At 61.5% G+C, this 56,492-nt stretch carries 54 protein-coding genes, 1 pseudogene and 1 riboswitch (1 of these 56 running past the window's edge); of the genes and pseudogenes, 22 read left to right on the forward strand and 33 right to left on the reverse strand.

Features of this window, described 5'->3' with window-relative positions; all coding sequences use genetic code 11:
* Window positions 1-52 precede the first annotated feature (52 nt).
* The 4 genes from BMY38_RS06305 to BMY38_RS06320 form a co-directional block, all read right to left on the reverse strand.
* A complete protein-coding gene (locus BMY38_RS06305; RefSeq protein WP_092761279.1) occupies window positions 53-751 on the reverse strand; it encodes an OmpA family protein in 699 nt (232 codons plus the stop codon).
* A 4-nt stretch (window positions 752-755) separates the two neighbouring features.
* A complete protein-coding gene (locus BMY38_RS06310; RefSeq protein WP_092760759.1) occupies window positions 756-2,144 on the reverse strand; it encodes a type II and III secretion system protein family protein in 1,389 nt (462 codons plus the stop codon).
* A gap of 256 nt (window positions 2,145-2,400) precedes the next feature.
* Window positions 2,401-3,231 (reverse strand): Flp pilus assembly protein CpaB, encoded by an 831-nt coding sequence (gene cpaB, locus BMY38_RS06315; protein WP_092760761.1) that lies wholly within the window; start codon window positions 3,229-3,231, stop codon window positions 2,401-2,403.
* A 203-nt stretch (window positions 3,232-3,434) separates the two neighbouring features.
* The gene (locus tag BMY38_RS06320) at window positions 3,435-3,659 is read right to left on the reverse strand and encodes a Flp family type IVb pilin (protein WP_092760763.1); all 225 of its coding nucleotides are present in this window, start codon (window positions 3,657-3,659) and stop codon (window positions 3,435-3,437) included.
* A gap of 885 nt (window positions 3,660-4,544) precedes the next feature.
* Between BMY38_RS06320 and BMY38_RS06325 the strand changes: the two genes are divergently transcribed.
* Window positions 4,545-5,387 carry a lytic transglycosylase domain-containing protein gene (locus tag BMY38_RS06325; protein WP_092760765.1) on the forward strand — a complete coding sequence of 281 codons (843 nt, stop codon included), beginning with the start codon at window positions 4,545-4,547 and terminating at the stop codon, window positions 5,385-5,387.
* A gap of 27 nt (window positions 5,388-5,414) precedes the next feature.
* Here BMY38_RS06325 and BMY38_RS06330 read toward each other — a convergent pair whose 3' ends face one another.
* The 7 genes from BMY38_RS06330 to glyA all read right to left on the reverse strand — a co-directional run bounded on the left by BMY38_RS06330 (window position 5,415) and on the right by glyA (window position 10,321).
* Entirely contained in the window at window positions 5,415-5,714 is a 300-nt protein-coding gene (locus BMY38_RS06330) for a GNAT family N-acetyltransferase (protein WP_092760767.1), read from the reverse strand.
* 121 nt (window positions 5,715-5,835) lie between these two features.
* Window positions 5,836-6,255 carry a hypothetical protein gene (locus tag BMY38_RS06335; protein ID WP_139204668.1) on the reverse strand — a complete coding sequence of 140 codons (420 nt, stop codon included), beginning with the start codon at window positions 6,253-6,255 and terminating at the stop codon, window positions 5,836-5,838.
* Window positions 6,256-6,413: 158 nt separating this feature from the next.
* Window positions 6,414-6,926: a glycosyltransferase family 2 protein gene (locus BMY38_RS06340; protein ID WP_092760771.1), complete on the reverse strand. Its 513-nt coding sequence runs from the start codon at window positions 6,924-6,926 to the stop codon at window positions 6,414-6,416.
* Window positions 6,923-7,516, reverse strand: coding sequence for a class I SAM-dependent methyltransferase (locus BMY38_RS06345; protein ID WP_175495786.1), 594 nt, complete (start codon window positions 7,514-7,516; stop codon window positions 6,923-6,925). Before BMY38_RS06345 ends, BMY38_RS06340 begins: the two co-directional genes overlap by 4 nt.
* Window positions 7,517-7,526: 10 nt before the next feature.
* Window positions 7,527-8,168: a 3-oxoacid CoA-transferase subunit B gene (locus BMY38_RS06350; protein WP_092760775.1), complete on the reverse strand. Its 642-nt coding sequence runs from the start codon at window positions 8,166-8,168 to the stop codon at window positions 7,527-7,529.
* A complete protein-coding gene (locus BMY38_RS06355; protein ID WP_092761281.1) occupies window positions 8,168-8,875 on the reverse strand; it encodes a CoA transferase subunit A in 708 nt (235 codons plus the stop codon). Before BMY38_RS06355 ends, BMY38_RS06350 begins: the two co-directional genes overlap by 1 nt.
* A 150-nt stretch (window positions 8,876-9,025) precedes the next feature.
* Window positions 9,026-10,321, reverse strand: a complete 1,296-nt coding sequence (glyA, locus tag BMY38_RS06360; protein ID WP_092760777.1) for a serine hydroxymethyltransferase — start codon at window positions 10,319-10,321, stop codon at window positions 9,026-9,028.
* Window positions 10,322-10,481: 160 nt separating this feature from the next.
* Between glyA and BMY38_RS06365 the strand changes: the two genes are divergently transcribed.
* The 5 genes from BMY38_RS06365 (at window position 10,482) to BMY38_RS06385 (ending at window position 14,395) form a co-directional block, all read left to right on the forward strand.
* On the forward strand, window positions 10,482-11,249 hold the full coding sequence (locus BMY38_RS06365) for an NAD kinase (protein WP_092760779.1): 768 nt from the start codon (window positions 10,482-10,484) through the stop codon (window positions 11,247-11,249).
* A gap of 143 nt (window positions 11,250-11,392) precedes the next feature.
* Entirely contained in the window at window positions 11,393-13,105 is a 1,713-nt protein-coding gene (gene metG / locus BMY38_RS06370) for a methionine--tRNA ligase (protein ID WP_092760781.1), read from the forward strand.
* On the forward strand, window positions 13,102-13,473 hold the full coding sequence (locus BMY38_RS06375; RefSeq protein ID WP_092760783.1) for a VOC family protein: 372 nt from the start codon (window positions 13,102-13,104) through the stop codon (window positions 13,471-13,473). Before metG ends, BMY38_RS06375 begins: the two co-directional genes overlap by 4 nt.
* 64 nt (window positions 13,474-13,537) lie before the next feature.
* Window positions 13,538-13,759, forward strand: coding sequence for a DUF3072 domain-containing protein (locus BMY38_RS06380; protein ID WP_092760785.1), 222 nt, complete (start codon window positions 13,538-13,540; stop codon window positions 13,757-13,759).
* Window positions 13,760-13,924: 165 nt separating this feature from the next.
* Window positions 13,925-14,395, forward strand: a complete 471-nt coding sequence (locus BMY38_RS06385; protein WP_092760787.1) for an Hsp20 family protein — start codon at window positions 13,925-13,927, stop codon at window positions 14,393-14,395.
* 178 nt (window positions 14,396-14,573) lie between these two features.
* Here the strand turns inward: BMY38_RS06385 and BMY38_RS06390 are convergent, their stop codons facing one another.
* Window positions 14,574-15,434, reverse strand: a complete 861-nt coding sequence (locus tag BMY38_RS06390; protein ID WP_092760789.1) for a hypothetical protein — start codon at window positions 15,432-15,434, stop codon at window positions 14,574-14,576.
* Window positions 15,435-15,563: 129 nt separating this feature from the next.
* On the opposite strand from BMY38_RS06390, the gene miaB reads away from it, so the two are divergent.
* On the forward strand, window positions 15,564-16,883 hold the full coding sequence (miaB, locus tag BMY38_RS06395; protein WP_092760791.1) for a tRNA (N6-isopentenyl adenosine(37)-C2)-methylthiotransferase MiaB: 1,320 nt from the start codon (window positions 15,564-15,566) through the stop codon (window positions 16,881-16,883).
* Between the two features lie 47 nt (window positions 16,884-16,930).
* Here the strand turns inward: miaB and BMY38_RS06400 are convergent, their stop codons facing one another.
* The gene (locus tag BMY38_RS06400; RefSeq protein WP_092760793.1) at window positions 16,931-17,266 is read right to left on the reverse strand and encodes a hypothetical protein; all 336 of its coding nucleotides are present in this window, start codon (window positions 17,264-17,266) and stop codon (window positions 16,931-16,933) included.
* A gap of 605 nt (window positions 17,267-17,871) precedes the next feature.
* On the opposite strand from BMY38_RS06400, the pseudogene BMY38_RS18690 reads away from it, so the two are divergent.
* From BMY38_RS18690 to metK, 8 genes and pseudogenes are all read left to right on the forward strand, one after another.
* Window positions 17,872-18,000 (forward strand): annotated as a pseudogene (locus BMY38_RS18690) (OmpA family protein); the annotation flags it as partial.
* Window positions 18,001-18,031: 31 nt separating this feature from the next.
* Complete coding sequence (locus BMY38_RS06410) at window positions 18,032-18,343, forward strand: hypothetical protein (protein ID WP_092760795.1); 312 nt, start codon at window positions 18,032-18,034, stop codon at window positions 18,341-18,343.
* Window positions 18,344-18,576: 233 nt separating this feature from the next.
* On the forward strand, window positions 18,577-19,542 hold the full coding sequence (locus tag BMY38_RS06415; RefSeq protein ID WP_092761283.1) for a PhoH family protein: 966 nt from the start codon (window positions 18,577-18,579) through the stop codon (window positions 19,540-19,542).
* On the forward strand, window positions 19,539-19,883 hold the full coding sequence (locus BMY38_RS06420) for a ribonuclease E inhibitor RraB (protein WP_092760797.1): 345 nt from the start codon (window positions 19,539-19,541) through the stop codon (window positions 19,881-19,883). The genes BMY38_RS06415 and BMY38_RS06420 overlap by 4 nt, the downstream gene beginning before the upstream one ends.
* Window positions 19,880-20,347: an rRNA maturation RNase YbeY gene (gene ybeY / locus BMY38_RS06425; protein ID WP_092760799.1), complete on the forward strand. Its 468-nt coding sequence runs from the start codon at window positions 19,880-19,882 to the stop codon at window positions 20,345-20,347. The genes BMY38_RS06420 and ybeY overlap by 4 nt, the downstream gene beginning before the upstream one ends.
* A 6-nt stretch (window positions 20,348-20,353) precedes the next feature.
* Window positions 20,354-21,274, forward strand: coding sequence for a hemolysin family protein (locus tag BMY38_RS06430; protein ID WP_245737511.1), 921 nt, complete (start codon window positions 20,354-20,356; stop codon window positions 21,272-21,274).
* Window positions 21,275-21,276: 2 nt separating this feature from the next.
* A complete protein-coding gene (gene lnt, locus BMY38_RS06435; protein ID WP_092760801.1) occupies window positions 21,277-22,755 on the forward strand; it encodes an apolipoprotein N-acyltransferase in 1,479 nt (492 codons plus the stop codon).
* A 9-nt stretch (window positions 22,756-22,764) separates the two neighbouring features.
* Window positions 22,765-22,812: riboswitch (SAM-SAH riboswitch) on the forward strand.
* 4 nt (window positions 22,813-22,816) lie between these two features.
* Window positions 22,817-24,001 carry a methionine adenosyltransferase gene (metK, locus tag BMY38_RS06440; RefSeq protein ID WP_092760803.1) on the forward strand — a complete coding sequence of 395 codons (1,185 nt, stop codon included), beginning with the start codon at window positions 22,817-22,819 and terminating at the stop codon, window positions 23,999-24,001.
* A 9-nt stretch (window positions 24,002-24,010) separates the two neighbouring features.
* Here the strand turns inward: metK and ribD are convergent, their stop codons facing one another.
* Window positions 24,011-25,078, reverse strand: a complete 1,068-nt coding sequence (gene ribD, locus BMY38_RS06445) for a bifunctional diaminohydroxyphosphoribosylaminopyrimidine deaminase/5-amino-6-(5-phosphoribosylamino)uracil reductase RibD (protein ID WP_092761287.1) — start codon at window positions 25,076-25,078, stop codon at window positions 24,011-24,013.
* Between the two features lie 14 nt (window positions 25,079-25,092).
* Window positions 25,093-25,554 carry a transcriptional regulator NrdR gene (nrdR, locus tag BMY38_RS06450; protein WP_092760805.1) on the reverse strand — a complete coding sequence of 154 codons (462 nt, stop codon included), beginning with the start codon at window positions 25,552-25,554 and terminating at the stop codon, window positions 25,093-25,095.
* Between the two features lie 247 nt (window positions 25,555-25,801).
* On the opposite strand from nrdR, the gene BMY38_RS06455 reads away from it, so the two are divergent.
* Window positions 25,802-26,014, forward strand: coding sequence for a dodecin family protein (locus tag BMY38_RS06455; protein ID WP_092760807.1), 213 nt, complete (start codon window positions 25,802-25,804; stop codon window positions 26,012-26,014).
* 313 nt (window positions 26,015-26,327) lie between these two features.
* On the opposite strand, the gene rpoD is transcribed toward BMY38_RS06455, so the two are convergent.
* The 5 genes from rpoD to BMY38_RS06480 all read right to left on the reverse strand — a co-directional run bounded on the left by rpoD (window position 26,328) and on the right by BMY38_RS06480 (window position 33,771).
* Window positions 26,328-28,325 (reverse strand): RNA polymerase sigma factor RpoD, encoded by a 1,998-nt coding sequence (rpoD, locus tag BMY38_RS06460; protein WP_092760809.1) that lies wholly within the window; start codon window positions 28,323-28,325, stop codon window positions 26,328-26,330.
* 83 nt (window positions 28,326-28,408) lie between these two features.
* Window positions 28,409-30,391, reverse strand: a complete 1,983-nt coding sequence (dnaG, locus tag BMY38_RS06465) for a DNA primase (protein WP_092761289.1) — start codon at window positions 30,389-30,391, stop codon at window positions 28,409-28,411.
* Window positions 30,392-30,584: 193 nt separating this feature from the next.
* The gene (locus BMY38_RS06470; RefSeq protein ID WP_092760811.1) at window positions 30,585-31,250 is read right to left on the reverse strand and encodes a TadE/TadG family type IV pilus assembly protein; all 666 of its coding nucleotides are present in this window, start codon (window positions 31,248-31,250) and stop codon (window positions 30,585-30,587) included.
* An 11-nt stretch (window positions 31,251-31,261) separates the two neighbouring features.
* Window positions 31,262-31,885, reverse strand: a complete 624-nt coding sequence (locus BMY38_RS06475; RefSeq protein WP_092760813.1) for a TadE/TadG family type IV pilus assembly protein — start codon at window positions 31,883-31,885, stop codon at window positions 31,262-31,264.
* On the reverse strand, window positions 31,882-33,771 hold the full coding sequence (locus BMY38_RS06480; RefSeq protein ID WP_092760816.1) for a Tad domain-containing protein: 1,890 nt from the start codon (window positions 33,769-33,771) through the stop codon (window positions 31,882-31,884). The genes BMY38_RS06475 and BMY38_RS06480 overlap by 4 nt, the downstream gene beginning before the upstream one ends.
* A gap of 233 nt (window positions 33,772-34,004) precedes the next feature.
* Here BMY38_RS06480 and BMY38_RS06485 point away from each other — a divergent pair, with 233 nt between their 5' ends.
* A complete protein-coding gene (locus BMY38_RS06485) occupies window positions 34,005-35,432 on the forward strand; it encodes a Glu/Leu/Phe/Val family dehydrogenase (RefSeq protein ID WP_092760818.1) in 1,428 nt (475 codons plus the stop codon).
* Window positions 35,433-35,479: 47 nt separating this feature from the next.
* On the forward strand, window positions 35,480-36,571 hold the full coding sequence (locus BMY38_RS06490; protein ID WP_092760820.1) for an FUSC family protein: 1,092 nt from the start codon (window positions 35,480-35,482) through the stop codon (window positions 36,569-36,571).
* Here the strand turns inward: BMY38_RS06490 and BMY38_RS06495 are convergent.
* Window positions 36,546-38,465, reverse strand: a complete 1,920-nt coding sequence (locus BMY38_RS06495) for a cation:proton antiporter domain-containing protein (RefSeq protein WP_092760822.1) — start codon at window positions 38,463-38,465, stop codon at window positions 36,546-36,548. The two genes, BMY38_RS06490 and BMY38_RS06495, sit on opposite strands and share 26 nt — an antisense overlap.
* Window positions 38,466-38,513: 48 nt before the next feature.
* Window positions 38,514-38,969, reverse strand: a complete 456-nt coding sequence (locus tag BMY38_RS06500; RefSeq protein WP_092760824.1) for an Lrp/AsnC family transcriptional regulator — start codon at window positions 38,967-38,969, stop codon at window positions 38,514-38,516.
* A 146-nt stretch (window positions 38,970-39,115) separates the two neighbouring features.
* Between BMY38_RS06500 and hppD the strand changes: the two genes are divergently transcribed.
* Window positions 39,116-40,210 (forward strand): 4-hydroxyphenylpyruvate dioxygenase, encoded by a 1,095-nt coding sequence (hppD, locus tag BMY38_RS06505; protein ID WP_092760826.1) that lies wholly within the window; start codon window positions 39,116-39,118, stop codon window positions 40,208-40,210.
* Between the two features lie 287 nt (window positions 40,211-40,497).
* On the opposite strand, the gene BMY38_RS06510 is transcribed toward hppD, so the two are convergent.
* From BMY38_RS06510 to BMY38_RS06535, 6 genes are all read right to left on the reverse strand, one after another.
* Window positions 40,498-41,382, reverse strand: a complete 885-nt coding sequence (locus BMY38_RS06510) for a metal ABC transporter permease (RefSeq protein WP_092760828.1) — start codon at window positions 41,380-41,382, stop codon at window positions 40,498-40,500.
* On the reverse strand, window positions 41,379-42,233 hold the full coding sequence (locus tag BMY38_RS06515; protein ID WP_092760830.1) for a metal ABC transporter permease: 855 nt from the start codon (window positions 42,231-42,233) through the stop codon (window positions 41,379-41,381). The genes BMY38_RS06510 and BMY38_RS06515 overlap by 4 nt, the downstream gene beginning before the upstream one ends.
* Entirely contained in the window at window positions 42,217-43,122 is a 906-nt protein-coding gene (locus tag BMY38_RS06520; RefSeq protein ID WP_092760832.1) for a manganese/iron ABC transporter ATP-binding protein, read from the reverse strand. Before BMY38_RS06520 ends, BMY38_RS06515 begins: the two co-directional genes overlap by 17 nt.
* Complete coding sequence (locus BMY38_RS06525; RefSeq protein WP_092761291.1) at window positions 43,119-44,000, reverse strand: metal ABC transporter substrate-binding protein; 882 nt, start codon at window positions 43,998-44,000, stop codon at window positions 43,119-43,121. The genes BMY38_RS06520 and BMY38_RS06525 overlap by 4 nt, the downstream gene beginning before the upstream one ends.
* A gap of 294 nt (window positions 44,001-44,294) precedes the next feature.
* Window positions 44,295-45,734 carry an NAD(P)(+) transhydrogenase (Re/Si-specific) subunit beta gene (locus tag BMY38_RS06530; RefSeq protein WP_092760834.1) on the reverse strand — a complete coding sequence of 480 codons (1,440 nt, stop codon included), beginning with the start codon at window positions 45,732-45,734 and terminating at the stop codon, window positions 44,295-44,297.
* Window positions 45,735-45,746: 12 nt separating this feature from the next.
* Window positions 45,747-47,321, reverse strand: coding sequence for a Re/Si-specific NAD(P)(+) transhydrogenase subunit alpha (locus BMY38_RS06535; RefSeq protein ID WP_092760836.1), 1,575 nt, complete (start codon window positions 47,319-47,321; stop codon window positions 45,747-45,749).
* Window positions 47,322-47,430: 109 nt separating this feature from the next.
* Here BMY38_RS06535 and BMY38_RS06540 point away from each other — a divergent pair, with 109 nt between their 5' ends.
* From BMY38_RS06540 to BMY38_RS06550, 3 genes are all read left to right on the forward strand, one after another.
* A complete protein-coding gene (locus BMY38_RS06540) occupies window positions 47,431-48,174 on the forward strand; it encodes an SDR family NAD(P)-dependent oxidoreductase (RefSeq protein ID WP_424337668.1) in 744 nt (247 codons plus the stop codon).
* On the forward strand, window positions 48,174-49,373 hold the full coding sequence (kynU, locus tag BMY38_RS06545; RefSeq protein WP_245737512.1) for a kynureninase: 1,200 nt from the start codon (window positions 48,174-48,176) through the stop codon (window positions 49,371-49,373). The genes BMY38_RS06540 and kynU overlap by 1 nt, the downstream gene beginning before the upstream one ends.
* Before the next feature lie 90 nt (window positions 49,374-49,463).
* A complete protein-coding gene (locus BMY38_RS06550; RefSeq protein WP_423787122.1) occupies window positions 49,464-50,735 on the forward strand; it encodes a DUF3422 family protein in 1,272 nt (423 codons plus the stop codon).
* A gap of 33 nt (window positions 50,736-50,768) precedes the next feature.
* On the opposite strand, the gene argB is transcribed toward BMY38_RS06550, so the two are convergent.
* From argB to BMY38_RS06575, 5 genes are all read right to left on the reverse strand, one after another.
* Window positions 50,769-51,647 (reverse strand): acetylglutamate kinase, encoded by an 879-nt coding sequence (gene argB, locus BMY38_RS06555; RefSeq protein WP_092760842.1) that lies wholly within the window; start codon window positions 51,645-51,647, stop codon window positions 50,769-50,771.
* A 4-nt stretch (window positions 51,648-51,651) separates the two neighbouring features.
* Window positions 51,652-52,302 (reverse strand): ribosome biogenesis GTP-binding protein YihA/YsxC, encoded by a 651-nt coding sequence (gene yihA / locus BMY38_RS06560; RefSeq protein ID WP_092760844.1) that lies wholly within the window; start codon window positions 52,300-52,302, stop codon window positions 51,652-51,654.
* A gap of 58 nt (window positions 52,303-52,360) precedes the next feature.
* Window positions 52,361-53,095 carry an MOSC domain-containing protein gene (locus BMY38_RS06565; RefSeq protein ID WP_092760846.1) on the reverse strand — a complete coding sequence of 245 codons (735 nt, stop codon included), beginning with the start codon at window positions 53,093-53,095 and terminating at the stop codon, window positions 52,361-52,363.
* Window positions 53,096-54,967, reverse strand: coding sequence for a membrane protein insertase YidC (yidC, locus tag BMY38_RS06570; protein ID WP_092760848.1), 1,872 nt, complete (start codon window positions 54,965-54,967; stop codon window positions 53,096-53,098).
* A gap of 654 nt (window positions 54,968-55,621) precedes the next feature.
* Window positions 55,622-56,492, reverse strand: partial view of a putative bifunctional diguanylate cyclase/phosphodiesterase gene (locus tag BMY38_RS06575; protein ID WP_092760850.1) — the 3' portion only. Its footprint extends 683 nt past the window's final position; the window shows 871 of its 1,554 coding nt (coding positions 684-1,554); its start codon lies beyond the right edge, outside the window; it ends in the stop codon at window positions 55,622-55,624.

The raw sequence follows: 56,492 nt of genomic DNA on the forward strand, positions 1-56,492 counted from the left end.
CCCCACGTTTCCGCAGGGCCCTGTTGGTACGTTCATGATCTGGAATTCGAAGTCAGCCGCCTCCGCCGGAATTGCCGGCGCTCTGACCAGCTCCGGCCGGTGCTGCCGCACTCGTGGCGACCGAAGATGCGGATGCCTGTCCTGCGGCCCCTCCGACATAGCGACGATAGACGATCTGACCGTATTTTCCGTCAAGCACCAACGGATGGTCACCCACGAAGCCGGCAACTTCGGTAACGGCCCGGCGGTTCGCACGTTCCCGCGATTGGGTCGGCACAAGCGGACGGGTCTCGCCGAAGCTTACCAAAGCTTCCAGCCTGTTGAGAGAGACACCGCGCGACGCCAGGTAGGCCACGGCGGCCTTCGCGCGAGCGAGGCCCAGTCGCTTGTTATAGCCGTTCGAACCGACCTTGTCGGTATGGCCGTAGACACTGAACCGCACCTCGGGGAAAGTGCTAATGAACGCTGCCTGCTGGTCTAGGACGGCTCGTGCCGTTGCGTCCAGCGCCGAGGAGTTGAAGGCAAAATTTATCGTCGTCGGGACTTCGGCTGCGAACCGCGTGCCCAGATGGCTGAGCGCGGGCGCTTCGCCATTCATGACAAGCATGTTCTGCATCGTGGAATCGCCGAAGGCACCTTCGTCGATTTCGGATCCTGCGGGACGGTTGTACTGTGTGCCGGTGCAGGCCGAAAGCGCCGTAAGGCCGAGGCCTCCGATCACGAAGCGGCGGGAGAGGGACAGTCTGTTCATCATCTCACTCCAACACATAACCGTAATTGCCCGAAAAGTCCTGCGCTGCGGCCCCGTTTCCACGGCTGGACGCATTCGTGTTCGTCTGGCTGCCGGTCACCCGGCCATAGAGGAACAGCTCGTTCTCGGTCGGGGGACGGATGCGGTCGGTCGGGACGGCCAGGGTTGCACCCGAAGTCGGCTGCACCAGATGGGCGGTAACGATGATGACCAGTTCCGTCTGATTGCGCTGATACCTGGCGGACCTGAACAGCGCACCCAGTATTGGAATATCTCCAAGGAAGGGTACTTGGGTTTTGCTGTCGGAGAAATCGTCCTGCAGAATCCCAGCAATTGCAAAGCTCTGTCCGTCTCGAAGCTCGACCGTAGTTGACGCCCGCCTGTTGCTGAGTGCGGGCACCTCCGCGCCGTTCCCGAGCGCGACCGTCTCGGAGAAATCAACCGAAGACACCTCGGTGTTGAGAACGAGGTTAATGATGTCACTATCGACGACAGTTGGCGTGAAATCGAGAGTGACGCCGAACGGCTTGAACTCAACACCGACATTGCCGTCATCGTCGATCGTCGGGATTGGGAACTCGCCTCCGGCCAGAAAACTAGCAGTCTGTCCCGACAGAGCGGTAAGATTCGGCTCCGAGAGTGTGCGTACGGCCCCTTGGGTTTCCAGCGCTTCGAGGAGAACGTTGAAACCGAGGCTATTTGTTCCGAAGCTCAACTGCATAGTCCCGGCATTTGAATCAAGACTGGTATTGCCCGTGAAACCACCTGCTGGCTGGCCGCCAGCGTTGAGATCGGTACCAGAGATGCCGACCGACGCGCTCAGCTGCTTGCCTAAATTCCGCGACATCTCGGCGAAGCGGACCTTCAACTGCACCTGCTGAGTGCCCCCCACATTCATAAGGTTCAATGTCCGTCCCGGGGCATAGCGTTCGGCAATCTCCATCGCCTGGTCTACCTTCTGCACCGAGGAAACAGTCCCGGACAGGACGATCCCATCATTTGCGGTGCGGACTTCGATACGTTCGCGCGGCAGCAGCTCTCGCAGCCGTTCCTTGAATTCGGCGATATCGGGGGTGACCTGCACCTCGACGTTGGTGATCAGACGTCCGTCCGCCCCCAGAAGGGTCAGCGTCGTCCGGCCGGGCAGTTTGCCCAGCACATAAACCGTGCGTTCAGACAGCGTTGCAATATCTGCGATCAGCGGGTTGGCGACGGAGAGTTCCGCAAAGGGGACGTCCGACTCCAGCACGATGGCGCGGTTCAGTGGAACCCGGAGCGCGGTCTGCGTCCGGCCCTGACTGATCTGTAAAGTCTGTGCATAGGCATCTGCGACGGGGGAACCGGAAATCAGCACCCCGAGCATCGCTGCCCGAAGAATCGTACGAAAATTCATTGTGACCTGCCTCTCTGATCACTCTGCTCAAACGGATCTTGCGTCCGCATCCCGACAACGATGTCAGATGGGCGGAATTTTGCAACGTATCTGGGGGAATGCGGTGCCAAGACGGACCTTTTGGACACAGTTGGCCTCTTTTTCGACACATTTCAGCATGTTATGCAGGCGCTTTCGTGTAGGGAACCCCGCGCGGAGGGCGATTTCCACGCGGGGCTCTGTTGCGTCGTCATGGCGGAGCCGGTGCGATTTCCGGTCAGCCCTCTCTGGGACAGGGGATCGGGATCAGCACCATTTCGGCACCTTTACGGGTTCGGACGGTGCAGGTGCGCTGCCGCTCGACCACGGCCTCTTCTTCCTTTGGACCCAGGATTTCCGCAAGCGTCGCCTCGACAGTCTGCGACTCCGTCTCGTCGCGCACGCCGACCAGGGCCAGTGTCAACCGCCCGGTGGCCTGCGCCTGCGCCAGCTTGGCGACGACGGCGGGGGTGACCTCGACCGTGATGTTACGCGCGATGCTGGGGCTGTTGCGTTCCTCGTCCGTCTGCTGATCGATGGCGATAAGCGGCAGGTTGGCGTGGATAAGGCGGGTCACGCCGCCCTGATTGCCGCCGCCCGTCCAATAGACGTCGACCCGGTCGCCGGGGCGCAAAAAGCCCGAAACGCCGCTGTTCACGTCGACCTGAAGAGTAAAGGCCCGCATGCCCGGTGTCAGCGCGGCGGCAAGTCCCGCATCTTCGCCCGGCTGCGTGACCTTGACCAGAAGAACCGGTTCATCACGCTCCATGACGCGGAGAATCGTGCGGGAACCGCTTTCGCCTGGCGGGAATATGGCTTCCATCGTCTCGAACGTGCCGGCGGGGATGGCATCCGCAGGCCAGGACACGGCGCGAACATCGTCGGGCCTCAGGGTATCGCCATAGCGCAGCTGGCGCTTGACGACATAGACATCCTTGACCGGAATGATGGCCTGCTGAGTCTGGGCCAGGGCATTCTTGTATTGGCTGAACCGCCCCTTGGCGGTGTTGACTGCAAACCCGGCCAGGCCGAGGCCCACCAGAAGCAGAAGTCCGAAGATGACGCGCATCGATCTTTTCCTTGTATAATATCCGCCACTTGCGTCGGCCGGGCGATCGTTTCCGTTCTGGCGTTGGAATACGGCAATACAATGGACGCGATTGGGTCATCGCATGGCTGGCCTAAGGAATAGTGAACAACGAAAAACGCCCCGGACGTGGTGCCCGGGGCGTTTGATGTCAGAACCGCCCTTTCGGTCGGTCTATTCAGGAATTATGCCGGGTCTTCAGCAGGCTCTTCAGGAAGGCCAAAGGGATTGGTGAGCGGATCGGTTTCGGTCAACGTATCGCTGATGTTAGTCGACAGATCCTGGATACCGCCGGAGACGACGCCCATGACGGCGAGGCCCAGGCCGACCAGAGCGGCGGTCAGCACAACCCAGTCAACCGTCACGGCACCGGATTCGTCGTTCTTGAAGGTGTTGATGGCATTCAGCATTGGTTCGTTCCTTGTAAGGTTCTTCAGGTTTCACATCGTCGGGCCGTCTCGCCCTTTCGATGAGTCGGTTCTGCAGGTAAAACGGGGCGGGAATGAGACACCTTCGGGACAAGTCAGGGGAAATGTGCGGGTCAAACAATGGTGGTATTTTTGTAACCAATTGATTTATATATACATGACGGATTGTGCAAAGTTGATCTTGCATTTTGCACATTGCCGGAAAACCAATGACTTGGGATTGGACTCAAGGATTTATACGAATTTGACGTGAATCTTCCTTACGGCAGATTCTGCCTTGGAGTGCCCGCCTTCACGGACGTGGCCAGGCACATTGGTCCTATCGCGGTGAAGGGACCGCATGCTCCAGTCACGTCCTGCAAACCGATCCGCGGATCTCATGAGATCGGAAAAGAGTAGGGGCCGCGCCTGCCAGCACGACCCCCTGTCCCTCGGCTCTTGGTACCGATGGAATGTCGTGGCGTTTCCCTCATTGTCCGGTCCGCCTGCCAACGGATCGGTGGGGACTTGCTCGATTGCCACGGTCCTTGCCCGGATGTTCCGGTGCTTGTTATTGATCCATGCCGGGGCGGTCTGCCGTCGCCCGCGTCATAAGATGTGATCGGTATGTCGGGCAATTGAGGCGAGATCGTGTCGCATTTCGTTCAAAGTGGGGACAATGGCGTATTTACGCTCTTTTTAGCGATGCCAGACGACAACAGCAGGGCCGGGGCGTGTTATTCCGGTGTTGCTGGACGTCCAACGATGACCTGCGCGCGGCAATTGTCACAGCGCGGGCACGATTTCATGCAGGTGCAATGACAGGCGGGGCACAAAGATGGCAGGATGCCCGCAATAACAACGACACAACGGTCGGGCAGTCCAGACATGAAACCGATGATCTCCCTCGCTCTCGTGGGTGCGCTCTTTCTTGCGCTGCCGGCGACGCAGGCGAACGCCCAGTTCACGTTCAAACGCGTGCGCCCGCCCGAGGCTGGGGCTACGAATCGCATCAATATCCAGATCGAGCAGGAGACGTTCGACGCCCAGTCTGCCCCGCGCCCCGACAGGCCGCAGGACCCGGACGTAGCGGTTGCGCGTACGACCCCGTCAAATCCGCAAGTCGGGCGCGGCGACCCGCAGACCTGGTTCTGGTCTGCCATATCGCCCACCATCGCGCCGACGCCGGGCCGTTTTCTCAAGGCAGCAGAGGTAGCTGCCCGCCCCCCGGACGGCAGTGGCATCCTTGCCCCGTCGCTTGCGCAGCTTCAGGCTATCGCCAAGCTGCATGGTCCCGAAATCCTGGCACGCTCGGTCGGAACACGGGTGTCGCCCGCGCTGGTGCTGGCGCTGATCTCGGTTGAATCGGGTGGTCGGGTCACCGCGGTATCCAACAAGGGCGCGACCGGGCTGATGCAATTGATACCCGCTACCGCTGAACGGTTCGGCATTACCGATGCCAGGGATCCGGCTCAGAACATCCGCGCGGGTGTCGCCTATCTGGATTGGCTGATGGAGGAGTTCGGGAACGATCCGGTCCTCGCGCTGGCCGGTTACAATGCCGGCGAGGGGGCCGTGCGCCGCCACGAAGGCGTGCCGCCCTTTAACGAAACCCGCGCCTATGTACCCAGGGTGCTGGCTGCCTGGAACGTCGCGCGCATGATGTGCAGCACGCCGCCGGAATTGCCCGGTGACGGGTGCGTTTTCAATCCGACACTCACCGGATCCTGATCCGTATCGCACCGTTGGGGTCCCATCCTATTCGATGACGTCGGCCCAGTCCGGATGCCGCTGTGCCTGCGCCTTGACGAAGGGGCAGAGCGCGATCACCCGCATCCCCTCGCTGCGCATGTCGGCAACCATCCGTTCAGCCAGCGCCAGCCCGACACCCTGTCCGCGAAACGCATCCGGCACCCCGGTGTGGTCGACGATTATCTTCGCCGTTCGCAGCCGCGAATAGGTCATCTCGGCCTCGGCATCGTCCGCGCGATAGACCCAGCGCCCGCCGCTTTCGCCGTCTTCGCGGGTGATCCTGTCGTCGCTCGTCGTTTGATTCATCGTCCCGGCACCGTTATGTCATGGGCTTCGCGCCCCGTTCTAAAACTCTGCGGTAGCAGCGCCTCGCCGACGCCATGCCGACGATCGCCCTGCCAGATCTCGGCTGCCCAAAAATTCCGTCTCATGCCGGTCCCCCTGTGCCAAATATCTGCTCCAGATCGCTCATGCTCCGCAAACGGCGAGAGCCGGGGTAAAACGGCGAGACTGCGGCCCGACCCAGAAGCCGCCGGTAGTATGCGGAGCCGTCGGCATGCTGCCCTCGCCCGGTCACATATTCCAGCCCCTCAAGGCCGCGCGTGATCGGAAAGTGCAGCAACACCCCACGCTCCGACCCAAGCGGAAGGACGCGATTCATGGCATGGGCACCCCCATAGAACCGAAGCCCGGTCTGCCACCGCACAAGAGGAACCTTGGTCAGGTTGAGAGGCGGCATCGCGCCGCGTGATCGCGTAAGCCCCCGCCAGAGGCCCGCCGACACATGTGCTGTCGAACCGGGGCGATGGTTCCAGCGACGGTGCAGACGGCGGGCGATCCGAGCCATTGCAGTTGGTGCCTCGTCAGAAAAGAGCCGCTGCCGCATTCCGCCGAGAACATGCATCGCGGGGATGGGCCAGTTTCTGCGGAACCGGGAGGGCGCCTGCTCCATCCATGTGGAGGCAGGATCGAGCGTCGGGCAGTCGAAGAAGGGAAAGGCATCTGTCAGGGAGCCGCCGTGATATCTGTCAGGGAGCCGCCGTGATAGACGTGATCGGTCAATGGGGCGTCGGCGTACATGTCGAGCATGACGGTATAGAGCGCTGCAGCGCTTTCCGCTTCCAATGTGCCGATCAGCTCGGCGAGCGACCTTGACGGCCAGCCGTGCCAGACCAGCAACTCATCCACGTCAGGGGCCAAAATCCAGCGGCCCGCCGCGACGCGGTCGAGCGCCTGAGATCTCCATTCGCGCTTGTGCTCTTTGTATGTCGAGTTGTCACGCGGACGCAGGACGGTCACATCGGGTGCAGCAGCCAGAATGTCGGCGGTACCGTCGTCGGACCGATCATCGACGATCAGGAAAGCGATACCATCGGACGACGCGCCTGCCGCGCGGTAATGATCGAGGAAGGCAGGCAGAAGGTTGGCCTCGTTATGCACCAGGACGATAGCCACGACCGTGCCGTCCGCCGTCCGGTCGGGGCCGATCAAGTCGAGATGGTCGGTGAACGCGGTCATTCCGGTTTATGGAAGAGGACCGAAGAACCCGTCGCGGAAGCATCCCGAACACGCCACCATGATTTACGGTCGCGCACCGCGAGCAGGGGAGTGGAATAGAATTCGTGGCGCACTTCTTCCAGCTTGTCGAAAAGGAAGCGCAAGCCCGAGGGCCTGGCGCGCCAGTGATCGCCGAAATCCGGCCCCTCGTGAGTGGGATAGAGCCACGGCATCGCCACGTAGAGATGTCCGCCGGGTGCGACCAGGTCCGTAATATTCGGCGCAGCGATCCAGGGGCGTTCGATATGCTCGATGACGGACATGCAGAGCACCAGGTCGAACTGTCCCAGCTCCGGCATTGGCAGCATCAGGTCCCCCTGGATATAGTCGGGGTGGTCGTGGGGCCGCTGGTCAAGTGCGCGAAAGCTCGCGCCGGGAAAATAGTCGCGATATCGACCGCCTTCCTTGTCCGTGGCGTCGGGCTCCGCGCCGAGGTTCAGGACGCTGCGCGCGCCCAGCCCCCCGCACATTTTGCGCAGCCAGTGGTTCTGCCCGGACCGGCATATGGAGACGCGCCGTCGGAAAGGTGTCAGAGGAAAGGTCTGCTTCATGGCCATCCGCTCAGACCAGCGTTGCGTCTGTCAGGGAACGCAGTTCAGCCTCGCTTACGCCATCGGCCAGTTCCACGATGCGCAAGCCACCGTCGACGACATCCAGAACGCCCAGGTTGGTGATGATGCGGTCGACCACCGCCTTGCCGGTCAGCGGCAGTGTGCATTCGCGCAGCACCTTCGACTGTCCGTGCTTGTTGGCATGGTCCATCACCACCACCACGCGACCGACGCCTGCCACCAGATCCATCGCGCCACCCATCCCCTTGACCAGCTTGCCGGGGATCATCCAGTTCGCCAGATCGCCGTTCTCGGCCACCTCCATCGCGCCCAGGATCGCCATCGCGATCTTGCCGCCCCGGATCATCCCGAAGCTTTGCGCGCTGTCGAAATATGCGGTCTGCGGCAGTTCGGTAATGGTCTGCTTGCCCGCGTTGATCAGATCGGCGTCCTCTTCGCCATCGATCGGGAACGGACCCATGCCCAGCATGCCGTTTTCCGATTGCAGCGTCACTTCGATCCCGTCGGGGATGTAATTCGATACCAGTGTCGGAATCCCGATACCGAGATTGACGTACCAACCGTCCTGCAGTTCCTGCGCCGCCCGTGCGGCCATCTGGTTGCGGTCCCAACCCTTGATCGCGTCGGCCATCAGACAGGCTCCTTCTTGGCGCGCACGGTGCGCTGTTCGATCCGTTTCTCGTGCTCGCCCTGCACGATCCGATGCACATAGATGCCCGGCAGGTGGATGCCGTCGGGGTCCAGCGATCCGGTCGGCACGATCTCCTCGACTTCCGCTACGCAGACCTTGCCGCACATCGCGGCGGGCGGGTTGAAGTTGCGCGCGGTCTTGCGGAACACCAGATTGCCCGTCGCATCCGCCTTCCAGGCCTTGACAATGGACAGGTCGGCAACGATCCCGCGCTCCAGGATATATGTCTCGCCGTCGAAATCCTTGTGGTCCTTGCCGTCCGCGATGACCGTGCCAACGCCGGTCTTGGTATAAAAGCCGGGTATGCCGCAGCCGCCCGACCGCATCCGTTCGGCCAGGGTGCCTTGCGGGTTGAACTCCAGCTCCAGCTCGCCGGACAGGTATTGGCGCATGAACTCGGCGTTCTCTCCGACATAGGAGGAGATCATCTTCTTCACCTGCCGCGTCTGCAACAGGATGCCGATGCCGAAGTCGTCGACGCCCGCGTTGTTGGATGCGAACGTCAGGTCCCTGGTCCCGGCCTCCTTGATCGCCTGCAACAACAATTCCGGGATGCCGCACAACCCGAAGCCGCCGGCAGCAATGAACATCCCGTCCTGCAAAAGCCCGTCGAGTGCCTCGGCCGCCGATCCGAATACTTTCTTCATTGTCCCACCCTGCATGAAGCTGTCCTTGCAGAAGGGTTATCCGGTCGTCCCGAGGCTTTCAATCGCCGCGCGGCGCTTGTGTCGGGCAGGACAATACCGCGCTGCCCGATTGCGCAGCACGGTATTCCGAGATCAAGTGTAAGTCGCGTCTTACAGGCCCGGATAGATCGGGAACCGGTCGCACAGCGCCTGCACCTTGGTGCGAACCGCTTCTTCGACCTCCGCATTCCCATCCGGTCCATTCGCGGCCAATCCATCGACCACCTCGACGATCAGGTCGCCGATTTCGCGGAACTCATCAACGCCGAACCCGCGCGTGGTCCCCGCAGGTGACCCCAGACGAATGCCACTGGTAACGGTCGGCTTTTCATCGTCGAACGGAATGCCGTTCTTGTTACAGGTGATATGCGCGCGTCCCAGCGCGGCCTCGGTCGCATTGCCCTTGACGCCTTTGGGGCGCAGATCGACCAGCATCAGATGCGTGTCGGTGCCGCCGGTAACGATGTCGAGGCCACCTTTCATCAGCTGATCGGCCAAGGCCTGCGCGTTCTCGATCACCTGGAGCTGATAGTCCTTAAAGCCCGGACGCAGCGCTTCACCGAAGGCCACGGCCTTGCCCGCGATGACATGCATCAGCGGGCCGCCCTGAATTCCGGGGAAGATCGCGGAATTGACCTTTTTCGCGATGGTCTCGTCGTCGGTCAGGATCATGCCGCCGCGCGGGCCGCGCAGGGTCTTGTGTGTCGTGGTGGTCGCGACATGGGCGTGCGGGAAGGGGCTGGGGTAGTGACCCGAGGCCACCAGACCCGCGAAATGCGCCATGTCCACCAGTAGGATGGCACCGACGCTGTCTGCAATCTCGCGCATCCGGGCAAAGTCGATGATGCGCGGAATGGCCGAGCCGCCTGCGATGATCATCTTCGGCTGATGCTCGGTCGCCAACTCCTGCACCTGATCGTAGTCCAGGGTCAGGTCCTGCTTGCGGACACCATATTGCACCGCGTTGAACCACTTGCCAGACTGGTTCGGCTTGGCGCCGTGGGTCAGGTGACCACCCGCATCAAGCGACATGCCCAGAATGGTGTCGCCGGGTTTCAACAAGGCGGTGAACACGCCCTGATTGGCCTGCGATCCTGAATTCGGCTGGACGTTGACGAAGTTGCAACCGAACAATTCCTTGGCTCGGTCGATGGCGAGATTTTCCGCGATATCCACATATTGGCAGCCGCCGTAGTAGCGGCGACCCGGATAGCCCTCGGCGTATTTGTTCGTCATGACGCTGCCCTGTGCTTCCATCACGGCGCGGCTGACGATGTTCTCGGATGCGATCAGTTCGATCTCGTCGCGTTGACGTCCGAGCTCCTGGCGAATGGCCTCGGCGATCTCCGGGTCGGTGTCGGCCAGAGTGGCGGTAAAGAAGGTCGGGTCGCGGTGGGGGGCGTTCATGGCACGGCTCCTTTGGGCAGCTTGCAGGCGTCATACGCCGCCTCGCGTCTGGTTTGAAGCCGCCAATGCGGCGCTTCGGGGGTTCCCCGCGACGCCGATGCGCGCCTTGCCTTTCCGATCCGCGCACGACAACCCTGTGCCGGAACCATCGGGGGCCTTAATGCCGCGCGCCAAGAATATCGCCTTTGTCGCTTCGGACACGTCCGAGGCGCAGTTCGCTTTGAAGCGGCTGACGGACCGCTATGGCCAGACGGATATAGCGGATGCTCAGGTCATCGTGGCGTTGGGGGGCGACGGGTTCATGCTGGAGACGTTGCATGCAACGATGGCAGTCGAAGCGCCCGTATATGGCATGAACCGGGGGACAGTCGGGTTCCTGATGAACGACTATCGCGAGACCGGCCTGACGGGTCGCCTGGCGCGGGCCGAGGAGGCGGTCATCAACCCGCTTCGGATGCAAGCCACTCGTTCCGATGGGGAAATTGTCGAGGCTTTGGCAATAAACGAGGTTTCGTTGCTACGCGCAGGGCCGCAGGCAGCACGGCTCAGGATCACGGTCGACGACCGGGTGCGGATGGAAGAACTGGTCTGCGATGGCGCACTGGTCTCCACGCCGGCGGGATCGACGGCCTACAACTACTCCGCGCACGGTCCGATCCTGCCGATCGGGTCCGGCGTTCTGGCGCTGACGGCAATGTCGGCGTTCCGGCCAAGGCGTTGGCGCGGCGCGCTTTTACCACAGGAAGCCAGGGTCCGGTTCGACGTACTGACCCCCGATAAACGGCCGATGATGGCCGAGGCGGACGGGCATTCGGTGCGCGATGTCGTATCCGTCGAAGTCGCCAGCGAACCGGCGATCTGTCATCGCCTACTGTTCGATCCGGGACACGGGCTGGAGGAACGGCTGCTGCGGGAACAGTTCACCTGACGCCGTTTGCCGGTCTGAATCCGACATATTACGACGGTGCATACGAAGGTATTACCACGGTATGACGGGCCTGGCGCCACGCTCCCGGCTTGCGAGGCCCATGTCGCGCGCCTAGAAGCCTTTCGACCTATCGAGAGAACCACATGCAGCGCACGCTCATCACTTCGGCCATTCCGTACATCAATGGCATCAAGCACCTCGGCAACCTGATCGGCTCGCAATTGCCCGCCGATCTGTATGCCCGCTATGCCCGTGCGCGGGGGCACGAGGTGATGTTCATCTGCGCCACCGACGAACATGGCACCCCGGCGGAGCTGGCGGCCAAGAAAGCAGGCAAGCCGGTTGCGGAATACTGCGCGGAGATGTGGCAGGTGCAGAAGGATCTGGCCGACGGTTTCCGCCTGTCGTTCGATCACTTCGGACGATCCAGCAGCCCGCAGAACCATAAGCTGACGCAGCATTTCGCGGGCAAGCTGGACGAGGCCGGTCTGATCGAGGAGCGCTCGTCGAAGCAGGTCTATTCCAATGCGGACGGACGGTTTCTGCCGGACCGTTATGTCGAAGGGACCTGCCCGAATTGCGGATACGAGCGGGCGCGGGGCGACCAGTGCGAGAATTGCACCAAGCAGCTGGAACCGACCGACCTGATCGACCCGCGTTCGGCGATTTCGGGCAGCACCGATCTGGAGGTGCGGTCGACCAAGCACCTGTTCCTGAAGCAGTCGCAGTTGAAGGACCGGCTGGATGCATGGATCGACAGCCAGGATGGCTGGCCAGTGCTGACGACGTCGATCGCCAAGAAATGGCTGCACGACGGCGACGGGTTGCAGGATCGCGGCATCACCCGCGATCTGGACTGGGGCATTCCGGTGATGCGCGGCGATGAGCCCTGGCCCGGTATGGAGGGCAAGGTCTTCTATGTCTGGTTCGACGCGCCCATCGAATACATCGCCGGAACCGCCGAATGGGCGGATGCGAATGGCGGCGATTGGGAGCGCTGGTGGCGCAAGGATAAAGGTGCCGAAGACGTCCGCTATGTTCAGTTCATGGGCAAGGACAATGTGCCGTTCCACACGCTGGGCTTTCCGGCGACGTTGCTGGGGTCGGGCGAGCCCTGGAAGACGGTCGATTATCTGAAAGCGTTCAACTATCTGAATTACGACGGCGGACAGTTCAGCACGTCGCAGGGGCGCGGCGTGTTCATGGATCAGGCCCTGGAGATCCTGCCGTCGGATTACTGGCGCTGGTGGCTGCTGAGCCATGCGCCGGAAAATCAGGATACCGAATTCACCTGGGAGGCATTCCAGACCGACGTGAACAAGGACCTGGCCGACGTGCTGGGCAATTTCGTCAGCCGGGTCACCAAGTTCTGCCGCTCGAAGTTCGGCGAGGCGGTGCCGGAGGGTGGCGACTGGGGCGCGGCGGAGACGGCGTTGATCGACACGCTGACGACGCGCATCCGCGCCTATGAGAGGCATATGGACGCCATCGAAATCCGCAAGGCGGCCGCGGAGTTGCGGGCGATCTGGGTCGCGGGGAACGAATACCTGCAGGAGGCCGCACCCTGGGCCACGTTCAAGACCGATCCTGAACAGGCGGCGGCCCAGATCCGATTGGCGCTGAACCTGATCCGGCTCTACGCCGTTTTGTCGCGCCCGTTCATTCCGGATGCCGCTGCGGCAATGCTGGCGGGTATGCAGACAGAGGACGATGCCTGGCCCGACGACGTGGATGCAGCGGTGCGCGTGCTGGCCCCCGGTCATGCGTTCACGGTGCCGGACGTCCTGTTTGCCAAGATCGACGATGCGACCCGCCAAGGCTGGGCCGAACGGTTTGCGGGGGGACGACGCGAATGAAGCTGGGCTCCTTCGCTTATCTCGTGCCCGACTATGACAAGGGCCTGGCCTTCTTTGTCGACGGGCTTGGATTCAAACTGGTCGAGGATATCGATCAGGGACGTAAGCGCTGGGTTACGGTGCGCTGCGGTCCGATAAGCCTGGTCTTTGCACGCGCCGACACGGATGCGCAGGTCGCAGCCATCGGGCAGCAGTTCGGGGGCCGGGTCGGCCTGTTCCTGAAGACCACGAACTTTGCCCGCGATGCCAGGAAGATCGAGAAGGCAGGTGGCGTGTTCGAGGAAGCGGTGCGCAGCGAAAGCTATGGCAAGGTGGCCGTCTGGCGCGACCCGTTCGGCACGCGCTGGGACCTGATCGAGCCGACCTGAGATCGGGAAGGGAACCGGGGCCGCAACAAGAACGTTAAGGGAACTTCAACCAGATGAGGTTCCCATGACCAGGACGACCGATACCCCGAAAACCGACGCCCCAGGCAACGCCGAGAAAGACCCGGACGACTGGACCACGGGTGACGAGGAGATGACCGGCGCACAGGCCAGCTATCTCAAGACGCTGTGCGAAGAGGCGGGCGAGACGTTTGACCCGGATCTGACCAAGGCCGAGGCGTCGAAGCGGATCGATACCTTGCAGCAGAAAACGGGCAGGGGCACCTGATCGGCTTTGGGGTCAGGATTTTCAGCGGCCCCCCTTGAAGCGATTACGTCCGATCCCCAGATTTTTCTGTGTCGGATGCCTGAACAGGGTCCGGCATCAGCAGACCCGGTCCCTGTCCATCTCGGAGGGGACCGTCCCGTATCGCTTGAAGCAAGGATGCATGACATGCGAACCCTAGATTTGACCCCCCTTTATCGCGCCACCGTCGGTTTCGACCGCATGGCCAATCAGCTGGACCGCGCGATGACCGCCGACACGGCGACGACCTATCCGCCCTACAACATCGAAAAGCTGGGCGAGAACGATTACCGGATTTCGATTGCCGTGGCCGGATTCGCCGAAGACGAGCTGTCGATCGAAGCGCGTGAAAACCAGCTTATCGTGACTGCCCGCAAGGCCGAGAGCGAGACCAAGCCGACCTATCTGCACCGGGGCATCGCCACCCGTGCCTTCGAGAAGTCGTTCCAGCTTGCCGATCACGTGTCCGTCACGGGTGCCAGCCATGCCGATGGCATGCTGCATATAGATCTGGAGCGTCAGGTCCCCGAGGCCCTGAAGCCCCGCCGGATCGAGATCGCGTCGGGCGCGCCGAAGCGGCCCGCACTGGAAGGAACCTCCGAGACTGTCGAGGTCTGAACGTCCCCAAGACTGACCCTCGCAGATGAGGAGTGGCGCGCGTCCCCGGCAATGGGGGCGCGCGTTTTTGTCTGGCGGCCGTTTGCCCGGCCGGACTGGGCGAACCGGGCAAGGGACGGGCAGGGTGGCCTGCGAGGTCTGGTCAAGGTCGGGACGCCATGGGTGCCGGAGCGTGCCGTCAGAACCACTGCCCCGGTTCCATCAGGCCCAGGTCGATCAACTGTTGTGCCTGCCAGTCGAAGCGTATCGAGCCATCCCAGCGGAATGCCTTGATTGCCGCGCGCGAACCGGGATTGGTGGCAAGCGCCTTGGCGGCGCGGAAGGACGCGACGCAGCCGGTCAGCGAATGATGCCAAGGACAGGCGTAGGTATTCATTTCCTCGTCCGACAGGCGGTGGTCGGGCAGCAAGCGCAGGCCCTTCCTGGCGCGGAACAGCGACACACGGTCGATGCGGCGACGTTCCCACGGGATATGTTCCTCGAACCGCCAGCGCAGGCCGCCGAAGAAGTCGAGCTGCCGGTCGACGGGGCCGTCCTCGCTCCAGCGGGCCAGTGCGAAATAGCCTGCCTCGTCCATCCAGGCATCGTTCGGATCGACACCGTTCTGACCCCGCTGCAGCGTGCCGGAATAGAGATCGACCACGAAGGTCAGCACGGCATCGCGGCGTTCTTCGGCGCAGAAGGCGAGGGCTTCGCCGATGCGGCGCGTTTCGGCAAACGGATGGTAGATGTATTCCGCGTTATGGACGTATCCGGTCCAGGCCCCGGCGGGTCGACCGGCGATCAGGGCGTTCACGCAGGTCGTCGCCATGTCGTCGGGGCGTCGGTCCAGGGTCAGGCGATGCACACCTTCGGGCAGGGCCGGGGGTACGGTGATGCCGGGGGGCACGGCCAGCACGATCTGCCGGAACCCGGCATCGGAATGATGCCGGACTGTGCTGGCAATTTCGCAGTCGTCCTCGCAGATCAGCATCAGGGCAAGACCCGTGCCGAGAGCACCGGCGCGGGCCGTCAGATCCTCGGTCGAGGTAAAGTCCATCCAGTGCGCCCGCCTGCCCGTTCGTCGCGCACCTTCCCGCAAAGTTACCGAGGCCGCAACGGGGCCGCGTTGCGGTAGCTGCGGGCCTGCGGTATTGGCGCAACTCGTATCCCCGCGGAGACCCCTGCCATGAGCGCGCCGAAGAAGCTGCACATCAAGACCTATGGCTGTCAGATGAACGTCTATGACAGCGAGCGCATGGCCGAAGCGATGGGGCCGGAAGGATATGAGGTGACGGACCGGCCCGAGGAGGCCGATCTGATCCTGTTGAATACCTGTCACATCCGCGAGAAGGCCGCCGAGAAGGTCTATTCCGACCTTGGCCGCTTGCGACCGCTGCGGGAGGCCAATCCGAACCTCAAGATCGGGGTCGCGGGTTGCGTTGCGCAGGCCGAGGGCGCGGAGATCATGGCCCGTCAGCCACTTGTCGATCTGATCGTCGGTCCGCAGACCTATCACCGGCTGCCGGCGATGATGCGCAAGGTCGATGCGGGTGAGAAGGCGCTGGATACGGAGATGCCGGAGGAGGACAAGTTCGACCTTCTGCCGAAACTGCGCAGTGCCGCGCGGCCGACCGCGTTTCTGACTGTGCAGGAAGGCTGCGACAAGTTCTGCGCGTTTTGCGTCGTGCCCTATACACGCGGCGCCGAGGTCAGCCGCCCGGTCGAACGTCTGTTGGGCGAGGCGCGCGATCTGGTGGCGCGCGGTGTGCGGGAAATCACCCTGCTGGGACAGAACGTGAATGGCTATCACGGGGCCGGTCCGGATGGCCGAACATGGTCGCTGGCCGATCTGATCTGGGCGCTGGACGGGATCGAAGGGTTGGCGCGTATTCGGTTCACGACGTCGCATCCCAACGACATGAGCGATGATCTGATCGCGGCGCATGGGCGTTGCGCCAAGCTGATGCCTTATCTGCACCTGCCGGTGCAGTCGGGGAGCGACCGGATTCTGAAGGCGATGAACCGCAAGCATACGGCGGCGGAATACCTGGCGATCCTTGAGCGGCTGCGGGCGGTACGGCCCGATCTGGCGATGTCGGGCGATTTCATCGTCGGCTTTCCGGGCGAGACCGAAGCGGATTTCGAGGCGACGATGGATCTGGTGCGGCAGGTGCATTATGCAGCGGCCTATTCCTTCCGGTATTCGGCGCGCCCCGGCACGCCCGCCGCAGAGAAAGAAGACGTTCCGCAGGACATTGCGGTCGAACGTCTGCATCGTCTGCAGACGCTGATCACGCAGCAGCAACACGAGACGCAGAACGCGATGGTCGGGCGCGAAACGGAGGTCCTGTTCGAGAAGGCAGGGCGCAATCCCGGTCAGTTGATCGGCAAATCCGAGTATTTACAGGCGGTTCACGCCGATGCACCCGATACCTTGCTGGGGCAGGTCGCGCGGGTCCGCATCGTCGAGGCCAAGACCAATTCGCTGGCCGGTGTCCTGATCTGACGGGTGCGGGCCGTTGACGGACCCGCACCCGGATGCAGAGACCCGGTTCAGCGACGGGGCGGATTGGAGGCGAGGATTTCGCGCATCTTGTCGCCCAGTCCTTCGGGGTTATCGACCAGACGTTCATCGCGGCACACCGACGTGGCGATCGACTGAGAGTCGGACGGGTTGTAGCCCGCAGCCCGCAGATCATCGACGAAGACACCATTGGGCCGGTCCCAGATGACTTCATCGCTGAAGAAGCGCTGGCAGCTGACGCGCACCTTAAGGGGTTGCACCTGCTGGGTCGCGTGGCGGACTTTGTAGCCGTGGCCCTGATGCGCGAAGGCAGCCGATGCCGGAAGCAACGCGGCAACGGTAAGCGCGGCAGTTAGAGTTTTCATGACGTTATCCTGTGAAGGTTATGGCAGACACATGCGTCGGCCCGATCCCCCCGGATCACGAGTTACCCCGCGCGAAAGACCGTCGCATATCGGTCAGAGTAGCGCTCTCGAAGGGGTTTGACATCTATTATGGCGCATTTTGCTCGCTCCGGAGACGAAAGGCCGGGATAGCCGGAATTGTCCCGAGAAAAGCGGAGGTGGGGACGAAAAAATTGGGGTTCGGCCCTAATAAGCCGCAATATGTAGTAATGGGGTTTTGCAGGCGCGCCGCATTTGATAGTCTGCGAGCCAGCGGCTGCAACCGTCCGTTCTGTCTTTCGCAATCGTGACGTCGGATTCGTGGGGGTGAGTCGCGCGATATTCTGACGGAACGATATGGGAGGCTCAGTGTGGCTCGGGACGGATCGAAGGCATTCAGGATGGCGATGGCCTTTCTGAGTATGGCTGCGCTGCAGGTCGTAGCAGCCCCCGCGATGGCGCAGAATATCGGTGATGTCGGCGCGGATTCGCGTGGCAACATCTATACTTTCGTACGCGACCGGACCGGGCGCGGCGTCTGGATGAAGGGGCGCACGATTCCCGAGCCGACGACCGAGCGGCGCATTCAGGCCGAACGCTACAAGCCCACGATCTGGACTGACCCCGACGGATGCGAACATTGGGTCATGGACGACGGTGTCGAAGGCTTCATGACGCCGCATGTGACAGAGCTTGGTGTTCCCGTATGCAATCAACCGCCAAAGACGCACCGGGGGAAACACTGACATGAGCATTCTTCGTATCGCCGCCGCCGGTGCGGTGTTCGTCACGCTGTCCGCATGCGAATCGGACAACACCGGCGACAAGACCATCGACCGCGGGTTGATCGGTCGGTCGTCTCTGCAGGACCTTTCGCCTGGTATCTGGGTCGACCCGCGCGGTTGTGAACATTGGCTGATAGACGACGGCGTGGAAGGATATCTTTCGGCCCGTTACGACCCGCGCACCGGACGTCAGGTCTGCGGACGCAACACGGCTCCGCCGGAATATGTGACCGGTCCGTTCCGTGGCGGACAGGACGTCAGCGACGGAATTTGACTGTTGCTTTCGGGTGCCAATGAAGGGGTCGCTGCGGAAACGTCGCGGCCCTGTTACATTCGGGGTTGAAATCGCGCTCATGCCACCGACGTTCCCTTGCGGCTCCATCGTGTTCGGGGCACCCTTTTGCGATCGCCGCTGTTGATACTCCCTAGAAGGATGCGTGCTTGGCCACTCTGCTTGCCCCCGAAGACAAAATCGCCGTCCAGCTGGACTTCCCCGACAATCGCCTGATGATCGACCTGGTCGGTCCCGGCGGTGCCCATCTCTCTCAGATCGAACAATTAATGGGCGTGCAAATCGTCCATCGCGGCAATGCGCTTGCCGTGCACGGTGAAGCTGCCCCCGAGGCGGAACGGGTGCTCAATGCGCTCTATTCCCGGCTCGAATCGGGCAAACAGGTCGATATGGGCGCGATCGACGGTCTGATCCGTCTGCGCGCCGAGGAAGAGAACGATGGCGCGCGTCAGGGCGATCAGACCGAGATGTTCGCCGGTCCCAAACTGGAAATCCGCACCCGCAAGAAGACGATGGAGCCGCGGACCGAGGCGCAGAAAGCCTATACCCGCAACCTTCTGGAGAACGAACTGACCTTCGGGATCGGCCCCGCGGGAACGGGCAAGACCTATATCGCGGTCGCGGTCGCGGTGTCGAAATTCATCACCGGCGAAGTCGACCGGATCATCCTGACACGGCCCGCCGTCGAGGCGGGCGAAAAGCTGGGCTTCCTGCCCGGCACACAGGACGAGAAGGTCGATCCCTACATGCAGCCGCTGTATGATGCGCTGAACGATTTTCTGCCCGGCAAGCAGTTGCAGAAACTGCGCGAGGACAAGCGGGTCGAAATCGCGCCGCTGGCCTTCATGCGGGGGCGCACGCTGTCGAATGCCTTCGTCATTCTGGACGAGGCGCAGAACGCGACGACCATGCAGATGAAGATGTTCCTGACGCGTCTGGGGCAGGGGTCGCGGATGGCGATCACCGGCGACCGGTCGCAGGTCGATCTGCCACGCGGTGTCCAGTCGGGTCTGCGCGATGCGGAGGCTATTCTGGAAGGGGTGGAGGGGATCAGTTTCAATTACTTCACCGCCACCGATGTCGTGCGTCACCAGTTGGTCGCCAAGATCATCACCGCCTACGAGGCTGATGATGCGCGCCGCGAAGCCGAGCGCGCCGCGCCGCGTGATTACGCGCGATGAGCTTTGATTATGCCGCGCAGAAAGCCGCGACGGAGGCGCTCTGGGCGGAGATGTCGGCGCAGCACGACCTGCCGCATCAGGGCCAGTTGGACCTGCATTTCCGGGCTGGTGACGGTGCGGATGCGACAGAATTCATGGGCTGGCTGGAAGACGCGGGATACGATGTCGAACATTACGAGGCCGACCCCGAGGATGAAGATGACCCGGAAGAGGCAATCGAAGTGCAGACCGGTGTCATGCCACTGACGCCCGAGACGATCCATGCCGAGGAGCGTCGCTGCACCGAGGCGGCGCTGCGTTTCGGGTTCACACCCGATGGCTGGGGATTTATCGGGGCATGATCGCCGACGTGATCGTCGAAGACGCGCGCTGGATCGATCTGGAGCGTCTGGCGCAGATTGCCATTCCCGCAGCACTGCGCGGATCGGACCTGACCGGCGATTTCGAGGTCGCGGTCATGGGCTGCGACGATACGCGCATCGCCGCGTTGAACGCGGACTTTCGCGGCAAGCCCGTGCCGACCAACGTGCTGAGCTGGCCGTCCGGGGACCGCATGCCCGGCAAGGTGCCGGATGATACGGAGTTGGGCGATATCGCAATCGCCTTCGATACTTGCAGGCAAGAAGCTGCCGAGCAGGACAAGCCATTCGAAGCCCATGTCATTCATCTGCTGATCCATGCCACGCTGCATCTTCTGGGGCACGATCACCAGACCGATGCGGAGGCGGCGCGCATGGAAGCGCTCGAAGTTAAAATCCTTGCCGGATTGGGTTTCCCCGATCCCTATGCGTCTGGTAGGGAATGATACGACATGCGCGAAGCGATGTTTCGCATCAACAGGAAGGGGCCACCGGGTCCGATGGACAACGACGGATCGTCTAGCGCCGCGCCGGGCGCGCAGGACGAAAATACAGCAAGCGACGGGCATATCGGTGCACGTCCGGGATTCATGGCGCGTGTTTTCGGCGGTTTGATGCCCGATCCACAGTTGCGAACCGATAACGTGGCGACAGCGCGTCCGATGCCTGGCCTTTTGAACCTTCGGCTGAAGCGGCTGGACGATGTGCTGATCCCGCGCGCCGAGGTGGTGGCCGTGCAGGTCGATATCTCGCTGCCGGATCTGGTTGCCAAATTCCGCCAGTCCGGGATGACGCGCCTGCCGGTGTTCGAGAATACGCTCGACGAGCCGCTGGGCATGATCCATTTGAAAGATCTGGCGCTGAACCATGGATTCAACGGTGATCGCGACAAGACGTTCGACATGCGCCCCCTGCTGCGCAAGCTGATCTATGCGCCGCCGTCGATGCCCATTGGCGTGCTGCTGACCAAGATGCAGACGCAGCGCATCCATATGGCGCTGGTGATCGACGAATATGGTGGCGTCGACGGTCTGGTGACGCTGGAGGACCTGATCGAACAGGTCATTGGCGAGATCGAGGACGAGCACGATCAGGAGGAAGGCAAGTTCTGGCGGCAGGAGAAGACCGGCTGCTATCTGGCGCTGGCCCGCACGCCCATCGACGATTTTCAGGACGAGATCGGTTTTCGGCTGGTTGACTCCGAGGATGAAGAAGAGGTCGATACGCTGGGCGGGCTGGTGTTCATGCTGGCCGGGCGTGTGCCCGAACGCGGCGAGGTCATTCCCCATCCGTCGGGCGCCGAGATCGAGGTAGTCGACGCCGACCCCCGCCGGATCAAGCGTCTGCGCCTTCGTATGCCGCAAGCCGCCTGAGAATGCGCCACCTTCACCACCTTCTTCCCGTTCTCGCGGGACTTGCCGCCGCGTTGGGTCAGGCCCCGTGGGAGTTGTGGTGGCTGGCGCTGCCGGCCTATGTCGTCGGGATCTATTCCATCACGGTGGCGCGCTGGCCCTTCCTGGCCGGTCTGCTGTTCGGCATGGCCCATTTCGCGCTTGCCCTGAACTGGATCATAGAACCTTTCCTGGTGGACGCGGCCCTGACCGGATGGCTCGCACCTTTCGCCCTGCTTGGCTTCTCATTGGGTTTCGGGCTGTTCTGGGCGGTTGCAGGCTGGCTGGGGATGCGCCTGTCGGGCGGGCCTATCGGGGTCGGCGTGGCGCTGGCGGGGGCCGAGCTTTTGCGGTCCTACGTGCTGACCGGGTTTCCCTGGGGCCTGCCGGGGCATATCCTGATCGGATCGCCTGCCCTTACGGCATCGGCCTATGTCGGTGCGCATGGGTTGGGTTTGATGGTGCTTCTGGGAGCTGCCCTGATCGCGGCGCGGACCCCGGTGCGGATGGCATCGGGGGTCGCGATATGGCTGTTGCCATTCGGTCTGGCACTGACCCTGCCGGATGCACCCGCCGTGCCCGACGATGCGCCGGTCATCCGGCTGGTGCAGCCGAATGCGCCGCAAAGTCAGAAATGGGACCCGGATTTCATTTACGTATTCTTCCAGCGCGGGCTTGCCGAAACCGCGGCCGCTCCGCTTGGCCGAGCGCCGGATGCCGTCGTCTGGCCCGAAACATCTCTGCCACAGCTTTTGCGATACTCCGACGATCTGCGGCCTGTCATCGCCACGGCGGCGGGTGGCAAACCGGTCGTCATCGGAGCGCAGCGATACGGCGAGGACGGCAGGCCGCGGAATTCGGTCGTGATGCTGACGGGTGAGGGGGGCGACGTCGCCCAGGTACAGGACAAGTTCCGACTGGTTCCGTTCGGAGAATACCTGCCCCTGAAGGGCTTTTTTGAAATGTTCGGATTAGGCCCCCTCGCGGCGCAGCTGGCGGGTGGCTTCGTGCCGGGCGACGGACCTGTTCTGATGGACCTGCCGGAAATCGGAACGGTGTTGCCCCTGATTTGTTACGAAACCATCTTTCCCCAGATATTGCGGCAGGTAGATCGCCCGAAGGCGATTCTGAACCTGACCAACGACGCCTGGTTCGGAGCCAATGCGGGGCCGCAGCAGCATCTGGCTCTGGCGCGGTTGCGATCAGCCGAATCCGGTCTGCCGCTGCTGCGCGCCGCGAATACCGGGGTATCGGCGGTCATCGACGCGCGGGGCAACATTCTCGGGTCGCTGCCACTGGGAGAGGCCGGGCACCTCGACGCAGCCTTGCCGCCCGCACTGCCCCCGACGCTTTATATCATGACTGGAGACTGGGCGGCTCTCATGGTGTTGCTGCTCCTGACTGCATTTCTGCTGTGGCACAGGGTTCGAAATCCGGTTGCCCTCGTTCGCAATCCCACCTAGCGAAGACACCAACCGTCCCAACGGCTTCCTGACGGGGCGCGGTTCATAATCGGAGCACTTCATGAGCAGTCGCAAGAATTATTCCTTCACCTCGGAATCCGTGTCCGAAGGTCACCCTGACAAGGTCTGTGACCGGATTTCGGACGCCGTCCTCGACGCTTTTCTGGCCGAGGAACCGGAGGCCCGCGTCGCCTGCGAAACCTTCGCGACGACAAACCGCGTGGTGATCGGTGGCGAGGTGGGGCTGTCCGACAAGGCGGCGCTGGACGACTACTTGGGTCGTATTGAGCAGATCGCCCGCGATTGCATCCGCGATATAGGTTACGAACAGGACAAGTTTCATCACGCCACGGTCGAGGTGACGAATCTTCTGCACGGCCAGTCGGCGCATATTGCCAAGGGTGTGGACGCGACCAACCAGAAGGAAGAGGGCGCGGGCGATCAGGGGATCATGTTCGGCTATGCCTGTTCCGAGACACCCGATTTGATGCCCGCGCCCATCCACTACGCCCATGCGATGCTGCGCCGTCTTGCCGAAGTGCGAAAGGACGGGACCGAACCAACGCTGCTGCCGGACGCCAAGTCGCAGCTGACGTTGCGTTATGAAGACGGCGTGCCGGTGGCGGTCGAGTCCATCGTCCTGTCGACGCAGCACGCGCATGAGACGCAGACGCAGGCCGACATCCGCGCCATCGTTGAGCCGTATATCCGCGACGTTCTGCCCGACGGCTGGATTCATGACGATACGGTCTGGCACGTGAACCCGACCGGCATCTTCGTGATCGGCGGGCCGGACGGCGATGCGGGCCTCACCGGGCGCAAGATCATCGTCGATACCTATGGGGGCGCGGCCCCGCATGGCGGCGGAGCTTTCTCGGGCAAGGACCCGACCAAGGTGGATCGTTCCGCCGCCTATGCTGCGCGGTATCTGGCGAAGAACGTAGTCGCCGCCGGACTGGCGACACGCTGCACACTGCAACTGTCGTACGCGATCGGTGTGGCGAAGCCGCTGTCGATCTATGTCGATACGCATGGCACCGGGCAGGTCGAAGAGCCTGCGATCGAACGCGCGCTGGATCGGGTGATGGATCTGACGCCGCGCGGCATCCGCATACATCTGGGCCTGAACAAGCCGATTTATCAGCGCACGGCTGCCTATGGTCACTTCGGTCGTGCGCCCGAGGCGGACGGTGGTTTTTCGTGGGAGCGGACGGATCTGGCCGAAAAGATCGCCACCGAAGTCTGACCGGATGGTCTAACCGGCGGTCCAGCGGTGCAGGATGTCGGGCCCCAGCGTTCGAACCTCCGACAGGCGCAGACGCGGCGCATCGGACAGGGCGCTGAGCCCCATTGCCCCGAGTGCGGGCGTGCCCTCGGCCCCCAGGGCCAGTCCGGCGGTATAGCAATCCAGCCGGTCCACCAGGTTTCCGGACAGCAATGCCGCGGCCAACGTGCCACCGCCCTCGCAATATAGCCGCGTCAATCCGCGCCGGGCCAGTTCAGACAGCGCGGCCGTCAGGTCGACATGCCCACCCGGCCCGGCGGGGCAGGCAATCAGGCTGACACCCCTGGCTGAGAAGGCGGCGCGGCGATCTTCTGGCGCTTTGCTGCCGTGCACCATCCAGACCGGGGCCGTGCCACGGGTCATTGCACTGTCGACAGGCAGGTCCAGACGCCGGGACAGGACAATGCGGACGGGCTGCGGCACCTCGCCCATTCCGCGCACCGTCAGTTGCGGATCGTCATTGCGTGCGGTTCCGGCACCGACCATCACGGCATCGTGGCAAGCCCGCTGCGCATGGACATGAGCCCGTGCTTCCGGTCCGGTGATCCACTGACTGTCGCCGCTTGCCGTCGCGATACGACCATCGATACTGGTGGCGAGTTTCAACGTAACAAACGGGCGACCCTGCGCGAGGCGTGTCAGAAACCCTTGCTGCAGCGACCTTGCCTCGCTGTCCAGAACGCCTTCAATCACTTCTATCCCGGCGGCCCTCAGCATCGCGATCCCGCCCCCATCGACGCGGGGGTCCGGATCGCGAGCGGCGATAACGACCCGCGCGATACCCGCATCGATCAGGGCCTGCGCGCATGGCGGGGTCGCGCCATGGTGCGCGCAAGGCTCCAGCGTGACATAGGCCGTTGCCCCGCGCGCCGCACCACCGGCCTGAGCCAAGGCGCGTGTTTCGGCATGAGGCCTGCCCCCGTCGGCGGTCCGCGCGCGGCCCAGGATCACGCCATGCCGTTCGATCACACAGCCGACGGCCGGGTTTGGCCAGACCCGGCCCAGACCGCGCCGTGCCAGACCCAGGGCGTGGGCCATGAAGCGGGGATCGATCACGGGTCGGCGGGGGGGCGCAGTTCGTGAACGAAGTCTTCGAAGTCGTCTGCGGCCTGGAAGTTCTTGTAGACGCTGGCAAAACGAACGTAGGCGACGGTGTCTATCCGGGCGAGGCTTTCCATCACGATCTCGCCGATCGTGGTTGACTTGATGTCGGTATCGCCCATCGATTCCAACCGCCGCACGATGCCGGAAATCATCTGATCGATCCGTTCAGGATCGACGGGCCGCTTCTGCATCGAGATGCGGATCGAGCGCTCCAGCTTGGCACGGTCGAATTCCTCGCGTTTGCCGCTGGATTTAATAACCACCAAATCGCGTAGTTGCACCCGTTCATAGGTCGTGAACCGGCCCCCGCAGGACGGACAGAACCGACGTCTGCGGATGGCGACGTGATCTTCGGCCGGTCGGGAATCCTTCACCTGGGTGTCGACATTTCCGCAGAAGGGGCAACGCATGATAGATCTCCGGGTCTTCGGTCCAGCGACATCTGGCGCAAGGGACCAATCCTAGGTGCGCGGGTAGTGTGCCGTTCTAATGGTGGTGTGGCAAGTGCGATGCGGCATCTTCCAATGTGCCTCCGCGTCTAGCCGGACCCCGTGCGGGCAGCGGACGTCCGCGCAAACTCGGGTTGCGGCATGTTTCCTTGACCTGACGACAGCCGAGCCCGCAACCTGTTCCGACACAGTTGAAAGGGATCAGAACATGAGTATCGCCCGCGTAACAGAAATTTCCGCTACCTCGAAGAAGAGCTTCGATGACGCCGTGGCCCTCGGTGTCGAACGCGCCAACGACACATTGCGCAATGTCCAGAGCGCCTGGGTCAAGGAGCAGTATGTCCGCGTCGAGGACGGAAAGGTGGACCACTATCAGGTCAACATGATGGTGACGTTCATCCTCGAAGACGGGAAGAAGTAGTCCGGAAGGTACTAGATACCGCGTTGCCATGCGGCAGCGGGAGCGCTCCTCCCGCTGTTGTGTGAGCCGTGAAAGACCCAGGGAATTCTATCGGGCCTCGGAAAGGTCTGTCGAATACCGGAGACGCGCAAAATCACTGGCGTATACCCGTGCCACGATTGCAGCGCTTTCAGCCGTGTAATACTCGGCCATCCGATCCGAGACATTGGTCGTGACGGGCCCACCGGTCAACGTCCGCGATACGACTATGGCACCAGAGACCTGGCCGCTCAGGTAATAGGATGACCTGAGCGGCACGCGGCTCATATTTCACTTACTGATCGAGGAACGAACGCAGTTTGCGCGACCGCGACGGATGCTTCAGTTTGCGCAGCGCCTTCGCCTCGATCTGACGGATGCGTTCGCGGGTCACCGAGAACTGCTGGCCGACCTCTTCCAGGGTGTGATCGGTATTCATACCAATGCCGAACCGCATCCGCAGGACGCGTTCCTCGCGCGGGGTCAGCGATGCCAAGACACGCGTCGTCGTCTCTTTCAGGTTTTCCTGAATGGCACTGTCCAGCGGCAGAACGGCGTTCTTGTCCTCGATGAAATCTCCAAGCTGGCTGTCCTCCTCGTCGCCGATCGGCGTTTCGAGCGAGATCGGCTCCTTGGCGATCTTCATCACCTTGCGAACCTTTTCCAGCGGCATCTGCAGCTTGGCGGCCAGTTCTTCGGGTGTCGGTTCGCGACCGATCTCGTGCAGCATCTGGCGGCCGGTGCGGACCAGCTTGTTGATCGTCTCGATCATGTGGACCGGGATACGGATCGTGCGGGCCTGATCGGCGATGCTGCGCGTGATCGCCTGACGAATCCACCACGTCGCATAAGTCGAGAACTTGTACCCGCGACGATACTCGAACTTGTCGACGGCCTTCATCAGACCGATGTTGCCTTCCTGAATGAGATCGAGGAATTGCAGGCCGCGATTGGTGTATTTCTTGGCAATGGAAATCACGAGACGCAGGTTGGCTTCGACCATTTCCTTCTTGGCCTGACGGGCTTCCTTCTCGCCCTTCTGGACCTGGTTCACGATGCGGCGGAACTCGTTGATGTCGACGCCGACGTATTGACCAACCTGTGCCATGTCGCCGCGCAATTCATCGACCTTGTCGCGCGACCGCTCGAACAGGGCCTGCCAGCCGCGCCCGGTCTTCTCGGTCATGCGATCGACCCAGCCCGGGTCCAGTTCATGGCCGCGATATTCCTCGATGAATTCGCGACGGTTGATGCGCGCCTGATCCGCCAGCTTCACCATGCCCGAGTCGATGGACATGATCCGACGATTGATCCCGTAGAGCTGGTCGATCAGGGCTTCGATCCGGTTGTTGTGCAAATGCAGCGCATTGACCAGTTCGACGATCTCGGAGCGCAGCTTTTGATACTCGTCCTCGGCCTTGTTCGAGAACGTATCGTCCTCGTTCAGCGTGGCGCTGATCCGGAGGTCCTGCATCTCGGCCAGCTTGATGTAGTCGTTTGCGATCACGTCGAGCGTTTCCAGGACACGCGGCTTCAAAGCCGCCTCCATCGCGGCCAGCGACATATTCGCGCCTTCGTCTTCGTCGTCTTCGTCATCCGCGTCCGTAATCGGATTGCCGTCGGCATCGAGTTCAGGCTTGGTGCCTGCGTCCGGAGCTGCCCCAGATACGGGAGCGGTGCCAACCACAGCAGTCTCGCTCTCCTCCTCCATCTGGTCGCCAAATGTGGTTTCCAGATCGATCACGTCGCGCAGCAGAATATCCTCGGACAGCAATTCGTCCCGCCAGATCGTGATCGCCTGAAAGGTCAGCGGGCTTTCACACAAACCCAGGATCATAGTATTGCGACCGGCCTCGATCCGCTTGGCGATGGCGATTTCGCCTTCGCGCGACAGCAATTCGACGGACCCCATTTCGCGCAGGTACATCCGCACGGGATCATCGGTCCGGTCCAGCTTTTCGGCACCGCCCTCGGTCGTGGCAACGTCGCCACCCTTTTTCGACGCATCGACTACGGCAGTGGACCCGCCAGACTGATCGTCGTCCTCGTCCTCGTCCTCGGTTTCCTCGGCCTCGACGATGTTGATGCCCATCTCGGACAGCATCGACATCACATCCTCGATCTGCTCGGACGATACCTGTTCGGGCGGCAGAACCTGGTTGAGTTGATCGTAGGTGATGTAGCCCCGCGTTCGTGCCTCGGCGATCATCTTTTTGACAGCCGCCTGGCTCATATCGAGCGAGTGATCGCCATCCGGATCCTGTTGCTTTTCGTCGTCCGTATCTTTGGCCATCGCCGCGCTCCGATCAGAGGAGTGATTCTTCATGGTTCGTCTGGCGAATCACTAGCGCGAATCGAACGGAGCCGCACCCCGAATCACTTTTTCTTAGCTTTTTCCCAAACCTTCGTGTCCAGAAGGTCCTGCAAGTAGGTGGACAGGCCGACTTCATCCGCCCCGTCCAAGTCATCACTCCGTGCCATCCGCTGGCTGTTGTCACGAAGGCGCCCAGCCTGCGCCAGCCGCCAGGTCATTGCCTCATCGGCTCCGTCCTCGAAATCCTCGATCGCCTCCCGGCGTTCCCGGTCGGCCCCCCGCCGCGCATCAAGTCGCGCCAGCGCATCCCGAATGCACATCCGCGCCCCGTCCACATCGGTACGGGTCAGAGGCGAGATGCGGACATGGCGCTGCGCCAGAAGTATTTCAAGGGCTTCGTGGCCAAGACGCTCGTCAATGGTGATCCGTGCCGCCTCCGCGCCGATTTGCGGCTCCAGTGCAATCAATACCTGAGCCAGCCAAAGATGCTCGTCCCGCGTCCAGTGGCCCGCCTCGAGCAGATCGGAAAACTCCCCGATCAGCGACGGATGCAGGGCCAATCCGGCAAGGATGACCTGTTCCAGCAATGTGTCGGGGCTGGTCTTGCCCACCGCCAGATCCGAGGTGCGCGCCGTTGTCGTGGCCTGCGCAGGTGGCTGCCAGCGTTTGCCGGGCGTGAAGGGGCGGTTTTGCGCATGGGATTTAGTCGAGACGAATTCGCGGTTGCCCCGCAGCCCGCCACCGTCGCCGCGGGGCACGACGGGTCCGAACAATTCGGCGCGCAGGCGGGCGATTTCCTCGCCGTAATGTCGTCGCAGGCTGGGGTCCTTGATCCGGCGCACGACGGCCCGAAGGTCGCGGTCCAGCATCGCACGACGCTCGGGACTGTCGAAGGACTTACCGACCACTTCGCGGTGCCACAGCAGCGACAGCATGGGCCGGGCCTCGTCCAGCACGGCCTGCATCGCCTTCGGCCCGCCGTCGCGGATCAGATCGTCCGGGTCCTTGCCCTCGGGCAGGATGGCAAAGCGCAGGGATTGACCCGCTTCGATCAGAGGCAGCGAAAGATCCACCACACGCAGCCCCGCACGCTGTCCCGCCACGTCGCCGTCCAGCGCGATCAGCGGTTCGGGCGTGACGCGCCACAGCATCTGCAGCTGACGTTCGGTGACGGCGGTGCCCAACGGTGCGACGGATGCCTCGAACCCGGCTTGCGACAGGGCGATGACGTCCATGTAACCCTCTGCCACGACAAGGGATTGACCCTTGCCCGCCGCAGTGCGCGCGGGTCCGAGATTATAGAGGTTGGCCCCCTTGTCGAACAGCACGGTTTCGGGCGAGTTCAGGTATTTCGCCTTGGCATTCGGGTTCATCGCCCGACCGCCGAACCCGATGCAGCGTCCTCTTGGGTCGCGGATCGGAAAGATGATCCGGTGAATGAAACGGTCGCGGGCCGCGTTGCCATCTTCGGCAGGAACGGCCAGGCCGGCCCCTTCTATAAGGTCGAATGGAATGCCCTTGTCGGTCAGCGCATTCATCAGCAGGTCGGAGGCATCGGGCGCGAACCCGATCTCGAAGCGGTCGAGGGTGGTGCGGTTCAGGCCCCGGCGTTCCAGATAGGCGCGTGCATCCGTGGCGGCCTGCGTCTCAAGCTGCAGGCGAAACCATTTCACGGCCTCTTCGGTAACCTCGGCCAGACGGGTGCGAAGATCGGCCTTCTGGGCGGCCTTCGGGTCTTTCGCGGGCATCGGCATCCCGGCCTCGCCTGCAAGAATTTCGACAGCTTCCATGAAGCCGACGTTCTCGGTCTCCTGCACGAAGCCGAAGACGTTGCCTTTCGCCTGACAGCCGAAGCAGTAGTAGAATCCCTTCTGGTCGTCGACGTGGAAGCTGGCGGATTTTTCCTGATGAAACGGGCAGGGGGCCCACCAGTCGCCCTTGGCCTGGTTCGTCTTCTTCATGTCCCACGTCACCTTGCGCCCGACGACATGAGACAGGCTCAGCCGGTTGCGAAGATCGTCGAGGAAGCTGTCGGGCAGGCGCATTGCCGCAATATCGGCCTGCGACCTGCCAGAGTCGAGAGGGCGCAGCACGATCATGGACCTGTGGGCGACCGTCGGCGGCGATTGTCGCCCGAGCGTGTGCGAACACGAAACCTACCGGTACGCCAGACGCCGCCCGATCCCGAATGGATGGCGGCGTTTCGCCATTCGAGACACTGCACGCGTGGCGCAGACCTCAGCCTGCGGTACAGTTTCCAAGACCGATGAGCGGGACACCGTCGATCAGCACTACTTCCGTGCCGCAGTCGAGGTTGTTGTTGTTGACGCTGGTGTTGCCTTCCTGGTTCTCGCCGGGCGCAAAGGCCAGACGGGCCGAGTACCTCTGGCTGATTGGTACGAAGTTCGGGATGATCCGATCTTCTAGACCGACGGAAAAGAACGGAGAATCATAAGTATAGGCTTCGACGAGAGTGAGGCGCTCGTTCTTGTCGAGGCGCGGAATCTTGTCGAGGAAGCTTTGCAGGCGGGTTGTCGTCAAGGCGGGCTGCCCATCGGTCGCATAGGACCAGACGACTTCCAGCCCATCGTCGGTGCGCCGCACCTCCGTGAAGCGCATATAGCTGGCATCTTCCGAGAAGGTCAGCGTTTCGTAGACGCTTTCCAGACCATCCAGATCCTGCGGGCTCAGCAGGCTAAGCCGACGCGACAGCATATCCGCAACAGCATAGCTGGCCTTGAACATCTGCGATTCACGGCGGTAACCGTCGAAATACTGGTAGCCGGCAACATAGAGTGCGGCGATGACCGGAAGGATGATCGCGGCTTCGATCGAAAGCGAGGCGCGGTCTTCGAATGCAAAGTGGCGCGTGGCGGTCCGGAGGCGCGAAAGAATGGTCTTCATCTGCGTCATCCTCAATTCGATTCGACGACAAAAGCGTTCGACGTCACCATGCGGAACGATCCGTCTTCGTCATTCACCAGATGCGATCCCAAGGTGCGGTTCCCTGCCATCACAGAAAGCGGCAATGTCGGAAGCACAGAATAACAGGCCCGCAGCAGGATCATCCGACCGGTCCGGTTGGCGGCAAAGCGCGACGGCGGCACGATCGAAGTCAGTTGGTTCACGCAAGGAGCATCTGTATCGGGCGTCGAATAGGTAATCTGGTCGATTTCGGTCATTTCGATCACCAGGTTCTCGCTGCAGTCGGGCAGAATTTTCGCCCGGTTGCAGACTTTGGCGCGAACCTGTCCCTGGGTGACCGTACTGCCGGTGTCCAGTCGGATGTCGCGCACGACGATATCCACCGCGCGCTCCAGCATGACCTGACGTGTCAGCATGATCGACGCCTCGAAGGATGAGATGAAGACCATCAGGAATGCGGGCAGAAGAAGGACGAATTCGACCGAGGCGGCACCCCGTTCCGCATCGCATTGGCCGGGGCAGGCCGCATTGTCGAAGCGTCCGACGACTGCACGGGACAGGGTACCCCAGGCGCGGGCCAATTGCCCGACAAGGGGGAGGGCGCGCCGTGTCATTGATCCAACCGCAGGCGCGAGACAGAGGCCAGCACGTCATCGAAGGCGGATTCGATATCGAGGTTCTCGACCTCGAAATAGCGGGCCCGGAAGTTATCGCCCATCGAGACGTCACCGTCGCCGGCGCAATCGCGCATCGCGGCCTTGCCGTCGGAGGGCGCCTGGAAGGCGATGGTATAGATGACCACACCCTGATCCCTGATCTGCTTGCAGATATTCGACAGGTTGGTGTCGGCCTCTCTCTGCCCATGGGTCGTTTCCCATGAATAGAAGTAATCGACGCGGGTGTTGAAGGTCATGCCGCTCATGATGTCGTTTGCAATATAGCTCATGGTCAGCGATCCGAAGACTTCGGCCCAGTCCAGACGCCGCGCGGCGGTGCCACCATAAACCGATGTTCTGTAGCGGTTCTGATGGTCGATCCAGTATTCGTTTTCCGCGGGGTCGTAGACCGAGAAGCGCACGGCGTAGGTGTTGTCCTGATCGTCATCGTAATAGGCTTGGCAAAGGGCTTCGTTCAGATCTCCGACCGTGCCGCAGCCGCTGCCGTTCAAACCGAACAGGTTCAGGCTGATTGTCTGACCCAGCACGCTGAGATTGAATGGAGTGTTGTCCGCCGGGTCGGGGCGACCGGCATCGACCCAGCCTTCGCACAGGGCCACATCCTCGGGCCAGATGCCGTCGGATCGGCTGCCGTTACTGTAGACCGTCGCATTGGCACGGTAATTCTCGCAGACAACGGACAGCGGCTCGCGATAGACATAGATGCCCGAAGCGCCGGTTTTGCGGGAGGGTTTCAGATCCCACTGCTGAGTGTTGACGCCATCGGTCATCACCACCAGCACCTTATGCGTGCCATCGGTATTATAGTCGACCGGACGTCCGACGAAGTTGGCGTTCACCCGCTCTGCGTCGGAGACGTCCGGGTCAATGCTCAGGGTAGCAAGTTCATCGCGCGACGAAGGGTCGAGAAGCAGGCTGCCCCATTTCACACCCAGATCCATTGCGGTCCAGCTGCCGGCTTGCAGGGCCGAAATACGGTTCTGAAGCTCGGTCACGTTGTTGGACCAAGGCAGGATCGCACCATATTCATCCGTGCGGCAGTTCGGGTTTTCGACCAGACCGGGCGAGTTCCCCGAGCGGTAGCTCGTCCGGAAGTCGAAATGGCCCATCCGCTGCAACGGAAAGCCATTGGGCTGATCCAGGCGACGATATTCCGCATCCGAAAAAACGACGCAGTTCGAGAACGGATGCTCTTCGGTCAGGTCGAAGACACCACCGACCAGCGACCCGGCATTCACCCGGTCATTGTAGGGCACGAGGGAAATTGACGTCAGATCGGTGCGACCGCGCAGAAGTTCGGCCACGAAGTCCGACGCGGCAGTGCGCAGGGTTTCGATCTTGGCGCCCCCCATCGAACCGGAGATATCCACGACCAGTGACAGTTCCAGTTCGGTCCGCCGCTCGAGGGCAACCGATCGCACCGGCTGACGAAGGGTTTCCACGCCCAGAAGGTCCATGAAGAGGCTATTCACGTCCGCCGAGCCGGTGACCTCCACCGTGCGGGCATCGGATTGGACTGTGGACGTCACCTCGACGCTTTCTTCGTCAATGCCTGCCGCCCGGATGTAGTCTTTCACGATGGCTTCCGCATCACGGTTCTGGTCAAGGCCAGCCGAGGCGAGCGCTGCGCGGTCGACCGCATATTGCAGCTCGGTCCGTTTCAACTCCGAGCGCATGATGTCGAGGGCGATCCCGCCGCCGACCATCATCAACATGAAAACCATCAATCCGAAGATCGTCAAACTGCCGTCCTCGCGCTGTCCGAAGGCGAGGGCAGCCTTGGCAGCGGCTGGTCGGGGCGGGTTTTCATAATCGCGGATCACGGCAGATACCACTCAAATTAATAAGGTTAACGAGATGCGACAAAACTGAGTCGCGCCGCTTTTTATTGACCCCGATCAGGGTGTCTGCCGGGCGTGAATGAGGAAAAAGCAAGGCATTGTTCATAGGATTTATATGATCTTGCCCTAATGGAGGTGTCGTTTCCCGATCCAGCCTCTATCGTGGGTCATGGAACTTTGCGCACACGCACCGCAGCTTCGGAGGATACGACACAATGGTTACCCAACAAGGGGGCTTCAGCGCCTCTGTTAACGCGATGTACGACCGGGCTGTCGGTATGATGGACCTTGGTCCCGGGCTGGTCGAGAAGATCAGGGTCTGCAACGCGACCTATACCGTTCGCTTTGGGGTGCGCCTGCGGGGCGCGATCCACACCTTTACCGGATATCGCTCCGTCCACTCCGAACATATGGAACCCGTGAAGGGCGGCATCCGCTATTCGCTGGCCGTCCACCAGGATGAGGTCGAGGCCCTTGCCGCGCTGATGACCTACAAGTGCGCGCTGGTCGAAACGCCATTCGGCGGGTCCAAAGGGGGGTTGTGCATCGACCCGACCCAATGGGAACCGCATGAGCTGGAGCAGATCACCCGACGGTTCGCCTATGAGCTGATCAAGCGCGACCTCATCAACCCCAGTCAGAACGTCCCCGCCCCCGACATGGGAACCGGCGAGCGCGAGATGGCCTGGATCGCCGATCAGTACAAACGCATGAAGACCACGGACATCAACGGAAATGCCTGCGTTACCGGCAAACCGCTGAATGCGGGCGGCATCGCCGGTCGGACCGAAGCGACGGGCCGGGGTGTGCAATATGCGCTGCGGGAATTTTTCCGTCACCCCGATGACATGAAGATCGCGGGCCTGACCGGCACGCTCGACGGCAAGCGAGTCGTGGTTCAGGGTCTGGGCAACGTGGGCTTCCATGCCGCCAGCTTCCTGTCGCGGGAGGATGGGGCCAAGATCATCGCCATCATCGAGCGCGACGGCGCGATTCATGATGAAGCCGGCCTCGATGTCGACATGGTGCATCTGCACATTCGTGAAAACGGCGGCGTGAAAGGCTTCCCCGGCGCTACATATGAGCCCGATGGTGCCAAGTTGCTGGAAATCGACTGCGACATCCTGATCCCGGCGGCGCTGGAAGGAGTGATCGACGAAGGGAACGCCGACCGCATCAAGGCGCCGCTGATCATCGAGGCGGCGAACGGTCCGGTCACAGCCGGGGCGAACGACATATTGCAGAAACGCGGCTGCGTCATCATCCCCGATCTTTACGCCAATGCTGGCGGTGTCACGGTCAGCTATTTCGAGTGGGTCAAGAACCTGAGCCATATCCGCTTCGGTCGAATGCAGCGCCGCGCGGAGGAAGCCCGACATCATGTGCTGGTGAATGAGCTGGAGCGGCTGTCGAAAAACAAGGAGGTGGCCTGGACGCTCTCGGACGACTTCAAGAAGAACTACCTGCGGGGCGCGGGTGAACTGGAACTCGTTCGATCCGGTCTCGACGATACGATGCGCGCGGCCTACGGCGCGATGCGCGAAGTCTGGCATTCCCGCGATGCGGTTCCCGACCTCCGGACAGCGGGCTTTATCGTCTCGATCGGCCGGATTGCGGCAAGCTATCAGGCCAAGGGCCTCTGATCTGAGCGCGCGTCCGGAACCCCGGCGAAGGACGCGCGTTCAGGACCATGCAGATTTTTCGTATAGTGTCCCGATTTCTGTCCCGAATGGGGCTGGACTACGATAATGCAACGCTTCGCGATGCGGCCCGCCTGTCAATCCAGAGCGCGATTGCCGCCATGGTTTCTTATATCGTTATCCGGGCAATCGGTTCGGACGAGGCCTTTGTGGCAATACTTTCGGCCGTTCTGATCCTGCAACCCAGTGTCGGGGGTACGATAGATGCCGCACGCACGCGGATCGCGGCATCGGTCATCGGGTCGCTGATCGGATTGGTCAGCCTGATCGTCTTGCCCACGGGCTTCGGCACGGCATTCGCGCTTCTTTTCACGATGCTGATCATAAACGCCTTTGCCCAGCTCAAACCGGAGTGGTCATATGGAGTCGTCGCCGCGGTCGCCCTGTCTATCGCCGATACAGAAGACCTGACCACGGCGTCCATCACGCGCCTTGTTGCTATCGCGCTGGGCGTGGCTACAGGTCTGATCGTGTCGGCGACGATCTGGCCGGATACCGCAACCGCCCGGTTCGAACGTCATCTGTCGGCGGCCCTGCGCCATATGGCAGACGCCATGCGCAACGTTTCGGAAAAGGCCCCGCAGGAGAAACCGGATACAGACATCAAGGGGCACCAAGCCGCCCGCGACAGTCTGCGCTCCGCCCGCGAAGTAAACGAGGCCGCCAAGATGGCTGATCACGGTACCATGACGCAACGCCTGCAGGCTGCTGATGCGGCGTCCGATGCGATCTGGCTGCTCAATTCGATCATGCAGCGTACGGAGGACCTGAGGCAAACGCCTTTAGAGGAACCGCTCGCTCCTATTTCGAAACTCGGCGGAGACGTTCTGGATGCCTTGGCCGACGGCGAATTGATACATGACCAGATCAGCAACCTGTCAAAAGCCATCGACCGTGTCGTAACAACGTGCCGGGACGCCACCATGACGGACGCGAGGGGTGGCGATCAGGCTGAAGTCATTGCGTTCGCGTTCGGAACGCTACTTGATCAGATGCGGGGGGTGGCCGATTCACAACCCGATCCAACTCATCAAACGCCGACCTGGGCCGAAAGGGTCAGGTTGCGTCGCCGTTCCCTGTAAGAGCATCGGCTGTAGCCGGGTCTTCGCCGAAACGAGTCAACAGGGCGCTTTCCAGATCCTTGTTATAGGCGCGGGCCTGTTCGGTATACTCGGGGTTATCCTTGATCGACACACCTGGTTTCCAGACCTTTGCAAGGTTCAGCATCGCCTCTCGGTCATGACGGAAAAAAGTTTCGCGCGCTTCATGGGCCTCGGTTTCCGACCAGCCCATCTGTTCGAGAACATATCGCCCGACCCGCAGGGAGCTGTCGAACATCTCGCGAACGATCTGATCGGCACCAGCCCGATACAACTCGTAGACATGCACCCTGTCATACGCGCGTGCGACGATATGTATTTCGGGGTTAGCCTTTTTCGCCAGTTTGACCAGCTTGACCGCGTCTGCCCGGCTGTCGACTGCTACAACCAGAATCTTCGCGGTTTTCAGTCCAGCAGCTTCCAGCAATTCGGGTCTGGTCGGGTCGCCCATATAAGTCTTGATTCCGAACTGGCGAAGCAACTGGATCGTTTCGATATCCCGGTCCAGAACCACCGTGCGGAGCCCCGCGCCCTGAAGCATGCGATGAACGACCTGACCGAACCGCCCGACTCCGGCGATGATAACTTCGGCCCGTTCGTCGATTTTATCGTCAGGAACGTCCTCGCCTGCGGGTTGTCGTGCGGCAAGTTTTTCATAGACGATGAACAGAAACGGAGTCAGCAGCATCGACAGGGCTACTGCCAGCAGCAGGATGGATGACACTCTGTCCGTGAAGACGCCATCCTGGACCCCGACCGACACCAGAACGAACCCGAATTCCCCCGCCTGCGCAAGGCTGAGTGTAAAGAGGATGCGGTCTCGCCCCTTCACGCGGAAAACGAGAGCCAGAACATACAGGATCGCGCCTTTGACCAACATTACGCCCAGAACGATCCCCAGGACGATCAGAGGGGCCGAAGCGAAGGTTTCAAAGCTGATGCCTGCCCCTACGGTTATAAAGAACAATCCAAGCAGAAGCCCTTTGAACGGCTCGATATCCGCCTCCAGCTCGTGGCGAAATTCGGAATTGGCCAGCACAACACCAGCGAGAAATGTACCGAGCGCGGGAGAAAGCCCGATCAGCGACATCATGACTGCGACACCGATCACGAACAGAAGCGTCACTACGGTGTGCATTTCGCGCAGGCGCGCGCGACCGGCGAAGTTGAAAACCGGCCGCGTCAGGAATGTGCCGCCCAGAATAATGACCGCGACCGCGCCTATCGTCAGCAGGCCGACCCCCCAACCGGGCAGGGCGTCGACCCAGGATGTGACATCGGCGACCATCGTGGCACTTTCGCCGTCACCAACCGCCGCCGGCTCACCTTCAGTTTCCGCTTTGCCTGTGGCCGCCGATCCATAATCGATCGCCAACAGGGGCATGATGGCCAACATCGGGATGACAACGATGTCTTGCGTCAACAGGACGGAAAAGGTCGAGCGTCCGCCTCGGGTTGAGGTCAGGGCCTTTTCATCGAGCGTCTGCATGACGATTGCCGTGGACGACAGTGCAAACACCATGCCGATCGCGATTGCGACGGGAAGCTGCAGGCCGAACCATGCCGCTGTCACCGTCACGAGGCCGGTCGTCAGCAAGACCTGACCCAGACCCAGCCCGAGCAATCGGACCCGCATCTCCCAGAGGGCGCGGGGCTCAAGTTCCAGCCCGATTACGAAAAGCATCATGACGACGCCGAATTCCGCGAAATGCTGCAATGTCACGGTCTCGGACCCGACGAGGCCGGTGACCGGGCCGATCAGGATGCCTGCGACCAGATAGCCAAGAACGGAGCCCAGCCCGAATCGTACGGCAAGCGGCACGCAGAGCGTTGCCGCACCCAGATATATCGCCGCCTGAAAGAGAAAGGATTCCATGTCACGGGTCTAGGCCACACTGCCCTGTCGGGCAACGCAGTGTTGGCGTCAGACGGGCAGGGGGCCATCCCGCTTGGGTTGGTCCATGACGATCTGGCTTTGAACGCGGGCCACGGCATCATGCGGCAGCAGGACACAGTGGATGAGATCGTTCAGCGCCGTCAGGTCGTGGCACCAGACGCGCAGCAGATAATCCGCCTCGCCCGTCATCGTCCAGACCGACACGACGCGCGGTTCTGTCTCCAGCAAACGCAGAAACGCACGGGCGCGGTCCGGGGCGTGGCTCGCCATCTGGACCTGAACGAAGGCCTGCACATTCAGATCCAGTTTGAATGGGTCGAGCCGGGCGACCGTGGCCCGGATCAGACCGTCCGTTTCCAGTCGGGCGCGCCGCCGTCCCGCCTGACTGGGCGACAGGTTCAGGGCGCGACCAAGCGCGTCTGCCGTAAGTGTTGCATCGCGCTGAACAAGACGAAGAAGATGGCGGTCGGTTTCATCAAGCACGGCTAGCCTCAAGGGTGCGCGTTTATCGCGTCCCCAAAAGTTAAGATGCGCGAAGAATGCGCGCAACTGCAATGATAGCCCTGATAATGCGCACAAGGATCAGAGCCGAGCCAGTATCGTACAGGCAAATTCGAAGGAGATCACTTATGGGTCCGTTCCCGCATCACGCCCCCTATGCCGAAATCAGTGCCGATAATCCGGCCGGAACCGACGGTTTCGCCTTTGTCGCTTTCGCGCATGAAGATCCACAGATGCTGCGCGACGTTTTCACCCGGCAGGGCTATTCTCATGTCGCAACGCACAAGACCGACGCCGTCGAGATCTGGCAGCAAGGCGATATTACCTATCTGATCGACGCCCAGCCCGGCAGCCACGCAATGCGCTTCGTCGACGAACATGGGCCTTGCGCCCCGGCGATGGGTTGGCGCGTCGCAGATGCCCGGCATGCCTTCGATCATGCCGTGGGCCGGGGTGCCATACCGTTCGACGGTCCGGGAAAGTTGATGGATGTGCCCGCAATCATCGGGATCGGCGGCAGCCTGATCTATTTCATAGATCAGTACCGTGACGCCTCGCCCTTCAATGCCGAGTTCGATTGGGTCGGCAAGGCGCACCCGGAGGGCGTGGGCTTCCACTACCTCGATCACCTGACCCATAACGTCCACAAGGGGAACATGGACAAGTGGTTCCGCTTCTACGGCGATCTGTTCAATTTCCGCGAAATCCGCTTTTTCGACATTCAGGGTAAACACTCCGGCCTGCTTAGCCGGGCACTGACGTCACCCTGTGGTCGTATCCGCATCCCGATCAACGAAGACCGCGGCGAGACCGGGCAGATCGTCGAATATCTCAAGCGTTACAACGGCGAAGGCATTCAGCACATCGCGGTAGGGGCCAGGGACATCTATTCGGCCGTCGACCGCATTGCCGACAATGGTGTCACCTTCATGCCGAAGCCGCCGCAATCTTATTACGATATGAGCCGGGAACGGGTGACCGACCACACGGAGCCGCTGGACCGGATGGAGAAGCACGGTATTCTGATCGACGGTGAAGGCGTCGTCGGTGGGGGCGAGACCCGGATTCTGCTGCAGATTTTCTCAAAGACCTGCATCGGGCCGATCTTTTTCGAGTTCATCCAGCGCAAGGGAGATGACGGCTTTGGTGAAGGCAACTTCAAGGCCCTGTTCGAGAGCATCGAGGCTGATCAGATTGCGAGGGGTGTCCTGGCGGTGGACTGACCTTACAATAGGGGCATTTCGTGCGCGCGTTTGTGGAAGATGACATCTGTATCGGCGTGGGACGCAGCGACAAAGGGGCGTCCAAGGTCGCGAAATCAGATACCGTGCAGGTTCCGCCGGAACCTGGCGACATGTTTCTGTAACACGAGCGATTGGGCGGAACTATACGCCGCGGCTGCCGTTGATTTATCGAACCGCACAAAATGTCTACGCCACAACCGTTGGCATATCTCCCCTTTATGGGCTCCGGTCGTCTTCCGGTGGTTGTGCGGTGCGGGAGGCGATCGTCAGAGCGGCGCCCCGGTTCTTTCATTAGGACTGGGGCGTTCGTATTTTTCACGGTCGGCACGCGATTGTCGTGCGACCTGAATACGGCGAGCCGTGAAGGCAGCCAAAAACAAGCCCGTCAAAACCAGCACGATGGTTGGCGCCGGTGCACTGTCCAGCCAGAAACTCGCATATATGCCCGTCAGCATCGAACCGGCGCAGACGACGACAGAAACGACCAGCATACGTCCGAAACTTCGTGTGACCAGAAACGCTATGGCCCCCGGCGTCACAAGCAGAGCGACAGCCAAAATCAGGCCGACGGAGGCAAGCACTGCCACGACCACTAATGACAGGATCGTCAGCAGGCCATAATGCAGCAACCGCGTATTCAGTCCCGCCGCCTGTGCCTGCGCAGGATCGAAGGCATGCAGCAGAAAGTCCCGCCATTTCAGGCTCAGGACTGCGACCACCGGCCCCGAGATGGCCAGCCCGGTCCACAGGTCCGCAGGGCCGACGCCCAGCATATTCCCGAACAGGATCTGATCCAGATGGGCATCCGAAGGAAATGCAACGAACAGGATCAATCCGACTGCGAACATGCCGGAAAATACCACACCCATGACGGTGTCGCGTTTGACGCGCGAATTTTCGGCCAGATACCCGGTCAGCAGCGAACATCCCATGCCAGCGGTAAATGCCCCAACGATCAACGGAATGCCCAGCAGATATGCCAACACGACGCCGGGCAGGATTGCATGGCTGACGGCATCGCCCATCAACGCCCAACCCTTGAGGACGAGGAAACACGACAGAAGCGCAGCCGCTGGCGAGACGATCAGCGAAATCAGAAAGCCATTCTGCATGAACGGAAACTGAAATGGCAGGAGCAGTGTTTCGATCATGCTACCTTCCGGGCTTTCCGTGCCTTGCGACGGGTCGCCAGAACGCCGTGCACGGGTGCGAAAACAAAGGCGATTCCGAAGATCAGAGTTTGCAGCGTCACGATGATGCCGCCGGTCGCCCCATCAAGAAAGAAGCTAAGGTAAGCGCCAACGAACGATGTGCCGGCCCCGATGCTGATCGACCAAGCCAGCAGATGTGGAAACCGGTCGGCCAGCAGATAGGCGGTCGCGCCGGGGGTCACCACCAGGGCGATCACCAGAAACGCGCCGACCGTTTGCATTGCGGCGACGACGGAAGCGGACAGCAGGGTGAAAAACAGGACTTTCAGCAACTCGGGCCGCAATCCAATGGATCGGGCGTGGCTTTCGTCGAAGAAGGTGACCAGCAGGTCTTTCCACTTCAGCGCCAGTACCACCGCCGACACTGTTCCGATGATGACAAGCTGCAGCGTATCCTCGGGCGTGATGGCCAGGATATTGCCCATCGTGATGGTCTGAACCGACACAGATATCGGATTCACCGACACCATGAACAGGCCCAGCCCGAAGAACGATGTGAAGATGATGCCGATGATGACATCGGCTTTCAGCCCTGACCGATCGGTCAGAAAAAGCATCGCCGCCGCCGCCAATCCGCCCGACAGGAATGCGCCGAAGGCGAAAGGCAGGCCCAGCATATAGGCACCCGCCACTCCGGGCACGACCGAATGGGACAGGGCATCCCCGATCAGCGACCAGCCCTTGAGCATCAGGTAACACGACAAGAAGGCACATACGCCGCCGACCAGCGCGCTGACCCACATCGCGTTGATCATGTAGGAATAGGCGAAGGGCTCAAGCATTGCCGTCATCTGTGTCGGCCTTGACCGTCGCGCGCGCAATCGATTTCTTCCGCTTCTCGCCATACATCACAAACGGTCGTTCATCGTCAGTGATGATACGCACTTCGCGGGTATCGTCGTCGTCGTGGTGCAACTCGGTCCCGCCCAGCGTGAAATGCCGCAGGACACCTCCGAAGGCAGCCTCCAGATTATCGCGGGTGTAGACTTCGTCGGTCTTGCCGTAGGCGGTGACGGTCCCTTTAACGAGGACGACACGATCGCAGAATTCCGGCACGGACCCGAGGTTGTGCGTCGACACCAGCATCACCCGGCCTTCCTCGCGCATTTCGCGCAGCAGGGCGACAATCTGCTCCTCGGTCTTGACGTCGACGCCGGTAAATGGCTCGTCCAGCAGGATGACCTGACCGTCCTGCGCCAGGGCGCGAGCCAGAAAGACGCGCTTGCGCTGACCTCCTGAAAGCTCACCGATCTGACGCTGCCGATAATCGGACATGCCGACGCGGGCCAGTGCCTGATCGACGGCGGCATGATCCGCCGGACGGGCGCGGCGCAGGAACCCCATGTGGCCGTAACGACCCATCATCACGACGTCTTCGACCAGTACGGGGAAGGCCCAGTCGACCTCCTCCGCCTGCGGGACATAGGCGACGATATTGGATTTCAGGGCCTCGCGTACGGTTCGCCCCAACAGTCTGATTTCACCCTGGGACGCAGGCACAAAGCCCATTATGGCCTTGAACAGCGTGGATTTGCCCGCCCCGTTCACCCCGACCAGCGCGGTCACGCTGCCCTTGGGAATGTGAAAGGTCGCGTCGCGCAGCGCCGTGAGACCGTTACGATAGGTCACGGTTACACCGGTCGCGTCGATGCCGCCGCCATCTGCCACACTGTTTATCATCGGTTTGCCAAAAGGCCGTCGGCCACCGTTTCCGACGTTACCCGCAGCAGATCCAGATATGTCGGGACCGGCCCGTCGGCTTCCGACAGACTGTCGACATACAACTCGCCTCCGTAGGCCGCGCCGGTTTCGCGGGCGACCTGTCTGGCGGGGTCCGTATTGACGGTGCTTTCGCAGAACACGACGGGAATGTTATGGTCGCGCACCCCGTCGATTACCTTGCGCACCTGCTGCGGGGTGCCAACGGCATCGGCGTTGATGGGCCACAGATACAATTCCTTCAACCCGAAATCGCGTGCCAGATAGCTGAAGGCCCCTTCGCAGGTGACCAGCCAGCGGCCATCTTCGGGGATGGTCGCCAGACGTTCGCGCGCCGGGGCGAGGGTGGCAGTGATTTGCGTCTTGTAGGCATCGGCGTTGGCAACGTACGTCGACGCATTCGCAGGGTCGGCTTCCGACAACGCATCGCGGATATTGTCGACATAGATCAGTGCGGCATCCGGGCCTATCCAGGCGTGGGGGTTTGCCAGCCCTTCATAGCCGCCTTCGGTGATGGAAATCGGTTCGATCCCATCGCTGACGGTGACGGATGGGATATCGCCCAGATTAGACAGGAATTGCTCGTACCATAGCTCCAGATTCAGGCCGTTCCACAGCAGCAGATCCGCATCTGACGCACGCACCAGGTCTCGCGGTGTGGGGGAATAGCCGTGGATTTCCGCCCCCGGTTTGGTGACCGACACGACATCGGCGGCATCGCCTGCGACATTGCGGGCCATATCGGCAATGACGGTGAAGGTAGTCACGACCTTCAATCTGCCCTCCTGCGCCGTGGCGGGTGTGGCGAGGAGAAGGATGGCGAGGACGATGCGAAACATGAACACCTGAGATTGAGAACTATTCGCAAAAGTGGCTCTTACGCTCGGAATGTCAAGGGCCGCCCCGAAAGGCAGCCCATGCAATTCACTGTTCTTTTCGATGGTCTATCAAATGCCGGAGCTTTGTATCCGCTGACTGTATGACCTGCCTTGCCAAGGTGTTCGGAATATATGGCCAAACTATCTGTTTCGATGCGGCTTAACTGTGCGGTCTATATTTTCTTTCATAAAGAGGAAGGCGGCAGTGCGGAATTTGGAGTAACCATCTTGCGCAAGCTCAAGGCATTTCATGAATCAGTCGATCTTCGGCAACAACAGGTCCAGCGAAGCCTTCGCATCGCCGTAGAACATGCGCGTATTCTCTTTGTAGAACAGCGGGTTCTCGATGCCGGAATATCCGGTGCCTTGACCGCGCTTGGACACGAACACCTGCTTTGCCTTCCAGACCTCCAGCACCGGCATCCCGGCGATGGGGCTGTTGGGGTCGTCCTGCGCGGCGGGATTCACGATGTCGTTTGACCCAATGACGATGACGACATCGGTGTCGGGCAGGTCGTCGTTGATCTCGTCCATTTCCAGCACGATGTCATAGGGCACCTTCGCCTCGGCCAGCAGCACGTTCATGTGGCCGGGCAAACGGCCCGCGACGGGGTGAATGGCGAAGCGGACGTTCTTGCCCTTGGCACGCAACTTGCGGGTCAGTTCGGCCACATTCTGCTGTGCCTGCGCGACCGCCATGCCATAGCCCGGCACGATGACGACACTGTCCGCCTCGTTGAGCGCATTCGCTACGCCGTCGGCATCAATGGCGACCTGTTCGCCCTCGACCGCCATCTGCTCGCCCGCCGGGCCACCGAAGCCGCCCAGAATAACCGACACGAAGCTGCGATTCATCGCCTTGCACATGATATACGACAGGATTGCGCCCGACGATCCGACCAACGCGCCGACCACGATCAGCAGGTCATTGCCAAGGCTGAAACCGATCGCCGCCGCTGCCCAGCCCGAGTAACTGTTGAGCATCGAGACGACGACGGGCATGTCTGCGCCGCCGATGCCCGTGATCAGGTGATACCCGATGAAAAGCGCGGCCAGCGTCATGATGAACAGTGGAAAGAACCCGCCAGTGTTGAAGTACCAGATCAGCGCCAGCAGAGAGATACCCGCCGCCGCCGCATTCAACAGATGACCGCCCGGTAGCTTTTTAGCAGCCGAGTCGACCTTTCCCGCAAGCTTGCCATAGGCGATGACCGAACCGGTGAATGTCACGGCTCCGATGAAGACGCCCAGGAACAACTCGACCCGCAGGATATTCAGCTCGACAGTGGTCTTCTTGGCGATCAGCGTGGCGAAGGTGCCCAGTGTCGTCAGATCGGCGCCCTCTGCTTTGAGCCCCGCGACGCGCGCCATTTCGAAATGCGCGATGAAGCCGACGAACACGGCAGCCAGACCGACCAGAGAATGCATGGCCGCAACCAGTTCCGGCATCTGCGTCATCTGCACTTTGGTTGCCAGTTGGTAACCGATGACGCCACCCAGTGCGATCAGGATCAGCGACAGCAACCAAAGGCCCGCACCAGGGCCGATCAGGGTTGCGAAAATCGCCAGAGCCATGCCCGCGATACCGTACCAGACGGCGCGCTTGGCCGATTCCTGACCTGACAATCCGCCCAGCGACAGGATGAAGAGAACGGCTGCGACAACATAGGCCGCAGTGGTGAATCCGAATTCCATGACCGGTCCCCCTTATGATTTCTGGAACATGGCGAGCATGCGCCGTGTCACGAGGAAGCCGCCGAAAATGTTTATCCCGGCCATGAAGACGGACAACGCCGCCAGAAGGATCACCAGCCATGAGCCCGAGCCGATCTGCACCAGGGCGCCCAGAATGATGATCGAAGAGATCGCGTTCGTCACTGCCATCAGTGGTGTGTGCAGGCTGTGCGATACGTTCCAGATGACCTGAAACCCGACGAAAACCGACAGGACGAATACGATGAAGTGCTGCATGAAACTGGCAGGCGCGAAAAAGCCTACGAAAAGCAGAAGCGCGGCACCGATGACCAGCAGCCCGACCTGATTGCGGGTCTGTGCCTTAAAGGCGGCGACTTCGGTCGCGCGTTTTTCCTCGGCTGTCGGGACGATGACTTTCTGCTTCGGCTTCGTTGCGATGGCCGCGATTTTGGGCGGCGGGGGCGGCCATGTGATCGACCCTTCGTGCGTGACGGTCGCGCCCCGGATCACATCGTCTTCCATGTCGTGGACCACGACACCGTCCTTCTCGGGCGTCAGGTCGGCCACCATATGACGGATGTTGTTGCCATAAAGCGTCGACGACTGCGCCGCCATTCGACTGGGGAAATCGGTATAGCCGATGATCGTGACGCCGTTATCGGTTACGATCTTTTCGTCCGGCACGGTCAGTTCGCAGTTACCGCCGCGTTCGGCCGCCAGATCCACGATTACCGATCCGGGCTTCATGGACTTGACCATATCGGCCGTCCACAGCACCGGCGCGGGTCGGTTCGGGATCAGCGCGGTCGAGATGACGATGTCGATATCCGGAGCGATCTCACGGAACTTGGCCAGTTGCTTTGCCTGGAATTCGGGGCTGGAAGGCGGGGCATAGCCGCCCGTTTCCGCGCCGTCGGGCAATTCGCTGTCGTCGAACTCCAGATAGACGAATTCCGCTCCCATCGACTCGATCTGCTCGGCCACTTCGGGGCGCACGTCAAAGGCATAGGTGATGGCGCCCAGTGATGTAGACGTGCCGATCGCGGCCAGACCGGCGACACCCGCACCGATCACCAGAACCTTGGCCGGGGGCACCTTGCCTGCGGCCGTTACCTGTCCGGTGAAGAAACGCCCGAAGTTATTGCCCGCCTCGATCACCGCGCGATACCCGGCGATATTCGCCATCGACGACAGCGCATCCATCTTCTGGGCGCGGGAAATCCGGGGAACCATGTCCATCGCAATGGCAGTCGCGCCCTTGGATTTCAGCGTTTCCATCAGCGCCTCGTTCGACGACGGATAGAAGAACGAGATCAGCGTCTGGCCCTTGGTCAGTCGCTTGGCTTCAGTTTCCGTCGGCGGGCGCACCTTGGCCACGACGTCGATCATCTTGAACAGGGACGGCGCTGTCTTGACGACTTCCACCCCTGCATCACGATACGCATCATCCGTGAACCCGGCGAGGGTACCGGCACCGGCCTCGATAAAAACTTCATGCCCGAGCTTTTGCAGATGACCTGCGCTCTCTGGGGTGATGGCGACGCGGGCTTCGCCCTCGTGTACCTCTTTCGGTGCGCCGATCTTCATTGCAAAGTCTCCGGGGGCAGTTAGCGGTAATCCCTCTTATCTGTCGGCAACGGAAGCCTCAATGCAACATGCGCCGATGCGACACTTAATTGCGTGAAGGATGATGACCTTGGGGAAATTGAACGAACGGCACGCACTTGTAACAGGCGGTGGCAGCGGCATCGGTCGCGCCATTGCGGAAAGCCTGATGTCGGCGGGCGCGCGCGTCACGGTCACCGGACGGCGACTGGAAGCATTGCAATCGGTGTCCGGCGCAAATGCAGTCGCGATGGATGTAACCGACGAAACTTCGGTCATCGAGGGCATCGACGCTGCCCGCGAAGCGTTTGGCCCTGTTCAGATATGTATTGCAAACGCGGGCATCGCAGAAGGTGCATCACTGGCCAGGACTGATGCGCAGATGTGGCGGCGCATCATGGCGACAAACCTCGACGGGGCGTTTCACACGATCCGCGCCTGCCTGCCCGACATGGACGACTGGGGAAGGGTCATCGCCGTGTCATCCATCGCGGGGCTTAAGGGATTGAAAGGAGCATCGGCCTATACCGCGTCGAAACATGGAATGATCGGACTGATCCGGGCGCTTGCAGCGGATCATCTGGGACGCGGCGTCACGTTTAACGCGCTCTGCCCCGGATATGTGGATACCGCGATCGTAACTGACAACACCTCACGGATCATGGCAAGGACGGGCATGTCCGAGGCGGATGCGCGCGATGTGATGATCGGCCAAAACGCCCATCGCCGCCTGATCGAAGTCGATGAAGTAGCCGATGCCGCGATATGGCTGTGCAGCGATGGCGCACGTAGCGTGAATGGTCAGGCGATACAGATCGCCGGGGGGCAATACTGATGAACTGGACGGAGATGCGAAAACGGTTCCATCTACCGGATGGGGTGATCTATCTGGATGGCAATTCGCTGGGTCCACTGCCGGTCGCAGCGGCGGAGCGCGTGCGCCGAACGATCGAAGACGAGTGGGGGCAGCTTCTGATCCGGGGTTGGAACACAGGCGCGGACGGTGAAGGCTGGATGGGATGGCCCACACGTCTGGGCGACCGCATAGGTCGCTTGATCGGCGCGCCCGAGGGGTCAGTCGTCGTGGGCGACACCCTGTCGATCAAGGTGTTTCAGGTGCTGGATGCCGCCTTGAAGTTGCGGCCCGACCGTCGCGTGATTCTGTCTGACAGCGGCAATTTTCCGACCGATCTCTATATGGCTGAAGGATTGATCGCCACGCTGGGGCAAGGGCACGAGTTGCGGGTCGTCGCGCCAGAAGACGTGGCAACGGCGATCGACGACGCCGTGGCCGTCACCCTGTTGACACAGGTTGATTATCGCACCGGTCGGATGCATGACATGGCGTCCCTGACCGCACTGGCCCACGATCACGGCGCACTTGCAATCTGGGATCTGGCCCATTCCGCCGGCGCGCACGAAGTTGATGTGACGGCCGCAAATGCCGATTTCGCAATCGGCTGCACCTATAAGTATCTGAACGCCGGCCCCGGTGCGCCCGCCTTTGTCCACGTCCGCCCCGACTTGCAGGACCGGATCGCCCCGGCGCTGTCAGGGTGGCTGGGACATGCCGCGCCCTTCGCCTTCGATCCATCCTATCGTCCCGGTCCGGGGATCGAGCGGATGCGCGTCGGCACACCTCCGGTCCTGCAACTCGCCGCGCTCGACGCCGCACTCGATATCTGGGACGACGTCGACATGCCTGCCTTGCGGGCGCGCTCTCTCGAATTGTCTGGCCGTTTTTTCGACGGTGTCTCCGAACTATGTCCTTCGCTGATGCCTGCATCGCCCGCCGATCAGACGTGCGGCTCGCAAGTCAGCTTCCGCCACGATCAGGGCTATGCGGTCATGCAGGCCCTGATCGCGCGCGGTGTCATCGGCGACTTCCGCGCACCCGACATCCTGCGCTTTGGTTTTACCCCGTTATTCATCGGCGAGTCCGAGGTGGATGCGGCAGTCTCCCATCTGGCGCAGGTTCTGACCACGCGGGAATGGGATCAGCCGCAATTTCTTGCGCGTAAGGCCGTGACCTGAAAGCCGCCATGCCATTGCATACCGCGCGGTGGCGATTGCACCCTTCCGCTTGACGCACACCTATCGCGCCATACGTCGGAGATACCTAATATGTTGCGCGATTATCCCTGCCGCTACGATTTGGCCAACGAGCTTCATGCCCGTCCGTTCCCGTCACTGCCGACCGGGTCCGAAGCCGCGTTCCTCGCCATCAAGCGGGAACACGATGCTGCCAATCGTGACCGCGCAGCGGACAGGGCGCATCTTCTGGCGTTGCTGGACCGGTTTGGCGCGGACCATCCTAAACCCGATGCAACCCATTTCTTCGGCCAGATGGGCCGCTATCGCCTCAAATGGGAGAGTCATACCGAATTCGTGACCTACACGCTGTTTTCCGACAGTCTTTCGCCGCTTCCATTTGACGGCAATTTGTTTGCGGCCTTCCCCGCTGACTGGTTGGCCGCAGCGCCGGGCCTGCGTCTGACGTCCGCCCTGATCCGGGTAGAGCCGGAGTGCGACGACATGGACGCTAAAATGTCAAAATGGTTCGTACCCGAAAGCCTTGCCGCCGCGACCGTGCTGGATGGATGCGCGACGATTGCGGGCGACTTTCGCATCGACGCCAGCGGTCATATGCGATTTGCCCTGTTTACCGCTCCGGGAACTGGTGAACGACGGATCGGACGCATTGCCCAAAGGCTTTGCGAGATTGAAACCTACAAGACGATGTCGATGCTGGCCCTTCCACGCGCCCATGATCTGAGCGCCCGTCTGGGTAAAATGGATACGCAGCTTTCCGCACTCGTCGGGGCTCTGCGTCAGACCGACAGCGATGCCGATGCGACACTGGAAGACCTGCTGGCCATCGGGTCGGAGCTTGAGACGATGCTCGCCCTCTCGGCCTTTCGCTTCGGCGCGCGCGAGGCTTATGCGGCACTGGTCGCGCAGCGCATTGCCATCCTGCGCGAAGATCGGACCGGAGGGCGGCAAACCTTCGCGGAGTTCATGATGCGCCGGTTCGACCCTGCGATGCGCACCTGTCAATCGGTCGAAAGGCGAATGGAAGCCCTGGCCGAACGGGCGCGCCGTGCCGGTGATTTGCTGTCTACCCGTGTGAACGTAGAGCGGGCGACCCAGAATGGCAGACTGCTGCGCTCGATGGATGACCGCGCCGCGATGCAGTTGCGTCTGCAAAAGACGGTCGAGGGGCTGTCGGTCGTCGCCATCGGGTACTATGCCGTCAACCTCGTAACCTATATTGCCTATCCGTTCGGATCGGCCATCGGTCTGACGAAAGAAATGATCTCGGCCATGGCCGTGGTGCCTGTCGTCCTTCTGGTCTGGTGGGTCATCCGACGCATCCGTGCCCACGCCGAGGACTGATTATCGGGGTTAGACACCCGTGTCAGTCGGCTATCAGTTGGCCGGATCCATTCGGATCAGGCTACCTGCGCCGTGACTGGTGAACAGTTCCAGCAAGGCCGCGTTCGGCACCCGCCCGTCCAGAATGACGACGGCGCGCACACCCGCCGCCAGCGCATCCAGCGCGGTTTCGGTCTTGGGGATCATGCCGCCCGCAATTGTGCCGTCTGCCGTCATTTCGCGCACCTGCGAGGCCGACAATTGCGTCACGACTTCGCCGGTGCCGTCCTTTACGCCAGCCACATCCGTTAGCAACAGCAGGCGATCGGCCCGCAATGCCCCGGCAATGGCCCCTGCGGCAGTGTCGCCGTTGATGTTGAAGGTCTCGTCGTTCTCGCCCGTGCCGATGGGGGCGATCACAGGGATCATCTCATCGCGAAACAGGCTGTGCAACAGACGGGGGTCCACTTCGGACGGGGTGCCGACAAAGCCCAAATCCGGGTCCGTCTGCGTGCAGACGATCATGTCGGCGTCCTTGCCCGACAGGCCAACGGCGCGCCCACCGGCCGAGTTGATGGCCTGAACGATCCGCTTGTTGACCTCTCCGGCCAGCACCATTTCAACGACACGGACGGTTTCGGCATCGGTCACGCGCTTGCCGCGCACGAACTCCGACTCGACGCCAAGCCTGGCCAGCAGTTCATTGATCATCGGTCCGCCGCCGTGAACGATCACCGGGTTGATCCCGACCGTTCGCATCAGCACGACGTCGCGGGCGAAACTGGCCATGCCCTCATCGCTGCCCATCGCATGTCCGCCCAGCTTGATGACGACGATCGCGTCGTTATAGCGCGTCAGATAAGGCAATGCTTCGTTAAGCGTGCGGGCGATGGCGGCATTGTCGCGGGCGGTCATGGAATCCTGTTTCTGCATTGGGTCACTCCATCGTCGCGATGGTGGCACGAAGGTCGGGGATGCCCCAGCCCTTTTCGCTGCTGGTGACGATCAGCTCCGGATAGGCGGCTGGATGCTTGGCCAAGGCTGCGCGGGTCTGGTTCAGCGCCTGCTCCCGCTCCGCGTCCTTCACCTTGTCAGCCTTGGTCAGCACGGTCTGGAACGGCACGGCGGACCGGTCGAGCAGGGTCATGATCTCTTCGTCCACGGACTTCACGCCGTGGCGCGCGTCTATCAGAACGAAGGCACGGCGCAGCGATGGTCGGCCCGCCAGATATGCCTTGAGCAAGGCCTGCCACTTGGCGACCACGGCGACGGGCGCATTGGCGAAACCGTAACCCGGTAGGTCCACAAGGTAGTGGCTGTCGGCCAGCGTGAAATAGTTGATTTCCTGTGTCCGTCCGGGCGTGTTGGAAGCACGGGCCAACGCCTTGCGGCCCGTCAGCGCATTGATCAGTGTCGATTTTCCGACGTTCGACCGGCCCGCGAAACAGACCTCCAAGCGATCTGCGGGCGGCATGCCCGACATGGCGACCACGCCCTTGAGGAACTCTCCGCCCGTGGCGAACAGCTTGCGACCAATCTCCTCGGCTTCGGGGGTCGGGGCATCGGCGACTGGGAAGGGCAGGCTCATGCGGTGGCCTCCATTGAATTGGAAATTCTGCGGACGTGGAAAGCCGCTGCGCGGGCCGTCACGAAAGCACCAGCACATCGCCGACGGCCACATGGCCCGGCGCGATACAACTCAGGTAGACGCCGAAATCGCGATGGCCCCAGCCATCCTCCAATGCGCCAAGCGTGTCGGTATCGATCTTGCCGGTCTCCGGGTTGGCCATCGTAGCGCGACACCGCGTGATCCGTTCTTCGACAGCGAACCGTGCAGTGCCCAAAGTCAACTCCCGCCCGATCATGTCGAACTCTTCCCACGGAGCAAGCCCGTCGATCCAAAGGTTGCCACGCCATCGCAGATGCGAAAGAGGCCGCCCGACCTTTTGCTCTACGGCGCGGTGAGACGCCATGCCAAGCAATGAGATCGACGGAAACTCGGTATCAGTGAAGCCCCGGCCTGCGGCCCGCACGATACCGGTCGGGGCCGCACGCGATGGATCGACCAGGGGCGCGATCCATTCAAGGAAGATGCGATTGTCGCAATCAGGATCGAAGGTCAGATCGGCCAGGTCGGGGTGTGACAGCGTGATGACACCGTCCCCAGTCCGAGCCTTGATCGCCATCAAGGCCGGTGTCTTGGCACCACGGCTGAAGTTCGCGCAGGGCACCCATGACTCGCCGTTCAGCTTTGCAGCCTCATGCGCTACGGCCCATTCCCGGTCGAGAGGGATGGTGCCGCCTGCCGCAATGTCGAACGCAGACATGTCCTCCCGGCCATGGGCCTTGATCGGATGGCGCCAGATCTCGACCAGACGCATCTATTTTCCCTTGGAGGACGGCGGCCTGACATCGTTGGCAGCCGCCTTCTTGCGAAAACCGGACTTGATGTTTCCGAACAGGTCGGGCTTCGACCCGTGCGACCGCATGATGATATACTGCTGTGTGAAGGTGATCGTGTTGTTGGCGATCCAGTAGACCACAAGCCCGGATGCGAAGCTGCCCAGCATGAACATGAAAACCCAGGGCAGCCAGGCGAAGATCATCGCCTGTGTCGGATCGGCAGGCGCCGGATTCAGCTTCTGCTGGAACCACATCGACACGCCCAGCATGATCGGAAGTATCCCGATGAAGACAAGTGCCAAGATGGTTCCTGCCTCGGGCGCAGCGATGGGCAGCAGGCCGAACAGGTTCAGCAGGCTAGTCGGATCGGGTGCCGACAGATCCTGGAACGGCCCGAAAAACGGTGCATGCCGCAATTCGATCGTGACGAAGATCACCTTGTAGAGGCTGAAGAAAATTGGGATCTGCAACAGGATCGGCAGACAGCCCGCCGCCGGGTTCACCTTGTTCTTCTTGTAGAGTTCCATCATCCCGGTCTGAAGTTTCTGGCGGTCGTCGCCCGCCTTTTCCTTCAGCTTCTCCATCTCGGGCTGCAACTCTTTCATGCGCGCCATTGAGACGTAGGATTTATAAGCCAACGGAAACAGGATCGCCTTGATCCCCAGTGTCAGCACGATGATCGCCAGCCCCATGTTCCCGATCAATGCATTCAAGAAGTGCAAAGCCTGAAAGATCGGTTTGGTCAGGAAAAAGAACCAGCCCCAGTCGATTGCATCCACGAAGCCCGGAACGCCCTGTTCGTTCTGATAGTAGCGCAGCTCTTCCCATTCCTTCGCACCGGCGAACAGGCGGCTTTCGCTGGTTACCGTCGCACCGGCGGCCACTTCGACCACGGGCATGCGTGTTTCGGTCTGATAGATGGCTCCGCCGTCGACGTATTTCACGACACTTGTGGCCGGTGTTCCCGTGGACGGGATCAACATCGTCATCCAGTATTTGTCCGCGAATCCGATCCAGCCTTCATCGGTGATCTGGTATTTGACGACACGTCCGCCTTCGGTCGGATCTACGTCCAGATCGACCATGTCGCCATATTCGAGCCGCTCCACGATGCCATCGGAATGAGCGACGACGCCCTCATGGCTGATGAAAAAGTTTTCGACATCGGGTTCGCCGTGACGTGCCACCAGACCATAGGGGAACATCCGCACGGCCACATCGCCGGTATTTTCAACCGACTGCGCGACCGTGAACATGAAATCATCGTCGACGGAAATTACCCGCGTGAAAATAAGTCCCGCGCCATTGTCCCACGTCAGTGTCAGCGGCGTATCAGGCGTCAGTCTTGCGCCCTCCGGTGCGGTCCATTCGGTTGAGGCCGATGGCACGGCATCGCTCGGCAGGTCGCCCGCGGGAACCCAGCCGTGAAGTGCGTAATATGCGTCTGGCGCGCCTGCGGGCGACAGCAGCGTCACGATAGGTGAATCCGGGGCCAGCGTTTCTTTGTAGTCCTTCAAGGCGATATCGTCGATTCGCCCTCCTGTCAGCGAGATCGATCCGGTCAGGCGCGGCGTGTCGACGGGAATACGGGTCGATGCATTCACGGCGTTCGCGCGACTTTCCGCGGGTGTCACCCCGACGCCGGGCACTGCGCCGGGCGTCACGGCCAGAGTTCCGTCGCCTGCGGGTGGGGCACCCGCCTCGCGTGCCGGGGCCGGAACGCCATCGGAGGTTGCCGTTTCGGCCACCGAAGGTGCCTGTTGTTCGGGCGGAAACAGAACGAACCAGACAAGGAGGACCAAGGCACTGAGCACCGTGGCAAGGATGAGGTTCTTGTTCTGATCGTCCATTGAAGACCTGTCGCGCACGGAAAGGGGGATTGCGCGCCGTTCAACAGACCGGGCCGGGGAAGGTCAAGGCGAATCCGGAGCTGGGCGCGCGGGCAACGACCCTATCGTTCATACATTTGTCTTGGGCTCGACAAGATCACGATCCATTCCGGTATGTTGGGCGTCGCGGTCCGAAAGGTGTGCTGCGATGCCATTGCATGCTGCTAGCGACGAAGTGATTTACCCGAAAGTCCGATTTGCCCCGAAAAACCGATGTGGCCGACAAGTTCTCGGATTGCCGCCGTGACGAGATATCGCTGCCATAACGAGACATTGTGTCGCGGAAGAGGGATATGTCTCAGAAAGGCAATGGGCGGCTGTCGCAGTGATACGTTGCTCCGCGTAGGGCGGGTGCAACCACGCGTAAGCCAATCGGTCGGGCGATCTGCGTTGCTGCGTTGTCAGCAGAGACAGGTTTTGTACGGAGGACTATAGATGTAGCGGTCGTGTCTTGATCCATGGAATGGGGAAAGGTGCGGGCATGTCTGAACTCCACAAAGGTGGAGCCGTTATGACTGAACCGGGCTGTTCCTGGTAATTATGATCCTGGAAAGGGTCACTTGTCGGTCTGCGGTCGTCACCATCGAAGCTGGGTCGTGAGTGGTACATATTTTGTCAGGCCGATCCCTGCGTCTGCATCATTCGTAGCTTAGCCGAGGGACCGGCGCGAAGCGATAGAGCCCAGGGAATCGTCTCATGGAACGGCATCGGGCGGGCGATGCCGTATCCCTGCACATGAGGGCAGCCCATTTCGGCCAATGTCTCCTGCTCTTCAGGGGTTTCGACGCCCTCGGCAAGTGTGGCGATTGACAGCCGTTCGGCCAGACCCAGTATCGCCGCGACCACTTCGCACTGCATCGGACTGGCGTCGATACCGTGGATGAAGCTGCGGTCGATCTTGATGCGGTGAACTCCGAACTGGGCGATATGCGCGATGGACGCCGCGCCTGTGCCGAAATCGTCAAGGTCAAGGCGGAATCCCGCATCCCGCATGGCCTTGATGTTACGGGTAATCGTTTCGTCACCGTCGCGCAGCGTCACCGTTTCGAGGATTTCGATGGCGATGCGATCGGGCGCAATATCATAACGGTCCAACTGCCAGATGATCCGTTCCGCCAGACGCGGATCGGTCAATTGTTCAAGCGAAACGTTGACGCCTACACAAGGCACGTCCAACCCGGCCCTGTCCCATTCGATCAACGCCTCCAGGCTTGCTTTCAGAATGATTTCACCGAGTTCGGCGGATCGACCGGCCGATGCGATGGTGGTCAGAAACTGGGCAGGCGTCAGGATACCGAGTTCGGGGTGATGCCAGCGGGCCAGCGCCTCGAATCCGGCAAGCCGACCCGATCGGGTTTCGACCTGGGGCTGGAACCAGGGCCTGATTTCGCCGGCATCCAGCGCATCCTCGACCTGGGTGGACAGACGGTGGTCGGTTTCGATCTGCATCTGGATGTCTGCATTGAATGCACGGACGGCATCGTTC

The organism is Jannaschia helgolandensis, from assembly GCF_900109285.1.
Lineage (GTDB): Bacteria > Pseudomonadota > Alphaproteobacteria > Rhodobacterales > Rhodobacteraceae > Jannaschia > Jannaschia helgolandensis.

Excerpts from the sequence above, each read along its gene's own strand:
- BMY38_RS06390 (WP_092760789.1), bottom strand. The coding sequence starts at position 15,434 with ATGGACTTTACCTCGACCGAGGATCTGACGGCCCGCGCCGGTGCTCTC.
- miaB (WP_092760791.1), top strand. The coding sequence starts at position 15,564 with ATGAGCGCGCCGAAGAAGCTGCACATCAAGACCTATGGCTGTCAGATG.
- BMY38_RS06325 (WP_092760765.1), top strand. The coding sequence starts at position 4,545 with ATGAAACCGATGATCTCCCTCGCTCTCGTGGGTGCGCTCTTTCTTGCG.
- BMY38_RS06410 (WP_092760795.1), top strand. The coding sequence starts at position 18,032 with ATGAGCATTCTTCGTATCGCCGCCGCCGGTGCGGTGTTCGTCACGCTG.
- metK (WP_092760803.1), top strand. The coding sequence starts at position 22,817 with ATGAGCAGTCGCAAGAATTATTCCTTCACCTCGGAATCCGTGTCCGAA.
- metG (WP_092760781.1), top strand. The coding sequence starts at position 11,393 with ATGCAGCGCACGCTCATCACTTCGGCCATTCCGTACATCAATGGCATC.
- BMY38_RS06470 (WP_092760811.1), bottom strand. The coding sequence starts at position 31,250 with ATGAAGACCATTCTTTCGCGCCTCCGGACCGCCACGCGCCACTTTGCA.
- kynU (WP_245737512.1), top strand. The coding sequence starts at position 48,174 with ATGAACTGGACGGAGATGCGAAAACGGTTCCATCTACCGGATGGGGTG.
- BMY38_RS06490 (WP_092760820.1), top strand. The coding sequence starts at position 35,480 with ATGCAGATTTTTCGTATAGTGTCCCGATTTCTGTCCCGAATGGGGCTG.
- cpaB (WP_092760761.1), bottom strand. The coding sequence starts at position 3,231 with ATGCGCGTCATCTTCGGACTTCTGCTTCTGGTGGGCCTCGGCCTGGCC.
- BMY38_RS06550 (WP_423787122.1), top strand. The coding sequence starts at position 49,464 with ATGTTGCGCGATTATCCCTGCCGCTACGATTTGGCCAACGAGCTTCAT.
- BMY38_RS06535 (WP_092760836.1), bottom strand. The coding sequence starts at position 47,321 with ATGAAGATCGGCGCACCGAAAGAGGTACACGAGGGCGAAGCCCGCGTC.
- BMY38_RS06565 (WP_092760846.1), bottom strand. The coding sequence starts at position 53,095 with ATGCGTCTGGTCGAGATCTGGCGCCATCCGATCAAGGCCCATGGCCGG.
- BMY38_RS06320 (WP_092760763.1), bottom strand. The coding sequence starts at position 3,659 with ATGCTGAATGCCATCAACACCTTCAAGAACGACGAATCCGGTGCCGTG.
- BMY38_RS06355 (WP_092761281.1), bottom strand. The coding sequence starts at position 8,875 with ATGAAGAAAGTATTCGGATCGGCGGCCGAGGCACTCGACGGGCTTTTG.
- ybeY (WP_092760799.1), top strand. The coding sequence starts at position 19,880 with ATGATCGCCGACGTGATCGTCGAAGACGCGCGCTGGATCGATCTGGAG.
- rpoD (WP_092760809.1), bottom strand. The coding sequence starts at position 28,325 with ATGGCCAAAGATACGGACGACGAAAAGCAACAGGATCCGGATGGCGAT.
- BMY38_RS06415 (WP_092761283.1), top strand. The coding sequence starts at position 18,577 with ATGATCGACCTGGTCGGTCCCGGCGGTGCCCATCTCTCTCAGATCGAA.
- BMY38_RS06520 (WP_092760832.1), bottom strand. The coding sequence starts at position 43,122 with ATGATAAACAGTGTGGCAGATGGCGGCGGCATCGACGCGACCGGTGTA.
- BMY38_RS06340 (WP_092760771.1), bottom strand. The coding sequence starts at position 6,926 with ATGACCGCGTTCACCGACCATCTCGACTTGATCGGCCCCGACCGGACG.
- yidC (WP_092760848.1), bottom strand. The coding sequence starts at position 54,967 with ATGGACGATCAGAACAAGAACCTCATCCTTGCCACGGTGCTCAGTGCC.
- BMY38_RS06530 (WP_092760834.1), bottom strand. The coding sequence starts at position 45,734 with ATGGAATTCGGATTCACCACTGCGGCCTATGTTGTCGCAGCCGTTCTC.
- BMY38_RS06420 (WP_092760797.1), top strand. The coding sequence starts at position 19,539 with ATGAGCTTTGATTATGCCGCGCAGAAAGCCGCGACGGAGGCGCTCTGG.
- nrdR (WP_092760805.1), bottom strand. The coding sequence starts at position 25,554 with ATGCGTTGCCCCTTCTGCGGAAATGTCGACACCCAGGTGAAGGATTCC.
- argB (WP_092760842.1), bottom strand. The coding sequence starts at position 51,647 with ATGCAGAAACAGGATTCCATGACCGCCCGCGACAATGCCGCCATCGCC.
- BMY38_RS06365 (WP_092760779.1), top strand. The coding sequence starts at position 10,482 with ATGCCGCGCGCCAAGAATATCGCCTTTGTCGCTTCGGACACGTCCGAG.
- BMY38_RS06525 (WP_092761291.1), bottom strand. The coding sequence starts at position 44,000 with ATGTTTCGCATCGTCCTCGCCATCCTTCTCCTCGCCACACCCGCCACG.
- BMY38_RS06380 (WP_092760785.1), top strand. The coding sequence starts at position 13,538 with ATGACCAGGACGACCGATACCCCGAAAACCGACGCCCCAGGCAACGCC.
- BMY38_RS06475 (WP_092760813.1), bottom strand. The coding sequence starts at position 31,885 with ATGACACGGCGCGCCCTCCCCCTTGTCGGGCAATTGGCCCGCGCCTGG.
- BMY38_RS06510 (WP_092760828.1), bottom strand. The coding sequence starts at position 41,382 with ATGATCGAAACACTGCTCCTGCCATTTCAGTTTCCGTTCATGCAGAAT.
- BMY38_RS06485 (WP_092760818.1), top strand. The coding sequence starts at position 34,005 with ATGGTTACCCAACAAGGGGGCTTCAGCGCCTCTGTTAACGCGATGTAC.
- BMY38_RS06375 (WP_092760783.1), top strand. The coding sequence starts at position 13,102 with ATGAAGCTGGGCTCCTTCGCTTATCTCGTGCCCGACTATGACAAGGGC.
- glyA (WP_092760777.1), bottom strand. The coding sequence starts at position 10,321 with ATGAACGCCCCCCACCGCGACCCGACCTTCTTTACCGCCACTCTGGCC.
- BMY38_RS06345 (WP_175495786.1), bottom strand. The coding sequence starts at position 7,516 with ATGAAGCAGACCTTTCCTCTGACACCTTTCCGACGGCGCGTCTCCATA.
- BMY38_RS06400 (WP_092760793.1), bottom strand. The coding sequence starts at position 17,266 with ATGAAAACTCTAACTGCCGCGCTTACCGTTGCCGCGTTGCTTCCGGCA.
- BMY38_RS06335 (WP_139204668.1), bottom strand. The coding sequence starts at position 6,255 with ATGGCTCGGATCGCCCGCCGTCTGCACCGTCGCTGGAACCATCGCCCC.
- BMY38_RS06455 (WP_092760807.1), top strand. The coding sequence starts at position 25,802 with ATGAGTATCGCCCGCGTAACAGAAATTTCCGCTACCTCGAAGAAGAGC.
- BMY38_RS06385 (WP_092760787.1), top strand. The coding sequence starts at position 13,925 with ATGCGAACCCTAGATTTGACCCCCCTTTATCGCGCCACCGTCGGTTTC.
- ribD (WP_092761287.1), bottom strand. The coding sequence starts at position 25,078 with ATGGCCCACGCCCTGGGTCTGGCACGGCGCGGTCTGGGCCGGGTCTGG.
- BMY38_RS06305 (WP_092761279.1), bottom strand. The coding sequence starts at position 751 with ATGAACAGACTGTCCCTCTCCCGCCGCTTCGTGATCGGAGGCCTCGGC.
- hppD (WP_092760826.1), top strand. The coding sequence starts at position 39,116 with ATGGGTCCGTTCCCGCATCACGCCCCCTATGCCGAAATCAGTGCCGAT.
- yihA (WP_092760844.1), bottom strand. The coding sequence starts at position 52,302 with ATGAGCCTGCCCTTCCCAGTCGCCGATGCCCCGACCCCCGAAGCCGAG.
- BMY38_RS06330 (WP_092760767.1), bottom strand. The coding sequence starts at position 5,714 with ATGAATCAAACGACGAGCGACGACAGGATCACCCGCGAAGACGGCGAA.
- BMY38_RS06310 (WP_092760759.1), bottom strand. The coding sequence starts at position 2,144 with ATGAATTTTCGTACGATTCTTCGGGCAGCGATGCTCGGGGTGCTGATT.
- dnaG (WP_092761289.1), bottom strand. The coding sequence starts at position 30,391 with ATGCGCCTGCCCGACAGCTTCCTCGACGATCTTCGCAACCGGCTGAGC.
- BMY38_RS06430 (WP_245737511.1), top strand. The coding sequence starts at position 20,354 with ATGCGCGAAGCGATGTTTCGCATCAACAGGAAGGGGCCACCGGGTCCG.
- BMY38_RS06350 (WP_092760775.1), bottom strand. The coding sequence starts at position 8,168 with ATGGCCGACGCGATCAAGGGTTGGGACCGCAACCAGATGGCCGCACGG.
- BMY38_RS06495 (WP_092760822.1), bottom strand. The coding sequence starts at position 38,465 with ATGGAATCCTTTCTCTTTCAGGCGGCGATATATCTGGGTGCGGCAACG.
- BMY38_RS06515 (WP_092760830.1), bottom strand. The coding sequence starts at position 42,233 with ATGACGGCAATGCTTGAGCCCTTCGCCTATTCCTACATGATCAACGCG.
- lnt (WP_092760801.1), top strand. The coding sequence starts at position 21,277 with ATGCGCCACCTTCACCACCTTCTTCCCGTTCTCGCGGGACTTGCCGCC.